At 69.6% G+C, this 56,572-nt stretch carries 50 protein-coding genes (2 of these 50 running past the window's edge); 27 read left to right on the top strand and 23 right to left on the bottom strand.

All coding sequences use genetic code 11. The features are described from left to right. Positions 1–136 carry the end of an ABC transporter ATP-binding protein gene (locus tag ACIRRY_RS08060; RefSeq protein WP_403969133.1) on the top strand. The gene continues 1,598 nt to the left of window position 1, outside the view, so only the last 136 of its 1,734 coding nucleotides appear in the window; its start codon lies off the left edge, out of view; the stop codon is at positions 134–136. Further along, positions 136–2,064 (top strand): ABC transporter ATP-binding protein, encoded by a 1,929-nt coding sequence (locus ACIRRY_RS08055; RefSeq protein WP_403969131.1) that lies wholly within the window; start codon positions 136–138, stop codon positions 2,062–2,064. Before ACIRRY_RS08060 ends, ACIRRY_RS08055 begins: the two co-directional genes overlap by 1 nt. A 160-nt stretch (positions 2,065–2,224) precedes the next feature. Here the strand turns inward: ACIRRY_RS08055 and ACIRRY_RS08050 are convergent, their stop codons facing one another. From ACIRRY_RS08050 to ACIRRY_RS08030, 5 genes are all read right to left on the bottom strand, one after another. After that, complete coding sequence (locus ACIRRY_RS08050) at positions 2,225–3,532, bottom strand: sigma-70 family RNA polymerase sigma factor (protein WP_403969129.1); 1,308 nt, start codon at positions 3,530–3,532, stop codon at positions 2,225–2,227. 81 nt (positions 3,533–3,613) lie between these two features. Beyond that, entirely contained in the window at positions 3,614–5,518 is a 1,905-nt protein-coding gene (gene dnaG / locus ACIRRY_RS08045; protein ID WP_403969128.1) for a DNA primase, read from the bottom strand. Positions 5,519–5,565: 47 nt separating this feature from the next. After that, the gene (locus ACIRRY_RS08040) at positions 5,566–6,831 is read right to left on the bottom strand and encodes an NAD(P)/FAD-dependent oxidoreductase (protein WP_403969127.1); all 1,266 of its coding nucleotides are present in this window, start codon (positions 6,829–6,831) and stop codon (positions 5,566–5,568) included. Positions 6,832–6,924: 93 nt separating this feature from the next. Continuing rightward, complete coding sequence (locus tag ACIRRY_RS08035) at positions 6,925–8,244, bottom strand: deoxyguanosinetriphosphate triphosphohydrolase (RefSeq protein WP_403969125.1); 1,320 nt, start codon at positions 8,242–8,244, stop codon at positions 6,925–6,927. Positions 8,245–8,417: 173 nt separating this feature from the next. Beyond that, complete coding sequence (locus tag ACIRRY_RS08030) at positions 8,418–9,284, bottom strand: sirohydrochlorin chelatase (protein ID WP_403969123.1); 867 nt, start codon at positions 9,282–9,284, stop codon at positions 8,418–8,420. 212 nt (positions 9,285–9,496) lie between these two features. Between ACIRRY_RS08030 and ACIRRY_RS08025 the strand changes: the two genes are divergently transcribed. Then, positions 9,497–10,186: a vancomycin high temperature exclusion protein gene (locus ACIRRY_RS08025; protein WP_403969121.1), complete on the top strand. Its 690-nt coding sequence runs from the start codon at positions 9,497–9,499 to the stop codon at positions 10,184–10,186. Between the two features lie 7 nt (positions 10,187–10,193). Here ACIRRY_RS08025 and ACIRRY_RS08020 read toward each other — a convergent pair whose 3' ends face one another. Further along, positions 10,194–10,622: a gamma-glutamylcyclotransferase family protein gene (locus ACIRRY_RS08020; protein WP_403969119.1), complete on the bottom strand. Its 429-nt coding sequence runs from the start codon at positions 10,620–10,622 to the stop codon at positions 10,194–10,196. A 121-nt stretch (positions 10,623–10,743) separates the two neighbouring features. Between ACIRRY_RS08020 and ACIRRY_RS08015 the strand changes: the two genes are divergently transcribed. From ACIRRY_RS08015 to ACIRRY_RS07995, 5 genes are all read left to right on the top strand, one after another. Further along, entirely contained in the window at positions 10,744–12,387 is a 1,644-nt protein-coding gene (locus tag ACIRRY_RS08015; protein WP_403969117.1) for a M4 family metallopeptidase, read from the top strand. Positions 12,388–12,497: 110 nt separating this feature from the next. Beyond that, positions 12,498–13,007: a hypothetical protein gene (locus ACIRRY_RS08010; RefSeq protein WP_403969115.1), complete on the top strand. Its 510-nt coding sequence runs from the start codon at positions 12,498–12,500 to the stop codon at positions 13,005–13,007. 66 nt (positions 13,008–13,073) lie between these two features. Next, positions 13,074–13,229, top strand: a complete 156-nt coding sequence (locus ACIRRY_RS08005) for a hypothetical protein (RefSeq protein ID WP_403969113.1) — start codon at positions 13,074–13,076, stop codon at positions 13,227–13,229. A 13-nt stretch (positions 13,230–13,242) separates the two neighbouring features. After that, the gene (locus ACIRRY_RS08000) at positions 13,243–14,154 is read left to right on the top strand and encodes an aminoglycoside phosphotransferase family protein (RefSeq protein ID WP_403969111.1); all 912 of its coding nucleotides are present in this window, start codon (positions 13,243–13,245) and stop codon (positions 14,152–14,154) included. Between the two features lie 134 nt (positions 14,155–14,288). Further along, positions 14,289–14,789 (top strand): GNAT family N-acetyltransferase, encoded by a 501-nt coding sequence (locus tag ACIRRY_RS07995; RefSeq protein ID WP_403970841.1) that lies wholly within the window; start codon positions 14,289–14,291, stop codon positions 14,787–14,789. Here ACIRRY_RS07995 and ACIRRY_RS07990 read toward each other — a convergent pair. Continuing rightward, the gene (locus ACIRRY_RS07990; protein ID WP_403969110.1) at positions 14,742–15,200 is read right to left on the bottom strand and encodes an ATP-binding protein; all 459 of its coding nucleotides are present in this window, start codon (positions 15,198–15,200) and stop codon (positions 14,742–14,744) included. The genes ACIRRY_RS07995 and ACIRRY_RS07990 overlap by 48 nt on opposite strands. A gap of 147 nt (positions 15,201–15,347) precedes the next feature. Between ACIRRY_RS07990 and ACIRRY_RS07985 the strand changes: the two genes are divergently transcribed. Next, positions 15,348–16,283, top strand: a complete 936-nt coding sequence (locus ACIRRY_RS07985) for a helix-turn-helix domain-containing protein (protein WP_403969108.1) — start codon at positions 15,348–15,350, stop codon at positions 16,281–16,283. Between the two features lie 3 nt (positions 16,284–16,286). After that, positions 16,287–16,517 carry a DUF397 domain-containing protein gene (locus tag ACIRRY_RS07980; RefSeq protein ID WP_403969106.1) on the top strand — a complete coding sequence of 77 codons (231 nt, stop codon included), beginning with the start codon at positions 16,287–16,289 and terminating at the stop codon, positions 16,515–16,517. On the opposite strand, the gene ACIRRY_RS07975 is transcribed toward ACIRRY_RS07980, so the two are convergent. Next, the gene (locus ACIRRY_RS07975; protein ID WP_403969104.1) at positions 16,481–17,977 is read right to left on the bottom strand and encodes an MFS transporter; all 1,497 of its coding nucleotides are present in this window, start codon (positions 17,975–17,977) and stop codon (positions 16,481–16,483) included. The genes ACIRRY_RS07980 and ACIRRY_RS07975 overlap by 37 nt on opposite strands. Positions 17,978–18,135: 158 nt before the next feature. Here ACIRRY_RS07975 and ACIRRY_RS07970 point away from each other — a divergent pair, with 158 nt between their 5' ends. Next, complete coding sequence (locus ACIRRY_RS07970) at positions 18,136–18,891, top strand: TetR/AcrR family transcriptional regulator (RefSeq protein WP_403969102.1); 756 nt, start codon at positions 18,136–18,138, stop codon at positions 18,889–18,891. Here ACIRRY_RS07970 and ACIRRY_RS07965 read toward each other — a convergent pair. The 4 genes from ACIRRY_RS07965 to ACIRRY_RS07950 form a co-directional block, all read right to left on the bottom strand. Further along, positions 18,888–19,532: a hypothetical protein gene (locus ACIRRY_RS07965; protein ID WP_403969100.1), complete on the bottom strand. Its 645-nt coding sequence runs from the start codon at positions 19,530–19,532 to the stop codon at positions 18,888–18,890. The two genes, ACIRRY_RS07970 and ACIRRY_RS07965, sit on opposite strands and share 4 nt — an antisense overlap. After that, the gene (locus tag ACIRRY_RS07960) at positions 19,526–21,139 is read right to left on the bottom strand and encodes a hypothetical protein (protein WP_403969099.1); all 1,614 of its coding nucleotides are present in this window, start codon (positions 21,137–21,139) and stop codon (positions 19,526–19,528) included. Before ACIRRY_RS07960 ends, ACIRRY_RS07965 begins: the two co-directional genes overlap by 7 nt. A 14-nt stretch (positions 21,140–21,153) precedes the next feature. Next, positions 21,154–22,617: a hypothetical protein gene (locus ACIRRY_RS07955; protein ID WP_403969097.1), complete on the bottom strand. Its 1,464-nt coding sequence runs from the start codon at positions 22,615–22,617 to the stop codon at positions 21,154–21,156. A 110-nt stretch (positions 22,618–22,727) separates the two neighbouring features. Beyond that, on the bottom strand, positions 22,728–23,858 hold the full coding sequence (locus tag ACIRRY_RS07950) for a hemopexin repeat-containing protein (RefSeq protein ID WP_403969095.1): 1,131 nt from the start codon (positions 23,856–23,858) through the stop codon (positions 22,728–22,730). A gap of 186 nt (positions 23,859–24,044) precedes the next feature. Here ACIRRY_RS07950 and ACIRRY_RS07945 point away from each other — a divergent pair, with 186 nt between their 5' ends. The 3 genes from ACIRRY_RS07945 (at position 24,045) to ACIRRY_RS07935 (ending at position 25,928) form a co-directional block, all read left to right on the top strand. Next, positions 24,045–24,293, top strand: coding sequence for a hypothetical protein (locus ACIRRY_RS07945; protein WP_403969093.1), 249 nt, complete (start codon positions 24,045–24,047; stop codon positions 24,291–24,293). Between the two features lie 351 nt (positions 24,294–24,644). Continuing rightward, positions 24,645–25,163 (top strand): hypothetical protein, encoded by a 519-nt coding sequence (locus ACIRRY_RS07940; RefSeq protein WP_403969091.1) that lies wholly within the window; start codon positions 24,645–24,647, stop codon positions 25,161–25,163. 132 nt (positions 25,164–25,295) lie between these two features. Beyond that, a complete protein-coding gene (locus tag ACIRRY_RS07935; RefSeq protein WP_403969089.1) occupies positions 25,296–25,928 on the top strand; it encodes a class F sortase in 633 nt (210 codons plus the stop codon). A gap of 62 nt (positions 25,929–25,990) precedes the next feature. Here ACIRRY_RS07935 and ACIRRY_RS07930 read toward each other — a convergent pair whose 3' ends face one another. From ACIRRY_RS07930 to ACIRRY_RS07920, 3 genes are read right to left on the bottom strand one after another with little or no spacing between them, the layout of a single operon-like run. Continuing rightward, complete coding sequence (locus ACIRRY_RS07930) at positions 25,991–26,638, bottom strand: LuxR C-terminal-related transcriptional regulator (RefSeq protein WP_403970839.1); 648 nt, start codon at positions 26,636–26,638, stop codon at positions 25,991–25,993. 37 nt (positions 26,639–26,675) lie between these two features. After that, the gene (locus ACIRRY_RS07925) at positions 26,676–28,004 is read right to left on the bottom strand and encodes a sensor histidine kinase (protein WP_403969087.1); all 1,329 of its coding nucleotides are present in this window, start codon (positions 28,002–28,004) and stop codon (positions 26,676–26,678) included. A 9-nt stretch (positions 28,005–28,013) separates the two neighbouring features. Next, a complete protein-coding gene (locus tag ACIRRY_RS07920) occupies positions 28,014–28,547 on the bottom strand; it encodes a hypothetical protein (RefSeq protein ID WP_403969085.1) in 534 nt (177 codons plus the stop codon). 268 nt (positions 28,548–28,815) lie between these two features. On the opposite strand from ACIRRY_RS07920, the gene nirB reads away from it, so the two are divergent. Next, the gene (gene nirB / locus ACIRRY_RS07915) at positions 28,816–31,431 is read left to right on the top strand and encodes a nitrite reductase large subunit NirB (RefSeq protein ID WP_403969083.1); all 2,616 of its coding nucleotides are present in this window, start codon (positions 28,816–28,818) and stop codon (positions 31,429–31,431) included. Continuing rightward, positions 31,428–31,778: a nitrite reductase small subunit NirD gene (nirD, locus tag ACIRRY_RS07910; RefSeq protein ID WP_329249342.1), complete on the top strand. Its 351-nt coding sequence runs from the start codon at positions 31,428–31,430 to the stop codon at positions 31,776–31,778. Before nirB ends, nirD begins: the two co-directional genes overlap by 4 nt. A 60-nt stretch (positions 31,779–31,838) precedes the next feature. On the opposite strand, the gene ACIRRY_RS07905 is transcribed toward nirD, so the two are convergent. Continuing rightward, the gene (locus tag ACIRRY_RS07905; protein ID WP_403969081.1) at positions 31,839–32,765 is read right to left on the bottom strand and encodes an oxidoreductase; all 927 of its coding nucleotides are present in this window, start codon (positions 32,763–32,765) and stop codon (positions 31,839–31,841) included. Between the two features lie 173 nt (positions 32,766–32,938). Here ACIRRY_RS07905 and ACIRRY_RS07900 point away from each other — a divergent pair, with 173 nt between their 5' ends. Next, positions 32,939–33,418: an excalibur calcium-binding domain-containing protein gene (locus tag ACIRRY_RS07900; protein ID WP_403969079.1), complete on the top strand. Its 480-nt coding sequence runs from the start codon at positions 32,939–32,941 to the stop codon at positions 33,416–33,418. Between the two features lie 136 nt (positions 33,419–33,554). Here the strand turns inward: ACIRRY_RS07900 and ppdK are convergent, their stop codons facing one another. Together ppdK and ACIRRY_RS07890 are read right to left on the bottom strand one after the other, a co-directional pair. Then, the gene (ppdK, locus tag ACIRRY_RS07895; RefSeq protein ID WP_403969078.1) at positions 33,555–36,275 is read right to left on the bottom strand and encodes a pyruvate, phosphate dikinase; all 2,721 of its coding nucleotides are present in this window, start codon (positions 36,273–36,275) and stop codon (positions 33,555–33,557) included. A gap of 428 nt (positions 36,276–36,703) precedes the next feature. Continuing rightward, entirely contained in the window at positions 36,704–37,906 is a 1,203-nt protein-coding gene (locus tag ACIRRY_RS07890) for an ROK family protein (protein WP_403969076.1), read from the bottom strand. A 120-nt stretch (positions 37,907–38,026) separates the two neighbouring features. On the opposite strand from ACIRRY_RS07890, the gene ACIRRY_RS07885 reads away from it, so the two are divergent. The 3 genes from ACIRRY_RS07885 (at position 38,027) to ACIRRY_RS07875 (ending at position 44,088) form a co-directional block, all read left to right on the top strand. After that, the gene (locus ACIRRY_RS07885; protein ID WP_403969074.1) at positions 38,027–39,586 is read left to right on the top strand and encodes an MGH1-like glycoside hydrolase domain-containing protein; all 1,560 of its coding nucleotides are present in this window, start codon (positions 38,027–38,029) and stop codon (positions 39,584–39,586) included. Then, positions 39,583–41,520: a glycogen debranching N-terminal domain-containing protein gene (locus tag ACIRRY_RS07880; RefSeq protein ID WP_403969072.1), complete on the top strand. Its 1,938-nt coding sequence runs from the start codon at positions 39,583–39,585 to the stop codon at positions 41,518–41,520. The genes ACIRRY_RS07885 and ACIRRY_RS07880 overlap by 4 nt, the downstream gene beginning before the upstream one ends. Before the next feature lie 423 nt (positions 41,521–41,943). Then, a complete protein-coding gene (locus ACIRRY_RS07875) occupies positions 41,944–44,088 on the top strand; it encodes a sulfatase-like hydrolase/transferase (RefSeq protein ID WP_403969070.1) in 2,145 nt (714 codons plus the stop codon). Between the two features lie 18 nt (positions 44,089–44,106). Here ACIRRY_RS07875 and dusB read toward each other — a convergent pair whose 3' ends face one another. Next, positions 44,107–45,273 carry a tRNA dihydrouridine synthase DusB gene (gene dusB, locus ACIRRY_RS07870; RefSeq protein ID WP_403969068.1) on the bottom strand — a complete coding sequence of 389 codons (1,167 nt, stop codon included), beginning with the start codon at positions 45,271–45,273 and terminating at the stop codon, positions 44,107–44,109. Positions 45,274–45,381: 108 nt separating this feature from the next. On the opposite strand from dusB, the gene ACIRRY_RS07865 reads away from it, so the two are divergent. Then, a complete protein-coding gene (locus ACIRRY_RS07865) occupies positions 45,382–46,827 on the top strand; it encodes an MFS transporter (protein ID WP_403969067.1) in 1,446 nt (481 codons plus the stop codon). Positions 46,828–46,913: 86 nt separating this feature from the next. Here the strand turns inward: ACIRRY_RS07865 and ACIRRY_RS07860 are convergent, their stop codons facing one another. After that, the gene (locus ACIRRY_RS07860) at positions 46,914–47,846 is read right to left on the bottom strand and encodes a helix-turn-helix transcriptional regulator (RefSeq protein ID WP_403969065.1); all 933 of its coding nucleotides are present in this window, start codon (positions 47,844–47,846) and stop codon (positions 46,914–46,916) included. Between the two features lie 101 nt (positions 47,847–47,947). On the opposite strand from ACIRRY_RS07860, the gene ACIRRY_RS07855 reads away from it, so the two are divergent. The 3 genes from ACIRRY_RS07855 to ACIRRY_RS07845 all read left to right on the top strand — a co-directional run bounded on the left by ACIRRY_RS07855 (position 47,948) and on the right by ACIRRY_RS07845 (position 50,938). Further along, positions 47,948–49,375 (top strand): MFS transporter, encoded by a 1,428-nt coding sequence (locus ACIRRY_RS07855; protein WP_403969063.1) that lies wholly within the window; start codon positions 47,948–47,950, stop codon positions 49,373–49,375. 109 nt (positions 49,376–49,484) lie between these two features. Next, positions 49,485–49,691 (top strand): hypothetical protein, encoded by a 207-nt coding sequence (locus ACIRRY_RS07850; protein WP_403969061.1) that lies wholly within the window; start codon positions 49,485–49,487, stop codon positions 49,689–49,691. A gap of 113 nt (positions 49,692–49,804) precedes the next feature. Next, the gene (locus ACIRRY_RS07845) at positions 49,805–50,938 is read left to right on the top strand and encodes a serine hydrolase domain-containing protein (RefSeq protein ID WP_403969059.1); all 1,134 of its coding nucleotides are present in this window, start codon (positions 49,805–49,807) and stop codon (positions 50,936–50,938) included. A gap of 88 nt (positions 50,939–51,026) precedes the next feature. Here the strand turns inward: ACIRRY_RS07845 and ACIRRY_RS07840 are convergent, their stop codons facing one another. Both ACIRRY_RS07840 and ACIRRY_RS07835 read right to left on the bottom strand, forming a co-directional pair. Continuing rightward, positions 51,027–51,620: a TetR family transcriptional regulator gene (locus ACIRRY_RS07840; RefSeq protein WP_403969057.1), complete on the bottom strand. Its 594-nt coding sequence runs from the start codon at positions 51,618–51,620 to the stop codon at positions 51,027–51,029. A gap of 26 nt (positions 51,621–51,646) precedes the next feature. Beyond that, positions 51,647–52,657 (bottom strand): aldo/keto reductase, encoded by a 1,011-nt coding sequence (locus ACIRRY_RS07835; RefSeq protein WP_403969055.1) that lies wholly within the window; start codon positions 52,655–52,657, stop codon positions 51,647–51,649. A 155-nt stretch (positions 52,658–52,812) separates the two neighbouring features. Here ACIRRY_RS07835 and ACIRRY_RS07830 point away from each other — a divergent pair, with 155 nt between their 5' ends. Beyond that, positions 52,813–53,859, top strand: a complete 1,047-nt coding sequence (locus tag ACIRRY_RS07830; protein WP_403969053.1) for a chitinase — start codon at positions 52,813–52,815, stop codon at positions 53,857–53,859. 143 nt (positions 53,860–54,002) lie between these two features. On the opposite strand, the gene ACIRRY_RS07825 is transcribed toward ACIRRY_RS07830, so the two are convergent. Further along, positions 54,003–55,385: a glycine--tRNA ligase gene (locus tag ACIRRY_RS07825; RefSeq protein ID WP_403969051.1), complete on the bottom strand. Its 1,383-nt coding sequence runs from the start codon at positions 55,383–55,385 to the stop codon at positions 54,003–54,005. Between the two features lie 131 nt (positions 55,386–55,516). Here ACIRRY_RS07825 and ACIRRY_RS07820 point away from each other — a divergent pair, with 131 nt between their 5' ends. Continuing rightward, a complete protein-coding gene (locus ACIRRY_RS07820; RefSeq protein ID WP_403969050.1) occupies positions 55,517–56,473 on the top strand; it encodes a metal ABC transporter substrate-binding protein in 957 nt (318 codons plus the stop codon). Positions 56,474–56,491: 18 nt separating this feature from the next. Next, a protein-coding gene (locus ACIRRY_RS07815) for a metal ABC transporter ATP-binding protein (RefSeq protein WP_403969048.1) crosses the window boundary here: on the top strand, positions 56,492–56,572 show its 5' portion. It continues 708 nt past the right edge of the window; 81 of the gene's 789 nt are visible here — the first part of the coding sequence; it begins with the start codon at positions 56,492–56,494; its stop codon lies off the right edge, out of view.

Genomic DNA, 56,572 nt, shown 5'->3' with positions numbered 1-56,572 from the left:
CAGGGACGCCGACCGGATCGTCGTACTCGACGAGGGACGGGTCGTGGGGGTGGGGCTCCATCACGAACTGATGGCGGACAACGAGACGTACCGAGAGATCGTGCTCTCCCAGTTGACGGAAGCGGAGGCTGCCTGATGGCCGGGCCCATGGGGCGGATGATGGCCGGGACGGGCCCCGACGCCCGTTCGATGGACTTCAAGGAGTCCGGCAAGCGGCTGATCGGCCAGTTCAGGCCGGAGCGGCTGACCATCGGCATCCTGCTGGTGTGCGTGGTGATCAGCGTCGGGCTGAACGTGGTGGGGCCGAAGATCCTCGGCAACGCCACCGACCTGGTCTTCGCGGGCATCATCGGGCGGCAGATGCCGGCCGGGACGACCAAGGCGCAGGCCCTCCAGGCGATGCGCGACCGGGGTCAGGACTCGGTCGCGGACATGCTCAAGAGCACGGACTTCACCCCGGGCAAGGGCATCGACTTCACCTCGGTGGGTCATGTGCTGCTGCTCGCGCTGGGCACGTTCATGGTGGCCGGGCTGCTGATGGCGGTGGCGACCCGGATGGTGAACCGGGCGGTCAACCGGACCATGTTCCGGCTGCGCGAGGACGTGCAGACGAAGATGTCGCGCCTCCCGCTGTCGTACTTCGACAAGCGGCAGCGCGGTGAGGTCCTCTCGCGCGCGACCAACGACATCGACAACATCGGGCAGACGCTCCAGCAGTCGATGGGCCAGCTCATCAACTCGCTGCTCACGATCATCGGCGTCCTCGCGATGATGTTCTGGGTGTCGTGGCTGCTGGCGCTGGTCGCGCTGGTGACCGTGCCGCTGTCGTTCTTCGTCGCCACCCGCATCGGCAAGCGCTCGCAGCCGCACTTCGTGCAGCAGTGGCGCTCGACGGGCAAGCTCAACGCGCACGTCGAGGAGATGTACACCGGGCACACCCTGGTGAAGGTGTTCGGCCGGCAGGACGAGTCGGCGAAGCTGTTCGCCGAGCAGAACGACGCGCTGTACGAGGCGGGCTTCAAGGCGCAGTTCAACAGCGGTGTCATGCAGCCGCTGATGATGTTCGTGTCGAACCTCAACTACGTGCTGGTGGCGGTGGTCGGCGGCCTGCGCGTCGCGTCCGGCTCCCTGTCGATCGGTGACGTACAGGCCTTCGTCCAGTACTCACGCCAGTTCTCGATGCCGCTCACCCAGGTCGCGTCGATGGCGAACCTGGTCCAGTCCGGCGTCGCCTCGGCGGAGCGGATCTTCGAACTCCTCGACGCCGAGGAGCAGGCCCCCGACCCGATGCCGAGCGAGCGCCCCGCCGAACTGCGCGGCCTGGTCGCCCTGGAGCACGTCTCCTTCCGCTACGACCCCGACAAGCCGCTCATCGAGGACCTCTCCCTGACGGTGGCACCGGGCCACACGGTCGCGATCGTCGGCCCGACCGGCGCCGGCAAGACCACCCTCGTCAACCTCCTCATGCGGTTCTACGAGGTCTCCGGCGGCCGGATCACCCTCGACGGCGTCGACATCGCGCGCATGTCCCGGGACGAACTCCGGTCCGGTATCGGCATGGTGCTCCAGGACACCTGGCTGTTCGGCGGCTCGATCGCCGAGAACATCGCGTACGGCGCGTCCCGGGAGGTCACCCGGGGCGAGATCGAGGAGGCGGCGCGGGCGGCGCACGCCGACCGTTTCGTCCGTACGCTGCCCGACGGATACGACACCGTCATCGACGACGAGGGCACGGGCGTCAGCGCCGGTGAGAAGCAGCTCATCACCATCGCGCGGGCGTTCCTGTCCGATCCGACGATCCTGGTCCTCGACGAGGCGACGTCCTCCGTCGACACGCGTACGGAGGTCCTGATCCAGAAGGCGATGGCCAAACTCGCCCACGGCCGCACGTCGTTCGTGATCGCCCACCGTCTCTCCACGATCCGGGACGCGGACACGATCCTGGTCATGGAGAACGGCTCGATCGTCGAACAGGGCGCGCACGCGGAGCTGTTGGCGGCGGACGGGGCGTATGCGCGGCTGTACAAGGCACAGTTCGCGCAGGCGGTGGCCGAGGTGGACTAGCGGTTCGTTGTTCGGCTGCGGGTCCGGTGGGGGCTGGTCGCGCAGTTCCCCGCGCCCCTGAAAGCACCGGGTGAGCGGCGTTTTTCAGGGGCGCGGGGCCGTGTACATTTGCGGCTCCGCCGCGGGGCGCGACCAGCCCCCACCGGGCCCGCAGACGGCATCAATCCAGATAGCCCCTCAGCTGATCCGCAAACGCATGATCCCGCAGCTTGTTCAGCGTCTTGGACTCGATCTGCCGTATCCGCTCCCGGGTCACCCCGAAGATCCGCCCGATCTCCTCCAGCGTGCGCGGGCGGCCATCCGCCAGCCCATACCTGAGCTGTACGACCTTCCGCTCCCGCTCCCCCAACGTCGACAGCACGGCTTCAAGGTGCTGCCGAAGGAGGATGAACGCGGCCGACTCCACGGGACTCGTCGCATCGCCGTCCTCGATCAGATCGCCGAGGGCGACGTCGTCCTCCTCCCCCACCGGCGCGTGCAACGACACCGGCTCCTGAGCCAGCCGCAGCACCTCGCTGACCCGCTCCGGAGCGAGATCGAGATGGTCGGCCACCTCTTCCGACGTCGGCTCGTAGCCGCGTTCCTGGAGCATCCGGCGCTGGACACGGACGACCCGGTTGATGAGTTCGACGACATGCACCGGGACGCGGATCGTGCGGGCCTGGTCGGCGAGGGCCCGGGACATGGCCTGCCGGATCCACCACGTGGCGTACGTCGAGAACTTGTAGCCCCGGGCGTAGTCGAACTTCTCAACTGCCCTGATCAGGCCGAGGTTTCCCTCCTGGACGAGGTCGAGCATGGTCAGCCCGCGCCCGACGTACCGTTTGGCGACGGACACCACGAGCCGCAGGTTCGCCTCGATCAGGCGGCGCTTGGCCATCCGGCCCAGGACGACCAACCGGTCCAGGTCCAGGGCGAGTTGGCTGTCCAGGTCGGACGCGCCGCCGAGCTTCTCCTCGGCGAACAGGCCGGCCTCGACCCGGCGGGCGAGATCGACCTCCTCGGCCGCGGTGAGCAGCGGGATGCGGCCGATCTCGCGCAGGTACTGGCGGAACAGGTCCGAGGAGGGCGCGCCGGTGTCGGCGACCCGGCTACGGGGCCGTACCTCGGGCTCGGGGGCCTCGGCGGTCTCCACCGCTTCGGCCGTCGGTTCTTCGAGCTCGGGCGGGCTCTCCGCTTCCGCGGTCTCGGGGTGGTGCGCGGCACGGCTCTGCGGGGGGACGGTCGCGAGGACATCGGTCTCCGCTTCCGGTTCCGCGCCGTCCGTCGTGCTGGTCTCGGTCTGGTCGAGGGTCTGGGTCTGCACGGGGGCGACCTCCAGGATGATCGCTGCCAGGGGGTACGGCAGCGGTACTTCAGGGGCGGAGTGGGCGGCCTCGCCGCAATCCGTCCCGTACTCGATGAGCGGAACCGCGGGGGTGAAGGACCCGCTGCGAACGGATCGGCCGCGCTCCGAGGACTCAGGCACCGGAACCCAGTGTGGAGTACGACACATCGCCGCCACGAGGGGCGTGCGGTGACTTTTTGAGTCCGTTCCGTGACTACATGCTCAGAGCGCTGTGGCGCCGTGCACCTGGAGTGCCTGGTCGTACTGCTGAAGGACCCACAACTCGTTCTGTACGGCGGCCAGTTCGGCCGAGTCCCCGTGGCTGCCGAGGCGGGTGAGCGTGCCCTGGATGTCGTGGATCCGGCGCACCACGGCTCTTCGGCGGACGGTGACGAGCTGCTCGCCCGCGTAGTTCTCGTCGACCGTGCGGCGCATGATCGCCTCGACGGCGAGCTCGGTGACCATCGCGCGGACCGCGTCGTCCGGTGCCGCCTCGCGGACCCGGACCAGATAGTCCTGGGCGTCCTGGAGGCCGTACTCGGCGCCGCCCGCCTCGATGATCGCCTCGCGTACGGCCGCGTAGGGCGCGGCGGTGAACTCGTCCACGCCGTACGCGTCGAAGGCCGGGGAGACCAACTCGGGGCGCTGGAGGGCGAGTTTGAGGAGCTCGCGCTCGGTGGCGAAGACCGGGTTGCGGAGGGTGAGGGCGGGGCCGCCGGTGGGGCCGCGAGGGGCGGTGTCGTACTGCTGCTGGGCGCCGCCCCCTGTCGGTGCCGGGCCCTTGCCTCCCCGGTCGCGGGCCCAACGGGCGAGCTGGGCAACCCTCTTGACCACGAACTGGGTGTCGAGGATGCCGAGCATGCCGGCGAGCTGGACGGCGACCTCGTGCTGGGCGCCGCTGTTCTTGATGCGGGCGACGATGGGGGCGGCCTCGTCCAGGGCGGAGGCGCGGCCTGCGGGGGTGTCGAGGTCGTAGCGGACGACGATCTGGCGGAGCGCGAACTCGAAGAGTGGGGTGCGGGGTTGGACCAGGTCGGCGACCGCCTCGTCGCCCTTGGCGAGGCGCAGCTCGCAGGGGTCCATGTTGTCCGGCGCGATCGCGATGTAGGTCTCGGCGGCGAACTTCTGGTCGTCCTCGAAGGCGCGCAGGGCTGCCTTCTGGCCGGCCGCGTCGCCGTCGAAGGTGAAGATCACGCGCGCCGAGCCGTTGTCCATCAGGAGCCTGCGGAGGATCTTGATGTGGTCGCCGCCGAAGGCCGTGCCGCAGGTCGCGATCGCCGTCGTCACTCCGGCCAGGTGGCAGGCCATGACGTCCGTGTAGCCCTCGACCACGACCGCGCGGGAGGACTTGGCGATGTCCTTCTTCGCGAGGTCGATGCCGTAGAGGACCTGGGACTTCTTGTAGATCGCGGTGTCGGGCGTGTTGAGGTACTTCGGGCCGTTGTCCGACTCGTAGAGCTTGCGGGCGCCGAAGCCGACGACCTCGCCGCCGATGTCGCGGATCGGCCACATCAGACGGCCGCGGAAGCGGTCGATGGGGCCGCGGCGGCCCTCCTGGGCGAGGCCGGAGAGGAGGATCTCCTTGTCGCTGAAGCCCTTGCCGCGGAGGTATTTGGTGAGGTGGTCCCAGCCCTGCGGGCTGTAGCCGACGGAGAAGTGCTCGGCGGCCGACTGGTCGAAGCCGCGCTCGGCGAGGAACTTGCGGCCGGTGTCCGCCTCGGGGCCGACGGCGAGCTGCTCCACGTAGAAGTCGGCGGCCACCTTGTGGGCCTCGACCAGGCGGATGCGCTCGCCGCGCTGGTTGGCGGGGTTGTACCCGCCCTCCTCGTACCGCAGCGTGATGCCGGCCTGGGCGGCCAGGCGCTCGACCGACTCCGAGAAGGTGAGGTGGTCGACCTTCATCACGAACGTGATGGTGTCGCCGCCCTCCTGGCAGCCGAAGCAGTGGAAGAGACCCTTGCTGGGGCTGACCTGGAAGGACGGTGACTTCTCGTCGTGGAAGGGGCAGAGGCCCTTGAGGTTGCCACCGCCCGCGTTCCGCAGCTGGAGGTACTCGGACACCACGGCGTCGATCGGGACCGCGTCCCGAACCGCCTTCACGTCCTCGTCGTTGATCCGTCCAGCCACGCGTGAATTCTACGGGGCCGGACTGACACCAGTGACGACCAGAACCTCTAGACGCCCAGGCTGTCCAGTGGAACGTGTGGGTCCGCGAGGGCCTCGGTGTCCACGCGGGCCCGGGAGCGGATGAGCTGCTGGATGGGCTCTGTGACGTCCCACACATTCACGTTCATCCCGGCCAGCACGCGGCCCTCCTTCAGCCAGAAGGCGATGAACTCCCGCTTGCCCGCGTCTCCCCGGATCACCACTTCGTCGTAGGAACCCGGGGGCGCCCAGCCGGAGTACTCCATACCCAAGTCGTACTGGTCGGAGAAGAAATAGGGCACGCGGTCGTAGGTGACGTCCTTGCCGAGCATCGCGCGGGCCGCCGCCGGGCCGCCGTTGAGGGCGTTGGCCCAGTGCTCCACGCGCAGCCGGGTGTCGAAGAGGGCGTGGTGGAAGGCGGCCACGTCACCGGCCGCGTAGATGTCGGGGTCGGAGGTGCGCAGTTGTTCGTCGACCGCGATGCCGCCGCCGTGCGCGCGGTCGGCGAGCTCCAGTCCGGCCGCCTCGGCGAGCGCGGTGCGGGGGGCCGCGCCGATGGCCGCGAGGACGTCGTGCGCGGGGTGCTCCTCGCCGTCGTCGGTACGGGCGGCCAGCACCATGCCGTCCTGGCCGATGATCTCGGTGAGCCTGGCGCCGAAGTGGAAGCGGACGCCGTGCTCGGCGTGCAGGTCGGCGAAGAGCTGGCCGAGTTCGGGGCCGAGGACGCCGTGCAGCGGGGTCTGCGAGGGTTCCACGACGGTGACCTCGGCGCCGTACTCGCGGGCCGCCGCCGCGACCTCCAGGCCGATCCAGCCGCCGCCGGCGATCACCAGATGGCCGTTGTCCCGGCCCAGGGAGGCCAGGACGTGCTTCAGGCGCTCGGCGTGCGAGAGGCGGCGCAGGTGGTGGACGCCCGCGAGGTCCGTGCCCGGGATGTCGAGGCGGCGGGGCTCGGAGCCGGTGACGATGAGCAACTTGTCGTAGCGGACGAGCGTTCCGTCGTCCCCGAAGCGGACCGTCTTCGCCGTACGGTCGATGGCGTCGACGGTCTGGCCGAGGTGCAGCTCGATGTCGTTGCGCGCGTACCAGGCGGGTTCGTGGACGAAGACGGTGTCGCGCTCCTCTTTACCGAGGAGGTAGCCCTTGGACAGCGGCGGGCGCTCGTACGGGTGGTCGCGTTCGTCGCAGATCAGTATCACGCGGCCGGTGAAGCCCTCCGCTCGGAGCGTCTCGGCCGCCTTGGCGCCGGCCAGGCCTCCTCCGACGATGACGAATGTCTGATCCGCGTCGACCACTTGATGCCTCCTCGTAACGGTGTCGCCATAGGCGAGCCTCCCGCACGCAGTGTGATGCGGGAAGGGGGTGTGGCCCGATCAGGCCACGGAGGGTCACATTCGGGCTTGTTTCGCGTCACTGTGCCCCAGCGATGTGAGATGCGCGTGAAGAGACCGCGCCGACGCGTCGGTCAGCGAGGCGATCTGATCGACGATCACACGCTTGCGCGCGCGGTCGTCGGGCGCCTCGTCGAACTGCGCGCGGAACTGCGGCTCCAGGCCGTCGGGCGCGCGCGTCGTGAGCGCCCGCGCCAGCTCGGCGACCACGATCCGCTGGTCGGCGCGGATCAGTTCCTGCTCCGCGCGCTGCATCACATACCGGTCGGCGACCGCCTTGAGGACCGCGCATTCCAGCCGTGCCTCCTGCGGTACGACGAGTTCGGCGTCGTAGCGGGTGAGGCGGCCGGTGCCGTACGCCGTGCGCGTGGCGGTCTCGGCGGCCAGGCAGAAGCGGCCGATGAGCTGGCTGGTGGCGTCCTTGAGGCGGGCCTGCGCGACCGCCGAGCCGTCGTAGCCGTGCGGCCACCACGACTGGTTCTGGAGCCGGTCCAGCGCCTCGGCGAGTTCGTCGGGCACCGTGTCCGCGGGGACGTAGCGGCCGATGGCCACCTTGAAGATCTCCTGGCGTTCCGGTTCCGCGTGCAGGCAGTTCGGGTCGATGTGGCCCGCGTGCAGGCCGTCCTCGACGTCGTGCACGGAGTACGCCACGTCGTCCGACCAGTCCATGACCTGGGCCTCGAAGCACGTGCGCGTGCCGGGGGCTTCCTTGCGGACCCAGTCGAAGACGGGTCTGTCGTCGTCGTAGACGCCGAACTTGGGGGACTTGGGGTCGGTGGGGTGCGCTCCGCGTGGCCAGGGGTACTTGGTGGCCGCGTCGAGGGTGGCTCGGGTGAGGTTGAGGCCGACGCTCACCATCTCGCCTGTCGTGTCGCTTCTTACGAAGCGCTTCGGTTCGATGCGGGTGAGGAGTCTGAGTGATTGGGCGTTGCCCTCGAAGCCGCCGCAGTCGTCGGCGAATTCGTTCAGTGCCTGTTCGCCGTTGTGGCCGAAGGGGGGGTGACCCAGGTCGTGGGAGAGGCAGGCGGCCTCTACGAGGTCGGGGTCGCAACCCAGGGCCGCGCCCAGCTCTCGGCCTACCTGGGCGCATTCCAGGGAGTGGGTGAGGCGGGTGCGGGGACTGGCGTCCCAGGCCTGGCTTCGGGTTCCTGGGGTGACCACTTGGGTTTTGCCGGCGAGTCGTCGTAGGGCGGCGGAGTGCAGGATGCGGGCGCGGTCGCGTTGGAAGGCTGTGCGGCCGGGGCGTTTGTCGGGCTCGGTTGCCCAGCGGTCGACTGACGTCGGGTTGTAGGGATGAGGTGCTGCGGTGCCGTCCATGCTTCGACAGTAAGCGGCGGTAGTGACAATTCGGGAGTTGCGGGGCGCCTACGCGTCTGCCGGGTGCGGTTTCGTTTGCGCCTGCGGGTTCGTTGTGGCTGGTCGCGCCCACGCGGCAGAGCCGCAAATGGATACAGCCCCGCGCCCCTGGGTGGGGTGCCCCTGCCTGTGTATCAAGCTGAAGCCAGTTCCGGCTTCGTCCTCACCTGCGTCGCCATTGCCTGGTCGTAGCGGTGGAGGACCAGGCGGGCCATCGCGGGGTGGGCTCCCAGGGGTGCTGATGCGATCCACGGGGCTGCCTCCGCGCACTGTGTCGCGAAGCGACCCGGGGCTGTGAAGCAGGACGCCACTGCCACCCTGTGGCGGCCTCGGGCGACCAACGCGCGGACGGCTGTCTGGACCGTGGGGGTCGACGCCGAGGCGTACGCGGGGATCACCGGCACTCCCAGGCGGTCGGCCAGGAGTTGGGCGGTGTGGTTGGTGTCCAGCTTGGAGTCCGGGTCCCGGGAGCCGGCGGCGGCCAGGACCACCGCGCTGGAGCGGCGGGTCAGATCATCCATGCGTGTGCGCCAACCGGACTCCACCAAGCGGTCGTACAACGTCTCCACCAGGAGGGGGTGCGGGCCCAAAGGGGATGCCACGCGCGCGCGTGCCGGTGCGTTGGCCGCCATCTCGGGGATGTCCTGCTTGACGTGGTAGCCGCGGGCCAGGAGGAGGGGGACCAGGACGGCTTCCGTGGTGCCGAGGGCCGTGAGGGTGTCCGGGAGGCTGGGCTCGTTGAGTTCGATGTGGCCCAGGTGGACGGGGAGGCCGGGGCGGAGTTCGCGGACGCGTTCCACGAGGGCTCGTACGGTGCTCAGGGCGCGCGGGTCCCGGCTGCCGTGGGCCACCAGGACGAGCGCGGGCGGGCCGGGCCGCCGGCTGCCGTTCAGGGACACGAGGCTGAGCTGGTCGGCGAGTTGGCTGCTGATCCGGTTCATGAGATGCGCCGTACTGTCGAGGGTCGTGGAGTCGTCGTGGGGATGATGCGACGCCGTCATGGAGTGATGGTGGCGGGGAGAGGTTGCCGCCCCGTTGCACGGGAATGACGGGTTTTTTCCGGGGGTTCACGGTGGGGTGCGGGTGGTGTGTGAGGCGACGTGACCTGCGGCTTCCGGGTTCACAGTGAAGCCGGTCACACTGCGGGCGGCGAACCGGGGGACGTCGCGGCGCGTCTGTGACTGTCGAGACCGAACGGGGAGGGGCCCTTTCCATGCGTCGCCTGAAACTCCACAGACCGCGGCTGCCACGCACGCGTGCCGGGTGGCGGCAGCTCGTGCAGGGGGTGGCCGCCGGGTGTGTGCTCGCGCTGCTTCCGGCGACCTGGCTGTGGGTGGTGACGGCCGACCGGCTCGGGACTGTCCAGGACGCGCCGCGTACCGAGGTCGCCGTGGTCTTCGGTGCCGGGCTGTGGGACGGCGAGCCGTCGCCGTATCTCGCGCACCGGCTGGACGCGGCGGCGACGCTGTACCGGGAGGGCCGGGTGAAGGTCGTCCTGGTGACCGGCGACAACAGCCGCAAGGACTACGACGAGCCGGACGCGATGCGCGTCTACCTGGCGAAGCACGGGGTGCCACGCGCGCGCGTGGTGACCGATTACGCCGGTTTCGACACCTGGGACTCCTGCGTCCGCGCCAAGAAGATCTTCGGCGTCGACAAGGCCGTACTCATCAGCCAGAACTTCCACATCCGGCGGGCGGTCGCGCTGTGCGACGCGGCCGGGGTCGACTCGTACGGCGTCGGGGTCGACGAGGCGCACAACGCGACCTGGTACTACGGCGGTACGCGCGAGGTGCTCGCGGCGGGCAAGGCCGCCCTGGATCTGCTGTTCCATCCCGATCCGCACTTCCTCGGGCCGAAGGAGACGGGAGTCGCGCGGGCGCTGGCCGCCGGCAGCAACTGAGGCGCGTTCAGCGGCGGCCCCGCCAGTCGCCGCCCTCGATCAGCTTGCCGTGGGTGCGGAGGGCGGCGGCGACGGCGGGGGCCGCGAGGTACACCCAGGCGCGTACGGCCGTGCCGTCGGCGTCGCGGGTCACGTCGCGTTCGACGCGCTCGTAGAGGTTGCGCGGGTCGCCGGGGGCGTACTCCTCAAGTCGGTCCAGTTCCCCGAGGAGTTGGGGGTAGGCCTCGGGGCGCGCGGTGACGAGTTCGCCGCAGACGACGGACCCGGATTCCTCGACGGCGTACGGGTAGCCGGGGCCGTCGTAGAGGCCGGCGCCCTGGAGCCGGGCCCGTTCTTCGGAGTCCGTACGGCCGCGCAGGTACCGGTCGTGGTTGGGCCCGCCGGGGCGGAGGGTGCCGTAGACGAAGAAGGGGAACTGCCTCGGGGGTGTCGTCATCGGTCTCCTTGGGCCCGGAAGTCTGTGCATGCGCTATGGACATGACATGTCATGGCCCCTTAAATCTTATTCAACATCAACGCAGCCCCCACGCCCCCCACTTGCGTTCTTGAGGAGACCCATGAGCCGGACACGGCACTTCCGAGGTTCCTGTCTCGCCACGGCCGGTATCGCGGCCGGCGCCGCGACCCTGCTGGCCGCCACTCTCGCCCCCACCGCCCAGGCGGCCGACCGGCCGACCCGGGCCGGCGCGATCGCGAACGCCGCGTCGGCGCTGGTCGCCCATGCCGCGAACCTGGGTCTGACGGCCGCGGAGGACACATCCGTCCGCGATGTGATCGTCGACCGGGACGGCACCCAGCACGTCCGCTACGACCGGACCTACCGCCAACTCCCCGTCCTCGGCGGCGACTTCGTGGTCCACCTGGCCCCGAACGGCAGCTACCGGAGTGCCGACCGCGCGACCCGGAACTCCATATCCCTGGCGACCGTGACACCGAAGGTGGCCGCCCCGAAGGCGGCGGACCTGGCGGCGAACGCGCTGCGGGCCGCCAACCTCGGCGAGGCGCTGAAGAGCGTAACCGCCAAGCCCCAGCTGATAGTTGACGCCCTGCACGGCGCCCCGAAGCTCGCCTGGCGGACGAACGTGGTCGCCAAGGACTCGCTCGGCAACCCGGTCGCCCGCACGGTGCTGACCGACGCCCGGACCGGCGCCCAGATCGACGCCTGGGACAGCGTGGAGACGGCGACCGGGGACGGGCAGTCGCTGTACGGCGGGACGGTGCCGTTGGAGACGACGCTGTCGGGATCGACGTATCAGCTCAAGGACGCGACGCGCGGCGGGACTTACACCGGTGACGCGGCGAACAAGACCGATCTGTGCATCTTCGGCATCTGCATCGTCCGCGCCCCGTCCACGGTGTTCACGGACGCCGACAACCACTGGGGAACGGGGGCGACTTCGGACCGCTCCTCGGCGGCGGTGGACGCGCAGTACGGCACGAACGAGACCTGGGACTACTACAAGAACGTGCATGGCCGGAACGGCATAGCGGGCGACGGCAAGGGCTCGTACAACCGCGTCCACTACGGCAACGCCTACAACAACGCGTTCTGGGACGACAGTTGCTTCTGCATGACGTACGGCGACGGTGACGGGACGCAGCTCGGTCCGCTGGTGGCGCTGGATGTCGCCGGGCACGAGATGACGCACGGTGTGACCTCCAAGACGGCGGCGCTGACGTACTCGGGCGAGTCCGGCGGCCTCAACGAGGGGACCTCCGACATCCTGGGCACGCTGGTGGAGTGGTACGCCAACAACTCCTCCGATCTCGGGGACTACTTGATCGGCGAGAAGATCGTGCGCGCCGGCTTCGGCAAGGCGGCGCTGCGGTTCATGGACCAGCCGTCGAAGGACGGGAACTCGGCGGACTGCTGGAGCTCGTCGGTGGGCAATCTCGACGTGCACTATTCGTCGGGGGTCGCCAACCACTTCGCGTATCTGCTCGCGGAAGGCAGCGGCGCGAAGACCATCAACGGCGTCAGCTACAACTCGCCCACGTGCAACAGCAGTTCGGTGAACGGCATCGGCCGGGACAAGCTGGGGGCCATCTGGTACCGGGCGTTGACGGTCTACATGACGTCCTCGACGAACTACGCGGGGGCCCGGACGGCGACGCTCAACGCGGCCAAGGACCTGTACGGAAATGGAAGTTCGGAATACAACGCGGTGGCCGCCGCATGGAGTGCGGTTGCCGTGGGGTAAAGCCGAGGATTGTCGGTCAGGAGTGCCTGCTCCCGAACCCCAGAGCTGATACGGACTGCCATGTCTGCGTACGCCGGGGTGACGGAGCGGGCGCTCGTTCCATCCGGAAGGTGAAGCAGCCGCAGTTCTTCACCTCGCGGGTGATCCGGCTCTGTCCGGCGTACGGGTTCTCCATCGTCTTCACCACCGGCGTCCTGGTGACCCTGCCCGGCGTGTGGGACCGGCAGAAGCTGCGCGAGATCCTGCTCGACTTCACGATGCTGCAGCCCGGTTCGGGTGTCTCGAACGTCGACGGCGTGTACTGGACCCTCTGGTCGGAGCTGCGTTTCCACCTCCTCTTCATGGCGGTCGTCGTCACCGGCCTCACCTACCGCAAGGTCGTCCTCTTCTGCTGCTTCTGGGGCGCCGCCGCGATGATCGCCCCGGCCGCCCGTTTCCGCCCACTGACACTGGTCGTCGATCCGGAAGGCGCCTGGTACTTCATCGCCGGCCTCGCGCTGTCTCCAGCCGGCGCGCGAGTGTCGTGCTCTTCACCGTGTTCCTGCTGGTCATGGCCGCGATCGCGTTGGGCGCGACCGACCACATCCGCTGGAAATGGCTCACCACGGCCGGTGCGATGACGTACCCCTTCCACCTGATGCACTATCTGGCCGGTACGACCGTCATCGCCCACTACCGCGACACCCATGGACCCCCGGCTCCTGGTGGTCTCGGTGATCTCCGTTTTCCTGATGCTGAGTTGGCTCGTGCACCGGTTGGTGGAACGGCCCGTGGCCCGGATCCTGAAGAATGGGCTGGACACCTCGTTCGCACGGTTGCGGAACACAGTGAACACGCCCTGATCTCCGGAGGACCATGTCGCCCAGCGCCAAGATGCACGCCGACGAACTCGACATCGACATCGACACCGAGCTGGTGCGCCGGCTGATCGCCGAACAGTTCCCGGAATGGACGGAGTTGGCCGTCACCCGGGTCGCCTCGGCCGGCACCGACAACGCGATGTACCGGCTGGGCGAGGACATGGTCGTACGACTGCCCCGACTGCCGGGCGGGGCACGGCAGATCGAGACGGAGCAGCGCTGGCTGCCGCGGCTGGCACCGGAGTTGCCGCTCGCGGTTCCGGTGCCGTTGGCGATGGGCGAGCCGGGGCGGGGGTACGAGCTGCGGTGGGGGGTGTACCGGTGGCTTGACGGGGACAACACCTACGACGCGCCGCTGACCGAACTCACCGACGCGGCAGTGGAGTTGGGGCGTTTCGTGGCCACGCTGCGGCGGGTGGACGCGGTGGGCGGTCCGGTGTCCTTCCGGGGCGGGCCGGTCGGTGCGCAGGACGTGGACGTCCGCAAGGCGATCGAGGACCTGGGCGCGGACGGCACCCACGACCCGGCCCTCGCGACGGCGGCCTGGAAGCACACCCTGTCGCTCCCCCAGTGGGAGGCCGCCCCCGTCTGGCTCCACGGCGACCTCCTCCCCGGCAATCTGCTGGCCACGGCCGGCCGGCTCACCGCGGTCATCGACTTCGGCGCCCTCGGAGTCGGCGACCCGGCGGCGGACGCGCTGCCCGCGTGGGCCTTGTTCTCGTCCGGGACGCGTGAAGTCTTCCGCGAGGCGGGCGAGTTCGACGAGGTGGTCTGGGAGCGGGGGCGGGGGTGGGCGTTGTGCTTCGGGCTGACGGCGGAGCACTACTACCGGGGCGGGCGGAATCCCGTATTGGCGGAGGTGGGTCATCGGGCCGTAGAGGAAGCGTTGGCGGACTTCGGGGCCTGATCACTCGAACAGCGGAATCACCGGCCATGCGCAGGCCCTACCCCTGGACGGGCGTCCGCACCTACGTCCGCCGCGACGCCCTGCGGGTCGAGGCGACGTACCTGCACTTTCTGGAATCGCTGGATACTGACGTCATGACTGATCAGCGCGAGGTTTCCGTCGTCCGTCGGCCGGGCCGGACCCTTTCCGCCGGGGACGGGCTGGACTCGTTGCTGGCTGCCTACCACCTCCGGACGGAAGCCGAGAAAGGGAAGCCCGTTGCCGATGTGGGCGAACTGCCGGAGCGCTACCGGGCGGAGATCTCGGACCCGCGCGGCGCCTTCGTCGACGATGTCGTGCTCGTCGCTCTGAGCGGGAGCACCGCGGTGGGCTGTCTGGTGGTGACCGCTCCCGTCGACGGGCGGTCGGAGATCAAGAGGCTCTGGACGGACCCTGCGTTCCGGGGCCGGGGCATCGCGTCGGACCTGCTCGGCGCCGCGCTCGCGCAGGCCGCGGAAAGCGGTGCGAGCGCCGTGCGGTTGTCGGTGTGGACATGGCGGACCGGAGCCATCGCCCTGTACGAACGGCTCGGCTTCACCATCACCGAGTCATGGGACGACCGGGATCAACTGGTGTGCATGGAAAGGGCCTTGTGAGTGGTGCCGTACGACATCCACCTCGCACCACACCGCCTTGCCCACGGTGAGTTCCCGCACGCCCCAGCGGTCCGCGATCTGACTGACGATCAGCAACCCCCGCCCGAACATGTCGTCCGCGGTCGCCTCTCGCAGGTTCGGGCGTAACTCGCCCTTCGGGTCGGACACCGCAATGCGTACGACGCGCGCGGTGAGGGTGAGTTCGACGCGGAACAGACGATCCCGCAGGCAGCCGTGCAGTACGGCGTTGCCGCCCAGCTCCGAGACCAACAGGGCGGTGTACGCGGCGAGTTCGGGGTGACCCCACTCGGTGAGGAGCCGGTGCGCTCGGCGGCGGGCGAGGGTGACGCTCCTGGGCAACGGGGTGTAGTCGAGGCGGTCGTGATGGAGAGGCACTTCAGGGGCGACCATGTCGCCCACCTCCGGGCATGGGCGAGCTGCGCCGCGTATCAACTGGCGCCGCTCTGCGATCGGTTCGTGACCGACGGTAGAGGTGGCGCGACATTGTGCGCAAGTAACTCTCGGAGGAATTCCCCCGAAGGGTGTTTGCGATGCCTCGTGCCGCCGCGCCAGACTGATCACACGCACACGCCTGACAGGGGGACCTACGTGACATCGCCTACGCAGGGCCACAGCACATCGACCGTCCTGGGACGCCGACTTGGCGGCGAGCTCACCCGGTTGCGCACGGCGGCCGGCCTCAACCAGACCCAGGCGGGCAAGGCCCTCACCGCGTCCACGACCAAGGTCGCGAAGATGGAGGGCGGTTGGGTTCCCATGCGCGACCCCGACCTTCGGGCGCTGTGCGAGTTGTACGGCGTTCACGATCCCAGCGTTGTCGGCGGGCTTCTCGAACTGGCCAGGATCGACCGCGAACGCCGTAAGGCCAAGGGTTGGTGGGACGACTTCGCCATCCCGGGTGTCATGCAGGAGTACGTCGCGCTGGAGAGCGCTGCGACGACCATCAAGGCATGGCAACCCGCGTTCATCCCCGGGCTGCTCCAAACACCCGAGTACGTAAGGGCGTTGAGGACTGAACCGGCGGCCACGGTGACCATCAGAGGCGCCGAGTCCGACGAAGAGTTCATCGCAGCGCGACTCGCTCGACAACGCCGCCTGATCGATGGCCCTCCGCTGTCGCTGCGGGCGGTGATCTACGAGGCAACTCTCCGCAACTTTCCCGGCGGCGCAGCCACAGCCGTCGGCCAACTCGACGAGCTGATCAAGGCGGCCGACCAGCCGAACATCAGCCTCCAGGTTTTCCCGTTCGACGCCGGTACGCACCCAGGCCTCAACGGCTCGTTCAACATCATGTCGTTCGCCGAACCCGGCGCCATGGATGTCGTCTACGTAGAGTCGCCCTTCGTTGAGCGCTGGGTGGAAGGCGGAGAACTCGCAGCCACCTACGCCGAGTTGTTCGAGAAGATCACCGAACGCTCCCTCGGCGAAAGGGAATCCATTTCGTTCCTCCACCAGTTGCGCAAGAGACTGTGAACCATGCCCACGTTTGAGTACCGCAAGTCCAGCTACAGCAACGAAAAGGCCGAGTGCGTGGAGGTCGCCACCAACATCCCCACCACAATCGCCATACGCGACTCCAAGAACCCCACCGGCCCCTCCCTCCACCTCCACCTCACCACCTGGAGAGCCTTCCAAGCCTCCCTCCCCCACTGGACGAACAAGGCCCGGGGTCAGGCAGCCAGCTCCCGCTCCTCGACCGCCTCCTGAACCCCCGTCACCGAATCCCGCATCACCACCGCCGCCAACACCCCCGCCACCACCACCCCAACCGCACTCACCATGAACGCCGTTGACATGGAGTCCGTAAACGCCTCCCGAGCCGCCCGCACCAACCCCGCGTCGCCGTGCGCCGCAGCCAACGCCCCGCCGATCGAGTGGCGAGCCTCATCGGTCGTACCGGAAGGCATCTCGTCGGCGAACCCACTCGACAGCAGGGAGCCGAGGATCGCGATGCCAAGTGCCGTACCGGCCTGCTGAATCGTGTCGTTGAGGGCCGAGCCGACGCCCGCCTTGTCCTCGGGGATCGTGCCCATCAGCGCGCCGACCGCCGCCGGCATCGCGAGGCCCGCGCCCAGGCCGAGGAGGCCGAGGGCGACCGCCGGCACAGCGAAGCCCGTGTCGGCCGTGACCGTCGTCAGGAGCACGAAGGACGAGGCCATCACCAGCATGCCCGCCAGGATCAGGTACCGATGGCCGTACCTCGCCGTGAACTTGGCCCCCGCCGCGTTGCCCACCAGCGCGGTGACCGCCAACGGGACGAAGGCCAGGCCCGCCTTGACCGGTGAGTAGCCGAGCACGAACTGGAGGTACTGCGTGAGGACCAGCAGCAGGCCCCCGTTTCCTATCTGAACCAGCGTCAGGGACAGCGAACCCCCGCTGAAATTACGGTGCTTGAAGAGGACCAGCGGGACCATCGGGGTCGGCGTGATGTTCTCCCACGTCACGAATCCGGCCAGCGAGACAACGGCCACCACCAAGGTCACCAGCCCTCGGCCCGCGAACGCCCCGTGCTGCGGAATCTCGATGATCCACCAGATCAGCGCGGTCATACCGACCGCCGACAGCACCGCGCCCAGCGGATCCGGCTTCTGCCACGGCCCCTTCGACTCCGGCATCAGCGTCACCCCGGCCACCAACGCGAGCGCCACGACCGGCACGTTGAGGAAGAAGATGGAGTGCCACGAGAAGTGGGCGATGAGTACGCCGCCCAGCACCGGGCTGCCGACGAGCGCGAGCATCGACACCGAACCCCAGGCGGCCATCGCCCTGCCGCGCTCCTCCGCGTCGAAGACCGTGATGAGGATCGAGAGCGTCGACGGCATGATCAGCGCGCCGCCGACCCCCATCGCCACCCGTACGGCGATCACCTCGCCGGGGGTCGTGCAGAACGTCGCCGCCAGTGACGCCGCGCCGAACAGCACCAGCCCGATCAGCATCACCTTCCGGCGGCCGAAGCGGTCGCCGAGGCTGCCGGAGGTCAGCAGCAGGCCGGCGAAGACCAGGATGTAGGAGTCGAGGATCCACTGGGTGTCCTGGGCGCTCGCCCCGATGCTCTCGGTCATCGACGGGACCGCCACGGTCAGCGCCATGCTGTCGACCACCAGCACCAGCGAGCTGAGGCAGAGCACAACGAGGATCCACCAGCGCCGGGGATTTCGGGTTTCCATGGGGCTTCCCTTCACATCACAGTCATCGACCGGCTTCGTGCGTACACCGTTCCTTTGATGCGAACACTGTACGCACGACGGAACGGTGTGCGCAATCCTTGAACTCTGTACGCTGGATGCGAACGACGTACGCACGGCCCGCGCGAAGGAGCCCCCAGATGGCCGCCAGGACGAAGCCGACGACGAAGACCACGCCGGAGACGAACCCCATCCCCTCCGTGTGGGCACGTGAACAGCGCCCGGCCGATCAGCCCGCGCTCAACCGGGACGCGATCGTCCGCGAGGCGATCGCGATGCTGGACGCCGACGGCATCGAGGCGCTGAGCATGCGCAAGCTCGGCGCGCGCCTGGGCGCCGGCGCGACCTCCCTCTACCGGCATGTCGCGACCAAGGACGAGCTGATGGAACTGGCCGTCGACGAGGTCGCCGCCGAGATCCACGTCCCGGCCGCGGACGCCTCGGACTGGCGCGCCGCCGTCACCGAGGCCGCCGCCTCCTTCCGTACGACCGCGCTACGGCACCGCTGGCTCTCCTCGGTCCTCGGGCAGGCCGGGCTCGCCTATCTCGGCCCCAACCTCATGTCCTTCTCCGAGCGGCTCGCCGCGCTGTTCACGGCCGTCGGGTTCCCCGAGCCGAGCGGCGCGATCGACGCCGTGCTGTCGTACACGATCGGGATGAGCACGACCGAGGCCGCGTGGCTCACGACGGTCGCACGGTCCGGGGAGAGCGAGGGCGAGTTCATCGCCCGGCTGATGCCGGCCGCCCAGCAGGCGGCGGCCGGGCACACCCATCTCGCCGGTTCCTACGCCGCGTCGGCCGCCACGGTCACCGATCCGGTGGCCCTGCGCGACAGCAAGTTCGCCTACGGCCTCGATGTCGTCCTCGACGGGCTGTCGCTGCGGCTGACCCGTTAGGCCTCGCCTGCCCGGGCCCCTCCCACCAGGTCGTTCGTCTCCAGGTACACCTCGGCCAGTACCTGCAACTCCACTCCCCCAGTGGTCAGTTGCTCTCCCGGATGCAGGCGGCCCGGCAGGTCGTCCGGGCGGTTCGGGATCGTCACCGTGCGTGCCGCGTCCTCTTCGTCCCTCAACGTCATCCACCCTCCGGCCAGTTGAGCAGTCAGTACCTGGTCGAAGTCCGGGGGGCGGGTGAACACGTGGGCCAGGTAGAGCTGTTCGCGGCCGAAGAGGACGTAGCGGAGGGGCGTCGGTTCGATGGTGGGCTCGGTCGGGTGGCCCACGTACAGGCGCTCCTCGATCTCCATCCTCACCTCCCCCAGCAGCTCGCCGTCCCTCCCGAAGCGGCCGAAGTACAGGTCGGCGGGGAAGGACGCACCCGGCTCAAGGTCCTTGAGCAGGAGGGTTCTTGGACTGACCGTGAACAGTGCCGAGGTGCCGTAGCGCTTCCGGGCCGTGCGGTAGGTGTCCGTGTCCAGGGTCACCCGCAGCACGGCCTGGAAGTCGTACGGTGCGGTGAATGTGGCCATGTGGACGGCGTAGACGGTGTCCGTGCCGAGCAACACCAGGCCGTGGACGGCGAGTTCGGGGGTCACCATGACAGCGCCGGGTCCGGGTCGGGGCTCTTCGGGAGCTGTCGGCACACGAAGCCCGCGAGGAACACGTCGTCCGGTGCGGTGACGCTGCTCTGCATAGCGGAGGTGGCCTGTTGGTAGGCCACCCAGCGCAGTTGGAGGTCGTAGCCGTACTGGACGACGAGGACCTTGGCGAAGCGGCCCTCCGTCGTGCGTACGGCGAACACGTCGCCGGTGACCAGTTGGTTGGTCGCGTTCGGGTTGCCGGTGAGGGGGGTGGTGCCGTAGGTGAGGGTCGAGAGGCGGTGGCCGTCGAAGGCGTCGTAGTCGACCTGGCCGAGGTTGACGATTCCGGCGAGGGAGCTGGGGACCAACTGGGCGGTCGTCTCCGTCATCCACTCCCACCACAGGTCGGCGGTGTTCATGTCGCCGCCGGCGATGCCGTTGTCGAGGTCCAGGGTCCAGGTGCCGTGGAGGGTGGTCTCGCCGGGTGTCTCGGTGTAGCCGACGGCCTGGCGGACCAGCTCGATGTTGCGGGCCAGGGCGACCGATTCGACGTACGACGGGCAGCGGCCGTGGGGTGGGGTGCCACCGTCGCTCAGCGGGGCGACGCCCGCCGAGAGGCGCCAGGCGCGGGAGCCGAGGAGTTCCATCGGCGGGTCCAGCCAGGGGCGGACGACGGACACCACCCGGTACTCGAAGGCGAGGGAGAAGACCGTGTCGTCGGTGGCGCGGTCGCCGAACGCCGACCTGAGTTCCGGGGGCGCCTGGGCGGCCAGGGTGCGGAGCGTCTGCTGCGGGAGCACGGCTCTCGACCAGGGGTCGTCCAGGGCGCCGTCCGGCGAGTAGTAAGTGGGCGCGAAACGCGTGCCGTTGGGGGCGGTCGTGTACTGGTCGGGGAGGTTGGGGTTGAAGGTGTCGCGATGCCGTTTCCAGATGCTGGAGGGGGCCTTCGAGGCGAGTTCGGAGGTCTCGCGCAGGGCGTCCTCGACCTCGGCCTTGTGACCCGCGGTCTGCCAGGCGTCCATGGCGTCGTCCCTGGCCTGGCGGAGTCTTGGTTCGTCGATGTGGGTCCAGTGGTCGCGGGTCGCCTGGTCGGTCGAGTCGCTCGCCGCCTGGTCCGCCTGGTGGTAGTCCATGTCGGCCTGGAGCCAGGCCTGGCGGGCCGTGCGGTAGTCGCGCAGGGCGGGTGAGGGGACGAAGACTCCGTCGGGGCCGGTGTCGTAGAGGTAGTCGACCGCCGTGTCGTAGCGCTGGTGTTCCTCGGGGGTGAGGGTGGAGCGGGCCAGGTCGGCGGCGAGTACCTCGCCGTAGACGCTCCACAGGTGGGTGGTGGCCGGGGGTGCCCAAATGGGTTGGGTGGGGATCCTGTTGACGAGTTCGGAGAACTCGGCCCAGACCGTGGACCGGGCCGAGTCCAGGGCGCCGCCGAAGCGGAACATGCTGTCCTGGTAGACGACCGGCGTCGCCGGTACGCCGACCAGGTGGGTTGGGTCGGTGAGCAGGTTCCCGAAGTACGCGCCCAGGCCGAACATGGCCGCCGCGTCCACGGGGGACGCGGACCACACCCCTTCGACGCCGGCCCCTTCGATGTCCACGGCGTCACTGTCGACCGCTTCGGTGTCGCTCATAACTGGCCGCCGTCCTATACGAGTTGGTCGGGGTCGAGGCCGTCGAGCAGGTTGGGTGTCTTGTCCAGGAGGTGGTTGACGAAGCCGATGATCTGCATGCCGGGGACGGTGATGGTCGCGCCGTCGTTCTCCGAGTGGAAGTGCTGGTCCGACTCGGAGTGGCTGTAGCTGCCCTTCACGGTGAACGGGCCCCAGCCGACACTGGCGTTGACCGACACGGAGCTCTGGTGGGTCTGCAACGCCTGGGCCAGCGAGGCCGAGTGGATCGTGAGGTTCCTGATGAACAGGGCCTGGAGCGGATAGCCGATGAAGCGGCCCTGGGGCGGGTTGCCGCCGTCGGACGGCATCTGGTCGTAGTTCCAGCCCTGCCCCTTGCGCAGGTCCCAGCCCCGGTTCTCCAGGAACTCCGGGTAGAACCACGGCCGTACGACCTGCACCTGCGCCATCTCGAAGGACATCGAGAAGTCGTCGACCCGATAATCCTCGCTGTAGTCCTGGGAGTTGGAGGTGACGCCCGAACTCGCGCTCCACAGACCGAAGTTCAGACCGCCACCCGCCGACCAGGACGTCGTCTCGTAGTGGCTGTGGGAGTCCACCATCTGGTGGTACATCGAGTACGCGGTCCAGCCGTTCGAGTTCGCGAAGTCACCGGGGACGACCGTCGTGTAGTAGAAGGACTGGCCGGGGCCCAGCGCGTTGGTGTTCGCCTCCTCGTAGAAGCGCTCCAGGTTGCGCTTCCACAGGAGCATCGACTTCTCGGTGGTCTGGTCGATGTAGGCGTTGATCTCCTCGACCTCGTTGCGGTACCCGCTCGACGTCCAGTCGTCCATCGCGGCGGCCACCTGCATCGAGTACAACTGCGCGTTGGCCGCCCAGTCCGCGACCGCCTGTTTTCCGGACTCCCCTACGGCGGCCTGCGCGGCGATCCGCTTGTTGTTGTACGACAGCGCGGCCGTGACGTACGCCTGCATGCACGCCTTGTAGGCCTTGAGCATGGGGCTGTCCTCGGTGACCTGCTTCTCCTGCTCGGTGACGATGTCCTTCACCGTGCGCGTCACCCTCAACAGGCCCCGGAACCGGTCGAGTCTGGCCTTCTGGTCGTCGGTGAGCTGGTCGTCGACGACCTTGGAGAACTTGAGGATCTGGCCGTAGATCTCGCTCAGCCGGGCACCGCTCGCGTTGCGCCACACGCCGTCCTGGCGGCCCGACGAGTACGCCGAGGTCACGTCCGGGATGAAGTCGATGAGCGAGGAGAAGTTGTACGCCTGCTGGAGCAGGAGCTTGTCCTCCGCCGCCGTGGCGCCGGTGCCGATGCCCTGGGCGGCGAACGCGAAGTCCGCCTCCTGGTACGGCAGTCCGGGCATGCACCAGGTGATGAAGCTGGACTTGGCCGGCGGGACGCTGCCGTCGCCGCCGGTGAGCACGTTGTACATCTGGTCGCGGAACGTCCGCCCCAGATCCCCCAGTTGGTATCCCATGACCCCGTCCTGCCCGGGTCATATGCCTCACATACAGGGACATGCGAGCATTCACTCGGATCAGTGAACCTCTCGCACGGGAGGCAACCACGGAGGCGACGTCGCCGGTTTCAGGCAGCCGCCTCGATGTTCCGCATCACGGACGCGAGGGAGTCGTAGTAGTTCGTGGCGGTCGCGTAGCCCGCGTCCGCCACCGCCCGGGCGAACGCGTACGGGTCGTCGGTGTGCTCGAACGCGGGAGCGTAACGGGCGTTGTTCCGCAGGTAGTTGCCGTGGGCCGTGAAGGACTCCTCGGGGCTCGCGTAGACGCGGAACCAGTCGCGGACGACGTACAGATACTTCCCGTCGGGCCGCTGTGTCACCGAGATGACCTCCGGGAACTGCGCGTCCGGCCGGTCCAACACCTCCTGGGTCCTCAGCAGTTGGCGGGTCTCCGGCGGGTCGGTCGCCTTCGCCTTGATGCCGAAGAAGTTGTTGCCGGGGGCTGCCGTGCCCCAGCCGGACTCCAGGGCCGCCTGGCCGAGCGTGACCAGCGCGGGGACGCCGGTCGCCGCCTCACTGGCGGTGGCGAACTCGCTGTAGGACTGCCGGAATTGGGATGCCTTGCCCGAACTCGGGGGTGCGGTGGCCGCGTTCGACCAGATCGCGTCGTAGGGGCCGGTGAGGCCGGGCCACTGGTCGGCGACGCTGAGCGGGTAGCCGTCCTGCTGTTTCTTGGTGTGCCAGTCGACGGCCACGTACTCGGTGCCCTTGAAGAAGTACGCCCGGCCGTTGCCGGGGTTGAGCGCGCCGTCGATGCCCTCGCCGATCCAGTCGGCGGTGACTCCGCTCCAGCCGTCCGCGATGAGCTTGGGGTAACCGGGGTCCTGGCGGTCGGCGGCGATGTCGTAGCGGACGTAGCGCGGGCCGCTGAAGAAGTAGAGCTTTCCGTCGGACCAGTTCATGACCGCGTCGACGGTGTCGAAGGAGAGGCCGGACCAGTTGTCGCGGGTGGTCAGCGGGTAGCCGTCGTCGACGGTCTGGGTGGCGAACGGGACGCGGACGTACTCCGCGCCCCGGAACACGTACAGGTGGGCCTGGCCCAGGTCGACCGCCGCGTCGACGCCCTCCTCCCAGCCGGGCGGCAACCCGGCCCAGGCCACGCCGAGTTGCCAGTCCCGCGCCGGGTCGGCCGCGTCCGCGTCGAGGTCGTACGTGGACACGGTGGCCCCGACGGTGAAATACGCCTTGTCCACACTCATGCCGGGATGCATGCTCCGCCGGGGCGGTTCTCATGACGCGGTACGGGTTCCCGTTTGAGTGAATCAGGGCGTCATTCACGTGGCGCGACCCAGGTGGCAGGCCGTTTTCGGTGATCGTTTGTGACGTTGAACCGACCGACGCGTCTGTTTTCCGGCGCGTCTTCCAGAGATCGATTGGGAGCAGTCATGCGCATGCGTTCCGCCCTGACCACGTCCGTCCTCGCCGTCGGCATCCTGCTCGGCGGCGCCGGTGCCGCCCTCGCCCACGGCGACGACAACGGCGTCGTCCAGGGCACCGGTTCCCAGGGCTCCGAGCACACCGACAGCACCATGTTCGCCGGTGTCATCGACCACGTCGGCCCCGTCTACTACTCGAACAGCAAGACCGACCACGAGTGGGACCGCGGCACGTTCCAGGGCATCTTCGGTTACTGACACGTCCACCCGGCATCTGCCCGGGTAGCGCACCGGGCCATCCGTGACGGTGCGAAGGGGGCGGCCGACCTGTGTCGGCCGCCCCTTTTTTGCGTGCCCGGCGGGGACTCCGGCGAAGGCTCCGACGGGGACCGCGGTCACCCGTTCACACGCGCGGCCCGCACTCTTCGGGTTCTTCTCCGGGGGCGGTCCGTCGTACCCCCATGACCTGCTGAAACGGCGGTGGGGCGGAAGGTCCGGGCGGCCGTCTGACACCCATTCACCACACTTCTGACGCTCGCTCAGGAAGCGGGCCCGGGCCGGTGCCACTTACCTCGGAAGGGCAGCCCACCACAGCTCGGAGGAGCACCGATGCGTCGTACCGCCCGTCTGCTGACCGGCACCGCGCTCGCCGTCGCCGCCGCTGGTCTCGCGACCGCGCCGGCGTACGGCGGCGAGAGCGGCAGTCTGGAGGTGTTCCCGTCGAGTGCCGTGCCGGGCGGCGACGTCACGGTGAACACGGCGGCGTGCGGCGACGACGGTACGGCCGCCGGTGATGCCAGCGCGGTGGGCGCCGGCACGTTCACGCTGGCGCCGAGTACGCACGAGGGCGACGCGATCGGGCAGTTCAAGGTGCCGCCGAGTGCGCAGCCGGGGACGTACGAGATCGTCGCGAAGTGCACGGACGGCCGGCAGGTCAGCGGCGATCTGATGGTGACGCTGGCCTCGATGCGGCAGCAGGTGCAGCCGCGCGGAAGTGTGAAGACGGGGGTCGGTGGCGCCTTGGGCCCCGACCCCGTGCAGACCGCGGCCGGTGTGGCGGCTCTCGCCGTCGCCGCCGCGGGCGGTACCTGGCTCCTGCATCGCCGGGCGAGAGGCGACAGGATCTGACGGACACCCTCCGCTGTCCGTCCGCCGGTACCGCACGTCCCCTCCCCCTCCGGGTCCGACGCCCCTCGTGGCCCGGAGGGGGCGCGGGGCAGGCCCAGTTCATGGGAGAGGGGCATGGGAGAGGGGTGCGCAATGCGTCGTCGTGGATTCGGATTCGGCAACACCGCGATAGGTGCCGTCACCGCGGGCGCCTTGTGCGTGGGCGCGTGGCTGCTGACCAATGGTGGCGGGACGAACGCGCCGCCGCAGCCGTCCGCCGCCGAGGCCCGGCCCGATCCGGTCGCCGGGCGCGTCGCGGCCCGCGCGCTGCCGCCGTCGCCCCCGGACCGCATCCGTGTCCCAGCCATCCATGTGGACGCCCCGCTGATGGGCCTCAAGCTGACGAGCGCCGGCAGCCTGGACGTGCCCCCGGCCGCGAAGAAGAACCTCGCCGGCTGGTACGAGTCCGGCACCACCCCCGGTGAGACCGGCACGGCGATCGTCGCGGGCCATGTCGACAACGCCGACGGGCCCGCCGTGTTCTACGACCTCGGCGCACTGAAGAAGGGCAACACCATCGAGCTGGACCGGCTGGACGGCACCGTCGCGCTGTTCACGGTGGACGCGGTCGAGGTGTATCAGGCCTCGCGCTTCCCCGATCAGAAGGTGTACGGGGCGGCGCGGCGGCCGGAGTTGCGGGTGATCACATGTGGGGGCGGGTACTCGCGGTCGACGGGGTATCAGGGGAATGTGGTGGTGTTCGCGCACCTGAGCGGGAGTCGGTAGCCGGAACAGAACGGGTCCCACGGTGTCCTGAGCCCGGTGTCCTGAGCCCGGTGTCCTGAGCCTCAGGGGCCGTTCTCCAGGTACCGAAGTACCGCCAGTACACGGCGATTTCCCGTCTCCGACGGTGGCAGGTCGAGCTTGGTGAAGATGTTGGCCACGTGCTTCTCGACCGCGCGCTCGGAGACCGTGAACGTGGTGGCGATCGCGTGGTTGGTGCGGCCTTCCGCCATCAGGGCGAGGACCTCGCGTTCGCGCGGGGTGAGGGTGTCGAGGGCGGTGGATCGGCGGGCGGCGCCGAAGAGTTGGGCGACCACCTCGGGGTCGAGCGCGGTGCCGCCGGCCGCTACGCGCTCCAGTGCGCCGACGAACTCGCCGATGTCCACGACCCGTTCCTTGAGGAGATACCCGAACCCGGCCGGGTTGCGCAGGAGTTGGGACGCGTGGGTCGTCTCGACGTACTGCGAGAAGAGCAGCACACCGGTCGCGGGGTGCCTCTCCCGCAGTCGTACGGCCGCTCGTACGCCCTCGTCGGTCTGGGTGGGCGGGAGGCGGATGTCGACGACGGCGACGTCCGGGGCGTGGGCCGCGACCGCGGTGAGCAAGGACTCCGCGTCGCCGACCGCCGCGGCCACCTCCACGTCCCGCAGCTGGAGCAACTGGACCAGGCCGTCGCGCAGGAGGGCCGAGTCCTCGGCGATGACGACGCGCATACGGCACGGCTCCGTTCGGAAGCTCATCGGCTGTCGGTCAGGTGCGGGGCAGTTCGACCGTGACCACGGTAGGGCCTCCGTGCGGACTGTCGCAGGTCAGTGTGCCGTCGACCGTACGGACCCGGGCCAGCAGGCCGGTCAGGCCGGAACCGGCGCCGATCGTCGCGCCGCCCTGTCCGTCGTCGGTGACGCGCAGGCGCAGGAGTCCGTCGCGGGCCGTCACCTCGACCCCGGCGGCCGTGGCGCGGGCGTGTTTCGTGGCGTTGGCGAGGAGTTCGGCGGCGCAGAAGTAGGCGATGGTCTCGACGGCCGGGGTGGGGCGGGAGCCGATGTCGGTGGTGAGGGTGACGGGGAGCGCGCTGTCGGCGGCGAGGGTGGTGAGGGCGGCGTGCAGACCCTCGTCGAGTACGGGGGGATGGATGCCCTTGACGAGGGCGCGCAGGTCGGTGATGGCCTGGGTCGCGTTGCCCCGGGCGGTGTCGACGACGGTGAGGACGCGGTCGGGTTCGGCGCCGGCGGTGACCAGTTCACGGATCACGGTGAGGTGCATGGCCAGGGCCACCAGGCGGGCCTGGGTTCCGTCGTGCAGATCGCGTTCGATACGGCGGAGGGTGGCGGCGGCGTCGTCGACGGCTCGGGCGCGGGTCTCCTCCAGGGTGCGGATGCGGCGGGTCGCGGCGTCGGGGCCGAGCAGCACGGTCACCAGGGCGCGGTGGGGGCCGAGGGCGTAACGGAGGAGGAGGGGTGCGACGGCCAGCAACAGCAGACCGGCTGTGAACGGAATCAACCAGCGCGGCCAGGAGTCGAGCTGGTAACCGAAGAACTCCAGTGACACGTGGTGTTCCGTGGACACGGGGTGCGCCGGGCCGCCGGTGCTGCTGTGAACCGTGTTGTAGTTCCAGCGCTTGAGCAGCGGATGCAGTGTGAACAGGGCACCGTAGACGTATCCGATGACGACGGCGGCGTACGCGAAAACGGCTGTGAACGGTGTCAACAGCGCGCAGCCGACGGCCCGCCAGCCGGCCCGGTCGAGCAGCACGCCCCGCCGCCACCCGAGCACCCCACTGCCACCGCCCTCCCCCGCGCCCGGCCCGCCCGGCTGCTCAATCTCCAGTCCGAGCAGCCGCCGCGCGAGCCCCCGCTGCACCGCGCCCAGCGCCAGCGCGCCCCGCACGGTGGCGGTCAGCAGCCACAGGCCGAGCGTGGTCACCGACAGGGCGCCGCCGAAGACCACCCCGACGAGCGTGAGGAAGAAGCCGACGAGGGCGAGCGGGAGGGCGATCACGCCGTAGAGGACGGCGGCCAGGGCTGCGCGGCCGAAGGTGGCGACGGCAAGTGTGCGGAGGCGGGAGCGGAGGCTCTGCATGGGATCAACCTAGGAGAGCAGCGACCTGGCGACACGGACCTGCACGGCGGTCAGACCCCGGACCACCCAGGGCATCAGCAGCAGAAAGCCGATACCGCCGAGGACGGCGTGGAAGGCCCAGGCGCCGGCGAAGGTCGGGCCGCCCCAGGCACTGGAGTAGTCGTCGCCCGCGCGCAGCGGCCAGCCGATGTTCATGGGGACGATCGCCCAGCCGTAGAGCGTGATGAACGCGGTGATGAGGTTGAGCGGGGTGGCGAGGAGCGCGTGGGGCAGGCCGCCGGCGCGGGCGGTGCCAGGGATCTCCGTGCACAGGAAGCGACGAATGAGCCCGCGCTGCCAGCGGGCCGTGGGGGCGCCGAGGAGCGCGAGGGGGACGCAGGCCAGGCCGATCGGGAGGGCGAGGAGGGCGTAGGCGGTGCGGCGCCAGGTGGCGGAGGTGAAGGGTGCGCGCGCGACCCGCCATATCCGCACGGCCACCGTGTCGTGGACCTGCGTCTGTTCCTGTTCCTGTGTCTGTGCCTGTGCCTGCCGAACACCGTTCATGGTGCTTCCTCCTGGCCGTGAACCGCTGTGAACCGATGTCTCCAGCGTTCCGCCGCCGCCCGCTGTACACGATGGTGCCTGCACGGAAGCCGGGGGTTCGGTTAACCGAACCGGCGCGGACCCGCCCGGACCCGCCCCGCCTCACACCCCACCCCCGGCGCGCGCCCAGAACCCTCACACCCCCCGCGCGCTCCCGCTGAGGGCAGCGTTCCTCGCGGGAAACAGGTGGGATGCGGTCGGGTAACACCGGCGTCGCAGGCTCCTGGGCATGACCTCGAATCCGCGTGTGGTGCCCACCATCGTGCTCGTCGGCCACGGCATGGTCGGTCAGCGCTTCCTCGAAGCGCTCGCCGAGCGCGGCCTGACCGCCACGCACCGTGTGGTCGTGCTGTGCGAGGAGCCGCGTCCGGCGTACGACCGCGTCCAGCTCACCTCGTACTTCTCGGGCCGCACCCCCGAGGAACTCTCGCTCACGGACGCGGAGTTCATCAGCGACCACGGAATCGAGCTGCGGGTCGGCGACCCGGCGGAGACGATCGACCGGACAACCAGGACGGTAGTCGCCCGCTCTGGATTCTCGGTGGAGTACGACACCCTCGTCCTCGCCACCGGCTCCTACCCGTTCGTGCCGCCCGTCCCGGGCAGGGACGCCGAGGGATGTTTCGTCTACCGCACGATCGACGACCTGCTCGCGATCGAGGCGTACGCGAAGTCGAGGGCCACGACCGGTGCCGTGGTCGGCGGCGGGCTGCTCGGTCTTGAGGCCGCCGGTGCGCTCAAGGGGCTCGAACTGGCCACGCACATCGTGGAGTTCGCGCCCCGGCTGATGCCGGTGCAGGTCGACGAGGGCGGTGGCGCGGCCCTGCTGCGCACCATCGAGGACATGGGTCTGACGGTCCACACGGGGACCGGTACGCAGGAGATCCTGGCCGGCGCGGACGGCGCGGTCACCGGCATGAAGCTGTCGGACGGTTCCGAACTCGCCACGGACATGGTGGTGTTCAGCGCCGGTGTCCGCCCCCGCGACCAACTCGCCCGGGAATCGGGCCTGTCGGTCGGCGAGCGCGGCGGTATCGCGGTCGACGAGCAGTGCCGTACGGTCACCGACCCACAGGTGTTCGCGATCGGCGAGTGCGCGCTGGCGGTGGACGGACGGGTGTACGGCCTGGTCGCCCCCGGCTATGAGCAGGCCGAGACCGCGGCTGCGACCATCGCGAGGGACGAATCGGCGTTCACCGGCGCGGACTTGTCGACCAAGCTGAAGCTGCTCGGCGTGGACGTGGCGTCCTTCGGCGACGCGCACGGCGCCACCGCGGACTGCCTCGACGTCGTCTACTCGGACGCGCGGGCGGGGACGTACAAGAAGCTGGTGATCGGCCGGGGCGGTGAGCTGCTGGGCGGCATCCTGGTCGGCGACGCGGACGCGTACGGCACACTGCGCGCGTTCACCGGGACCGTACCGCCCGTCTCCCCCGAGCAGTTGGTGCTGCCGGCCGGTTCCGGGGGCGCCGTCCAACTCGGCCCCTCGGCGCTCCCCGACGCCGCTGTCATCTGCTCCTGCCACAACGTGACCAAGGGCGCGATCCGCGGCGCGGTGACCGAGCACTCCTGCACGAGCGTGCCGGAGGTCAAGAAGTGCACCAAGGCCGGTACGGGCTGCGGGAGTTGCGTCAAGGTGCTCGGCCAACTGGTCACCTCCGAACTGGAGGCGAACGGCGTCGAGGTCGACAAGGGCCTGTGCGGCTGCTTCGCGCAGACCCGCGAGGAGTTGTACGAGATCGCCCTCGCGCTGCGCATCAACTCCTACCAGGATCTGCTGGACCGCTACGGCCGTGCGGGCGCCCGGGGCGGCGACGGCTGCGAGACCTGCAAGCCGACGGTCGCCTCGATCATCGCGTCCCTCGCCCCGACGATCGGCGCGAGCGGCTATGTCCTGGACGGCGAACAGGCCGCGCTCCAGGACAGCAACGACCACTTCCTCGCCAACCTCCAGAAGAACGGCTCCTATTCGATCGTGCCGCGCATCCCGGGCGGCGAGATCACCCCGGAGAAGCTCATCGTGATCGGTGAGGTGGCCCGGGACTTCGGCCTCTACACGAAGATCACCGGCGGCCAGCGCATCGACCTCTTCGGCGCGCGGGTGGAGCAACTCCCGCTGATCTGGGCGAGGTTGGTGGACGCCGGCTTCGAGTCCGGGCACGCGTACGGAAAGGCGCTGCGCACCGTCAAGTCCTGTGTGGGGCAGACCTGGTGCCGCTACGGCGTCCAGGACTCGGTGCGGATGGCGATCGACCTGGAGCTGCGCTACCGGGGCCTGCGCTCGCCGCACAAGCTCAAGTCGGCGGTCTCCGGCTGCGCCCGCGAGTGCGCCGAGGCCCAGTCGAAGGACTTCGGGATCATCGCGACGGCCAACGGCTGGAACCTGTACGTCGGCGGCAACGGCGGCGCGACCCCGCGCCACGCGGACCTGCTCGCCCAGGACCTCTCCGATGCCGAACTGGTGCGTCTGATCGACCGGTTCCTCATGTTCTACATCCGTACGGCCGACCGGCTGGAGCGCACGAGCGTGTGGCTGGAGCGGATCCCGGGCGGCCTCGACCACATCCGCGAGGTGGTCGTCACGGATTCGCTCGGTATCTGCGAGGAGTTGGAGTCGCTGATGGCCGCGCATGTCGCCGGGTACCGCGACGAGTGGGCCGAGACCATCAACGACCCCGAGAAACTGGGCCGGTTCGTGTCCTTCGTGAACGCGCCCGACACCCCCGACCCGGTCGTCGGCTTCGTCGCCGAGCGCGATCAGATCAAGCCCGACCTGCCCCTGCTGACCATCGGCATGCGGCCCCAGCAGCCCGCAGACGTCCTGGAAGGAAGCGCCCAGCGATGACCCTGGCTCCCGAGACGACCGACCTGAAAGTCCAACTCCAGCTGGCCGACGGCTGGTTCACGGTCTGCGACCTGAACCGGCTCACCCCCGGCCGCGGGGTCGCGGCCCTGCTGCCCGACGGCCGCCAGGTCGCCCTGTTCCGCGACCGCGCGGGCACCCTCTACGGCATCGACAACCGCGACCCCTTCAACGGCGCGGCCGTCCTCTCCCGCGGCCTGACCGGCACCCACCAGGGCCGCCCGTTCGTCGCCTCACCCCTGCTCAAGCAGCGCTTCGACCTGATCTCCGGGGAGTGCCTGGACGACGCGTCGGTGCGGGTGGAGACGTACGAGGTACGGGCGGGTTGACGAGGAGGGAAGGGTGGTGCGGAGTTCGACCTCAGCTCGGCGCCGGAGCAACCAGAAGGCTCACGCCTTGAGTTGGTCGTACACGACGCCCGTCAGCTCCTCCGAGGCCGCCCAGAGGCGTTGCCCCATCGCGTCGTTGAGAGTCCACGGAGCTCGCCAGGAGCGTGCCGGTGCCCCGCGCCACATCGCGATACGGGGCCCGAAGAAGGAGTCGGGGCGTACGTCGGGGGCGGTGGCGGCGTAGAGGGAGGGCAGCGCGCCGGCCTCCGCCGACTGGGCGAAGACCCGGTTGCCTAGTTCCATGAGCCGTTCCGCACCCCGGCGCCCCTCCGCCTGTGGCCCGGCGGTCTGGAGGTTGGTGGCCGCGTACCCGGGGTGGGCGGCACTCGCGACCACGCCCGAACCGGCCGCCGCGAGCCGCCGCGCCACCTCGTGCGTGAAGAGGAGGTTGGCGGTCTTGGAACGGGCGTAGGCGGTCCAACGGCTGTACCGGCGCTCGCTGTTGAGGTCGTCGATGTCGATGTTGGCGAGCGTGTGCATGAAGCTGGAGAGCGTGACGATCCGGGCGGCGGGCGCGTCGAGCAGGGCCGGCAGCAGCAGCCCGGTGAGCGCGAAGTGCCCGAGGTGGTTGACACCGAACTGCGTCTCGAAGCCGTCCACCGTCGTGCCGTACGGCATCGCCATGACCCCGGCGTTGTTGACGAGCAGATCGAGCCGCTCGTATGGGAACGTGGCCGCGAACTCCCTTACGGAGGACAGGTCCCCGAGATCCAGCCGCCCGAACTGGGCCTCGGCGCCCGGTACTTCGGCCACGATCCGGTCGGCGGCCTCGTTCCCCCGCACCTCGCTCCGGCAGGCGAGCACGACCCGGGCACCCTTGCGGGCCAGCTCCCGCGCGGTGACGTAGCCGAGCCCGCTGTTGGCCCCGGTGACGACGGCGACCCGGCCGCGCTGGTCGGGGACGGCGTTCTCGTTCCAGCCGGACATGGGCGGCTCCCTCCGTCGACGCCTGACTCCCGGCGTACGAAGAGCGTACGAGAGCCGGACCGGACCCGCTCCCCGCACGCCGAGTGACGTGACCATCACAGCTTGGTCACTCCTCCTTCGCACGTCCCGTCCGGGCATTACGTTCCATGCCACACCAGACACAGGGGGACGAGATGACCCATCCGTACGCGATGCCACCCGTACCACCGGCGCCCCAGTCCATCCGGCCCACGCCCCGCTGGGCCCGCAAGCGCTATGTGCTCCCCGCCCTCGCGCTGGCCCTCTTCGTCGGCGTCGGCATCGGCGCCTCCGGCCAGGACACGAAGAAGGACACGGCGGCCGACGCGAAGCCCGCCGCCGCCAGGCCCCAGCCGACGACGACGGTCACCGCGACCACGACGGAGACGGCCACCCCTGCGCCCGCCCCCACGGTCACCACGACGAAGACCGTCAAGGTCACGAAGACGGTCACCGCCGAGGCCGCGGTGGACAGCGGCTCCGACAACACCGGCTCCGATTCCAGCGGCGGCGGCAGCACCTACTACACGAACTGCACCGCCGCCCGCGCCGCCGGCGTCACGCCCCTCCACCGGGGCGATCCGGGCTACGACTCCCACCTCGACCGGGACGGGGACGGCGTCGCCTGCGAGTGACGGCGGGCGACAAGTAACGGCGGACGACAGCGGAGAGGGGCGGCATCCCCGCACGGGCGCCGCCCCTCTCCTAGTGATCCGGAACGGCCGCCGTGTCGGTGAGGGTCAGGATGACCGGCGGCTGCCCCGGGGTCCCTCAGCGGTGGTCGCTCCCCTGCGCCGCGCAGGCCGCCCGCCCCGCCTCCAGCCGCGCCACCGGGATCCGGAACGGCGAGCAGGAGACGTAGTCCAGTCCGACCTCGTGGAAGAAGTGGACCGACTCGGGGTCGCCGCCGTGTTCGCCGCAGACGCCGAGCTTGAGGTCGGGGCGGGTCTCGCGGCCCGCCTTCGCCGCGAGCTTGACCAGGGAGCCGACACCGTCGCGGTCGATCGTCTCGAACGGGCTGACTCCGAAGATGCCCTTCTCCAGGTAGGCCGTGAAGAACGAGGCCTCCACGTCGTCGCGGCTGAAGCCCCACACCGTCTGGGTGAGGTCGTTCGTGCCGAAGGAGAAGAACTCCGCCGCCTCCGCGATCTGGCCCGCCGTCAGCGCGGCGCGCGGGAGTTCGATCATCGTGCCGATGGACAGTTTCAGCGAGGTGCCCGTCGCGGCCTCCACCTCGGCGATGACCTGGTCGGCCTCCTCGCGGACGATCTCCAGCTCCTGGACCGTGCCGACGAGCGGGATCATGATCTCCGCGCGCGGGTCGCCCTTCGCCGCCTTGCGTTCGGCCGCGGCCTCGGCGATCGCCCGTACCTGCATGGTGAACAGGCCGGGGATGACCAGACCCAGGCGTACGCCCCGCAGGCCCAGCATCGGGTTCTGCTCGTGCAGGCGGTGGACCGCCTGGAGCAGTCGCAGGTCGTTCTCGTGGGACTCCTGGCGGGACTCCGCGAGGGCGACGCGGACCGACAACTCCGTGATGTCCGGCAGGAATTCGTGCAGCGGCGGGTCCAACAGGCGGACGGTGACCGGGAGTCCGTCCATCGCCTTGAACAGCTCGATGAAGTCCGTCTTCTGGAGCGGGAGCAGACCCTTGAGGGACTCCTCGCGCTCGGTCTCCGTGTCGGCCAGGATCAGGCGTTCCACCAACTCGCGGCGGTCGCCGAGGAACATGTGCTCCGTACGGCAGAGGCCGATGCCCTGGGCTCCGAAGCGGCGGGCGCGCAGCGCGTCCTCGGCGTTGTCCGCGTTGGCGCGCACCCGCAGCCGGCGCACCCGGTCGGCGTACCCGATGATCCGGTGGACCGCCTCGACCAGTTCGTCGGCATCGTCGGCGCCCGCGTGCATGCGGCCCTCGAAGTACTCGACGACGGGGGACGGGACGACCGGGACCTCACCGAGGTACACCTTGCCGCTGGACCCGTCGATGGAGATGACGTCGCCCTCCTCGACGACGTGTCCACCGGGCACGACCATCCGGCGGCGCTTGGTGTCGACCTCGAGCTCCTCCGCGCCGCAGACACAGGTCTTGCCCATGCCGCGCGCGACGACGGCCGCGTGGGACGTCTTGCCGCCACGGGACGTCAGGATGCCCTCGGCCGCGATCATGCCGTCGAGGTCGTCCGGGTTCGTCTCGCGGCGGACCAGGATGACCTTCTCGCCCGAACGCGACCACTTCACCGCCGTGTACGAGTCGAAGACCGCCTTGCCGACCGCCGCACCCGGCGAGGCCGCGATGCCCCGGCCGACCTGCTGGACCTTCGCGTCCTCGTCGAAGCGCGGGAACATCAGCTGCGCCAACTGGGCGCCGGTGACCCGCTGGAGGGCCTCCGCCTCGTCGATCAGCCCCTGGTCGACGAGTTGGGTCGCGATCCGGAACGCCGCACCCGCCGTCCGCTTCCCCACCCGCGTCTGGAGCATCCACAACTGTCCGCGCTCGATGGTGAATTCGATGTCGCAGAGATCCTTGTAGTGGTTCTCCAGGGTCTTCATGATCTGCATGAGCTGGTCGTACGACGCCTTGTCGATCTGCTCGAGTTCCGCCAGCGGCACGGTGTTCCGGATGCCGGCGACGACGTCCTCGCCCTGCGCGTTCTGCAAGTAGTCGCCGTAGACGCCCTGGTGGCCGCTGGCCGGGTCGCGGGTGAAGGCGACGCCCGTGCCGGAGTCGGGGCCGAGGTTGCCGAAGACCATCGAGCAGACGTTGACGGCCGTGCCGAGGTCGTGCGGGATGCGTTCCTGGCGGCGGTAGAGCTTGGCGCGGTCGGTGTTCCAGGAGTCGAAGACCGCGTGGATGGCGAGGTCCATCTGCTCGCGCGGGTCCTGCGGGAAGTCGCGGCCGGCCTCGGCCTTGACGATCCGCTTGAAGCGGGTGACCAGCTTCTTCAGGTCGGCCGCGTCCAGTTCTGTGTCGACCGTGACCTTCTTGGTCTCCTTGGCCTTCTCGAGGGCCTCTTCGAAGAGGTCGCCGTCGACGCCGAGGACGGTCTTGCCGAACATCTGGATGAGACGGCGGTACGAGTCCCACGCGAAGCGCTCGTCGCCGGACTGCTTCGCCAGGCCCTGCACGGACTTGTCGGAGAGGCCGATGTTCAGGACGGTGTCCATCATGCCGGGCATGGAGAACTTCGCCCCGGAACGGACCGACACGAGGAGGGGGTCGTCGGCCTGCCCGAGCTGCTTGCCCATCGTCGACTCCAGCGCGTCGAGGTGTGCACTCACCTCGTCACGCAGTGCCGCCGGCTCCTCGCCACTGTCGAGGTAGGTCTTGCACGCCTCGGTGGTGATGGTGAAGCCGGGGGGCACGGGAAGGCCCAGGTTGGTCATCTCGGCGAGGTTGGCACCCTTGCCGCCGAGAAGGTCCTTGAGGTCCTTGTTTCCCTCGGTGAAGTCGTAGACGAACTTCGCTACGTGGGGTTCTTTGTTTTCCGACACGGGTCTCGACTCCTCGGGACGCGGGTGGCTGCCCTGACGGGCAGGAACATACCCAGATCGAAGGCGCCTGGGTACGTCCACTTGCATGTCATGCGTCCGTAACCAGGCGTCCGCCAGCGGATCGAAAGTCAAGGCTCGGCAAGCGAACACCGCCGAGTGTTTTCACTTCTTGAACGCGACCAGGCCCAACTGCGGCATTTTCCGCTCACCTGAGCAGGTTACGCGCTCGCCTGATTTCGATCGATGAACGATCAAGGGGTGGCACGGAGTGCCACCCCTTAGGGAAGTGCAGCCGCGCAAGATCCGCTCACCTGAGCGCTACCCCTATCAAAGGTGGTGAGAATCACGCTTCCACACCCGGCCGGATTTCACCATGCGGACGGTGATCGGACGGACCTCGGACATGTCCCGGAACCGAAACGCGGACGTCACATGCCCAGCGCGAGCAGCCGCTCCTCGACCCGCTCCGGCGCGTACAGGTGCTCCACGACCAGCGCCCCCGCCCCCACCAGACCGGCCCGCTCGCCGAGCCGCGAGGTCAGTACGTGCAGATGAGCGGTGGAGCGCGGCAGCGCCCGCTGGTACAACAGCTCGCGGACACCCGTGAGGAAGGAGGTCCCGGCCAGGTCTCCCGCGATCATCAGCACCCCGGGGTTGAGCAGCGTCACCACGGTCGCGAGGACGTCCCCGACCTGCCGTCCCGCCTCGCGGGCGAACGCGGCCGCTCCCGGATGCCCCGACGCCAGCAGGTCCCGTACGTCCGAGCCGGACGCGGCCGGCACCCCGGTCTCGGCCAGCCGTCGGGCCACGGCGCCACCGCTCGCCACGGCGGCGAGACAGCCGTAGGACCCGCATCTGCACAGCGCCTGCGCGCCCGCCGGGATCCGGATGTGGCCGATGTCGCCCGCGCCGCCGTCGATCCCCCGGAAGATGGAGCCGCCGACGACGACTCCGGCGCCGATACCGGTCGAGACCTTGACCAGGACGAAGGCCGAGCAGTCGGGGTGCCCGGTGCGCTGTTCGCCGTAGGCCATGAGGTTGGCGTCGTTGTCGACGAGGACCGGTACCCGGGGGGCGCCGGTGTGTTCGGTGAAGGCGCGCGCCATGCGGCCTCTTATGTCGTAGCCGTCCCAGCCGGGCATGATCGGCGGCTGGACGACGCGGCCGGTCTCGCTGTCGACGGGGCCGGGGACGGCGAGCCCGATGCCGCAGACCTCGGACGCCCGGTGCCCGGCCTTCTCCAGCAACTCGGCGAACCAGTGGCCGAGTTCACCCAGTACGGCGTCCGGGCCGTCCTCGATGACGAGCGTGCCGCCGTGCTCCGCGAGGATCTCGCCGGTGAGCGTCAGCACGCACGCGCGCGCGTGGCGGGTGTCCAGGTCCGCCGCGAGGACTACCGCGTGGGCGTCGTCGAATTCGAGGGTGATCGAGGGTCTGCCGCCCAGCGGGGAGTCGACCGGGCCGCCCGCGCCCTCGCGCAGCCAGCCCGCGCGGAAGAGCCGGTCCAGGCGCTGGCCGACCGTCGCGCGTGAGAGTCCGGTCACCTGTTGGAGGGCGCCCCGGGTCGTGGCGCGCCCGGTGCGCACCAGTTCGAGCAGATCGCCGGCGCTCGCTTGACCTCGTCCAGTCATGCGCACCCCCTTGTGTTTCTCAACCCTGCATTACATATTGAGTTTTGCGTGTTAAATAGACGTAACCCTACGGTAGCCATGACCGAACCGGTCGGCACGACGTCTTTCGTGGAGCCCCCAGTGGATCGCACTGCCCAGCTCACCGCACTCCCGACGGAGCGCACCCTCGTATACGATCCGCCGTCGCCTCCGGGTTCCCTGCACCTCAGGGCGGCTGCCGTACTGGAAGCGAACTGGACGGGAGTCTCCACGGTCCCCTCGCGCGGTCTGTATCCGCACCAGTGGTCCTGGGACTCCGCGTTCATCGCGATCGGTCTGCGGCACCTCTCGCCGCTGCGGGCACAGACGGAGCTGGAGACGCTGCTCGCCGCCCAGTGGGGCGACGGCCGTATCCCGCACATCGTCTTCAACCCCTCCGTGCCGCTCGACGCGTACTTCCCGAGCCCGGACTTCTGGCGCTCCTCGACCGCGGGCCACACCGCGGGCGCCCCGCGCACCGTACAGACCTCGGGCATCGTGCAGCCACCGGTGCACGCGCTCGCCGCCTGGCTGGTGCACTGCGCGGACCCGGGCCTCTCCCGCGCGCGCGGCTTCCTCGCCGGTGTCTACCCCAAGCTGGCCGCCTGGCACCGCTATCTGCTGCACCGGCGTGATCTCGGCGGGGGCGGACTCGCGTCCGTCGTGCACCCCTGGGAACAGGGTATGGACAACAGCCCTTGCTGGGACGCCCCGTTGAGCCGGATCACGCCCGCCCCGGCCCGCTCCTTCCGCCGCGCCGACCTCGACCACGGCGCGGCCGAGGACCGGCCGACGGACCTCGACTACGGCCGTTACGTGCGCCTCGCGACGGACTACCGGGACGGCGATTACCGGGATGGGCTGGGCGGGAGATACGGGGCCGGGGCAAGCGAGTTCGCGGTGGAGGACCCGTCCTTCAACGCCCTGCTCATCGCCTCCGAGCACGCACTGGCCCGTATCGCACGGGAGTTGGGCGCGACGGGCACGGCCCGGCACGCACGCGCGGAGCGGCTGACGGGCGTGCTGATCGAGCGGCTGTGGGACCCGGCGGAGGGCATGTTCTTCTGCCGGGACGTGCGCGGCGAGACGCCGGACGCGGGGCGCGGGTCCCTCACCGGCGCCCTCATCCCCGAGCGCAGCGTCTCCGGCCTGATCCCGCTCCTCCTCCCCGACCTGCCCCGGGACATCACCGCGGCCCTCGTCCGTACGGCGTCCGGCCCGCACTTCGGCCTCGGCGACACCACCCAACTCCCGCCCAGCTACGACCTGTTGGACGAGGCCTTCGATCCGCACCGGTACTGGCGCGGCCCGGCCTGGTTCAACACGAGCTGGCTGCTGGAGCGAGGCCTGCGGCTGCACGGCGAGCGGCAGCGGGCGGACGCGCTGCGCACGGCGGCGCTGGAGACGGCCGCCGCCACCGACTTCGCCGAGTACGTCGACCCGTACGACGGTGAGGCGTGCGGCGCGACCGGCTTCAGCTGGACCGCCGCGCTGACCCTCGATCTGCTTCACGAGCCCCCCGGACACGGCGTGTCCGGCACGGTCCTCGGCACGTTCGGCATGAGTGGCACGGACCTGCGTGGCACAGACATGAGCGACACAGAAGTGAACGACAAGGCGGTCAAGGCCGCCGAGAGAGTCAAGGGAGGGGACCGGGGATGACGGACCGACACCATCTGCTCGTGCACGGCGGGACGTTCGCAGCCGTGGGCGACGGCGGGGACATCAGCGGCGTACGGGGCGGCAGTTCCCCGGACGGGTTATTCGTACGGGACGCCCGGCACCTGAGCCGTTGGCAGTTGACGGTCGACGGCGCGGTGCCGGAGGCGCTGACGCCGGTGGCCGACGGGGACATGGCGCGCTGTGTCCTCGTCCCGCGCGGCGGCCGCCAGGAGCCGCCGGCGCACACGCTCTTCCGTGAACAGGCCGTGGGCGACGGCGCGTTCGTCGAATCGCTGAAGGTCACCAGCAACCGTCCGGTGCCGACGACGGTCCGGCTCGCGGTCACCGCGGACGCCGACTTCACGGACCAGTTCGAACTCCGCTCCGACTACCGCACGTACGCGAAGATCGGCGCCACCCGCTCCCGCCAAGTCCTGGAGGACGGCGTGGAGTTCGCCTACCAGCGCGGCGAATGGCGGTCTTGTACGACGGTCACGGCCGAACCGGCCCCCGACGGCGTCGAGGAGACCGGCACCGGCGCCCGCCGCATGGTGTGGACCCTGGACCTGGAACCGCACGGCACCGCCGAGTTGGCGTTGCGCGTGATGGCCCGCCCGCACGGCGACAAGCGCGCCCTGCGGGTACCGCGCTCGCCGGCCGCCCTGAACGACCAACTCATCGCGCTGGAGGGCGAGTACGTCCAGGGCGTCTCCTTCCCCACCGGCTGGCCGGAGTTGGCCGCGGCCTGCGCCCGGGGCCTGTCGGACCTGGCCTCGCTCCAGGTACCGGCGACGGGCCCGGACGGCGAGGAGCTGCGGGTACCGGCGGCGGGTGCCCCCTGGTTCCTGACCCTCCTGGGCCGGGACGCCCTCCTCACCTCCCTCTTCGCCCTCCCCTACCGCCCCCAACTGGCCGCCGCCACCCTCCCCGCCCTCGCCGCGACACAGGCGACGGCGGTGGGCCCGGAGTCGGTGTCGCAGCCCGGCAAGATCGTGCACGAGGTGCGGCACGGTGAGTTGGCGCACTTCGGGCAGGTGCCGTACGGGCGTTACTACGGCTCGGTGGACGCGACCCCGCTGTTCCTGGTGCTGCTGGGCGCGTACGTGGAGCAGACCGGCGACACGGCCCTGGCCCGCCGTCTGGAGTCCAACGCCCGTGCGGCGATCGGCTGGATGCTGGACCACGGCGGTCTGACCTCGCGCGGCTATCTGGTCTACCGGGCCGACCAGGGCGGCCTGGCCAACCAGAACTGGAAGGACTCCCCCGGCGCGATCTGCGGCGCCGACGGTACGCGGGCGAGCGGTCCGGTGATGGCGGCGGGGGCGCAGGGGTACGCGTACGACGCGCTGCGCCGCACGGCCCAACTCGCCCGCACGGTATGGGAGGACGAGACGTACGCGGCCCTCCTGGAACAGGCCGCGGCGGACCTGCGGGACCGTTTCCAGCGGGACTTCTGGATGCGGGAGCACTCCTTCCCGGCGCTGGCGCTGGACGGCGAGGGCCGGCAGGTGGACGCGCTGGCGTCGGACGCGGGCCATCTGCTGTGGTCCGGTCTCCTCGACAAGGAGTACGGCGAGCTGGTCGGCCGCAGGCTCCTGGCACCGGACTTCTTCTCGGGCTGGGGCGTCCGCACCCTCGCCTCCGGCCAGGCGGCGTACCACCCGCTCTCCTACCACCGGGGTTCGGTCTGGCCGCACGACAACGCGCTGATCACGCTGGGCCTGGCCCGCTACGGCCTGCACGACGAGGCCCGTACGGTCGCGCACGCGCTGGTCGACGCGGCGACGGCGACCGGCCACCGTCTCCCGGAGGTCCTCGCGGGCTACGGCCGCGACACCCACCCGGAGCCGGTCCCGTACCCGCACGCGTGTGTGCGGGAGTCGCGTTCGGCGGCGGCTCCATTGGCGCTGCTCACGGCGGTCGGGGGCGCGTGACACAACGGTGATAAGGCGTTTGCCGGGTGTTTGCCCAGTTCCGTGAACAGCGGCACGAGGCGACTCGTACGGAAGAGCGGCGGTCCTGCCTCCCCAGTTCGGACCGCCACTCCACTCCGATCACGGGCCTCGCACGGAAGGACCTTCGGGTTGCCTCAGCACACGAGCACACGCCAGACACCGAATACGGCCGGGGCAGCCGATGGCGAAGCACTGCCGCCGGACACGAACAACGAACCGAAGCCCGTGCAGCAGCCGGACGGCGCGATATCAACGACGGAGGCTGCACCAGGGTCTTCTGACAGCCCCAGCCCCAAGTCCGAGGCCGGCGACGGGAGTTCTACGGCCGCTGGGAGCGAGGGCGGGGTTTCGGCGGGGGCCGGGGCGGAGGCTGCCGAGGCCAAGACCGAGGCCGGTGCTTCCGTGAGCGCGAAATCCCCGGCCGGTTCCCCCGCGCGCGGCAAGTCCGAAGCGGGCGCTGCTGCCGCCGCCGAGACCAAGGCCGACTCCCCCGCTGACGCCGACGCCGGTACCTCGCCCGCCGCCAAGACCGAGCAGGTCGAGGCATCCGCGCCCGAACGGGCCGTAGAGACCTCCCCCGAGACCACGGCGGAAGCCGCGCCCGAGACCGGGTCCGACGCGACTCCCGGCACCGCGTCCGGTGCCGTGACGTCCCTCGGAGCCGAGGGCGCCGAAGCCGCAGGCGCTGAAGGCACCGGCTCCGAAGCCGCCGAGAAGGCCTCCGCGAGCACCCCGGACACCGAAGTCGACTCCTCAGTCACCGACGCGGACACGGCCACCGAAGCCGAGCCCAACTCCTCGGCCGCCGGCACCGATGCGGACCCGGACGCCGAAGTCACCACCCCCCGTACCTGGAGCAGCCGGCTCGGGCTGCGGCGGCGAGTGCGGGCCTGGCGGGAGAAGCATCCCGTCGCCGCTCTCACGCTCTCCTGGGTCGTCACCTTCCTCGCTGCCGTGCTCGTGTACATCTGCTTGGAAATGCCCAACACGCTGGGGCAGCTGCGGCTCATGGAGTTCGCGCGGATTCCCGCCGAGGCGATCATGGTGGCGGTGATCCTGCTGAGCCTGCCGCGACGGGCTCGGATCGCGGTCGCCGCGATCTTCGGCGCGCTCGTCGGTGCCATCGCCGTGCTGAACATGTTCGACATGGGCTTCAACGAGTACCTGGGCCGGCACTTCAACATCATCCTGGACTGGAGCCTGTTCGGGGACGCCCGCGGGTATCTGAAGGACACCTTCGGCGGGGCGGCCACGCAGGTCATCACGGTCGGCCTCATCGCCCTGATCGTCGTGCTGATCGTCCTCGTCGCGCTGGCGATGGTCCGACTCAGCAACGTCCTGGTCACCTACAAGGCCCACGCGACCCGCGCCACCCTGATCGCCGGCACGGTCTGGATCACCTGCTCCGCGCTCGCCCTGGAGTTCCACGGCATCCCGCTCGCCGCCGACCACACCGCCGGAGTCATCAAGTACCAGGTACGCGCGGTGCAGGAAACCCTGCGCGACGAGGCGGAGTTCAAGAAGGTCGCCAAGGTCGACGCCTTCGGCAACACCCCGGGCAGCCAGCTCGTCCCCGACCTGCGCGGCAAGGACATGATCTTCACCTTCATCGAGAGCTACGGCCGCAGCGCGATCGAGGACCCGATCATGGCGCCCGGCGTCGACGCCACCCTCGCCGCCGACACCAAGGCCCTGTCGAAGGCCGGCTTCGCCGCGAAGAGCGGCTGGCTGACCTCGGCGACCTACGGCGGCAGCAGCTGGCTCGGCCACTCCACCACCATGTCGGGCCTGTGGGTCAGCAACCAGCAGCGCTACCGCACGGTGATGGCCAGCGACCACCTCAGCCTGACCGACGCCTTCAAGAAGACCGGCGCCTTCGACACCGTCGGCGTGATGCCGGGCATCCAGAAGGGCTGGCCCGAGCAGAGCTTCTACGGCCTCGACAAGGTTTACAACGCCTTCCAACTCGGCTACCAGGGACCGAAGTTCAGCTGGTCGACGATGCCCGACCAGTACGCGCTCCAGCAGTTCCAGAACCAGGTGCACAGCAAGCCGCGCACCGACGGCAAGTCGCTGATGTCCCTGCTGATCCTGACCTCCAGCCACCAGCCCTGGGCGCCGATCCCGAAGCTCGTCCCCTGGGACCAGTTGGGCAACGGTTCGATCTTCGACTCGATCGAGAAGGCCGGCAACAAGGCGTCCAGCGTCATCGCCGACACCACCAAGTCCCGCCAGGAGTACGGGAAGTCGATCCAGTACTCGGTGAACTCCCTCACCCAGTGGCTGGAGCGCTACGGCAACGACAACACCGTGCTCGTCTTCCTCGGCGACCACCAGCCGATCGCCCGCGTCAGCGGCAACCACGCCAGCCGTGACGTCCCGATCTCGATCGTCGCCAAGGACCCCAAGGTCCTTGAGAAGATCGACAGTTGGAACTGGTCCGACGGTCTGCGCCCGGCCCACGACGCGCCGGTGTGGAAGATGAGCTCGTTCCGCGACAAGTTCCTGACGGCGTACGGCTCGACGCCCCACCCCAAGACGAACTGAGCGCGGGGCTCACGGAGTTCAGCCTCCGGACGTGTCCAGCTCCGCGTCCTCGCTGATCCCCGCGCAGTCGTACGGGTCCTTCAGCCAACCGTCCGGCAACACCACCCTGTTGTTGCCGGACGTACGGCCGCGGGGCCCGTCCGCGCCCGCCGGCCAGGGCTGGTCGAGGTCCAACTCGTCCAGCCCGGACCGGAGTTCCTCAAGCGATGACGTGATGGCGAGCCGCTTGCGCATCTCGCTGCCGACCGCGAAGCCCTTCAGATACCAGGCGACGTGCTTACGGAAGTCGATGACACCCCGCGCCTCGTCCCCGATCCACTCCCCCAGCAGCGTCGCGTGCCGCACCATGACATCGGCGACCTCGCGCAACGACGGCTCCAAGACGTCCTGTTCACGCCCCTCGAAGGCGGCCACGAGGTCGGCGAACAGCCACGGCCGCCCCAGGCACCCGCGCCCGACCACGACCCCGTCGCACCCGGTCTCCCGCACCATCCGCAGCGCGTCCTGCGCCGACCAGATGTCGCCGTTGCCGAGCACGGGGATCTCCGGCACATGCTCCTTCAGCCGGGCGATCGCGTCCCAGTCCGCGGTGCCGCCGTAGTGCTGGGCGGCGGTGCGGCCGTGCAGCGCGATGGACGTGACGCCCTCCTCGACGGCGATACGGCCGGCGTCGAGGAAGGTGATGTGGTCGTCGTCGATGCCCTTGCGCATCTTCATCGTGACGGGCAGGTCACCGGCCCCGCTGACGGCCTCCTTCAGGATCGCCCGCAGCAGGTGCCGCTTGTACGGCAGCGCGGAGCCGCCGCCCTTGCGGGTGACCTTCGGCACGGGGCAGCCGAAGTTGAGGTCGATGTGGTCGGCGAGCCCCTCCTCCGCGATCATGCGGACGGCCTTGCCGACGGTCGCCGGGTCCACGCCGTACAACTGGACCGAACGCGGCTTCTCCGTCGCGTCGAAGTGGATCAGCTGCATGGTCTTCTCGTTGCGCTCGACCAGGGCCCGCGTCGTGATCATCTCGCTGACGAACAGGCCCTTGCCCCCGCTGAACTCCCTGCACAGGGTGCGGAAGGGCGCGTTGGTGATCCCGGCCATGGGGGCCAGGACGACGGGCGGCGAGACGGTGTGCGGGCCGATCCGCAAGGGCGACACGGCCGGGGGCGCGGGCAGGGACACGGGCGTGGACATTGCCCCATTGTCCCGCACACCTTCCGGTGCCCGCGCCCGCCCGGGTCCGAAGATCGTGCACCGGTCATTAGTTAGACGCACTATCGAGTTTCGCGTACGATGGTCCGCATGCCCGAGCTCAGCCACCGCCGCCGCATGCTGGTGCTCGCGATCTGCTGCATGAGTCTGCTGATCGTGAGCCTGGACGTGACCATTCTGAACGTCGCACTGCCCGCGATGCAGACGGATCTGCACGCCTCGACCTCCGGTCTGCAGTGGACGATCGACGCGTACACCCTGGTCCTGGCCTCCCTGCTGATGCTCGCCGGCTCCACGGCCGACCGCATCGGCCGCAAGCGGGTCTTCATCGTCGGCCTGGTGGTCTTCAGCCTCGGCTCACTGCTCTGCTCCGTCGCACCCGATCTGAACGCGCTGATCTGGTTCCGCATGATCCAGGCGGTCGGCGGTTCGATGCTCAACCCGGTCGCCATGTCGATCATCACCAACACCTTCACCGAGCCGCGCGAGCGGGCCCGGGCGATCGGGGTGTGGGGTGCGGTCGTCGGCATATCGATGGCCGCGGGACCGCTGATCGGCGGGCTGCTCGTCGACTCCGTCGGCTGGCGCTCGATCTTCTGGATCAACCTGCCGGTGGGCGTCGTCGCGCTGCTGCTCACGCTGAGGTTCATCCCCGAGTCCCGCGCGCCCAAGGCCCGCCGTGCGGACCCGGTCGGCCAGCTCATGGTGATCGCCCTGTTCGGCTCCCTGACGTACGCGATCATCGAGGCGCCCAGCTCCGGGTTCACCTCGATCCTGCCGTTCGCGGTCCTCGCGCTGGCCGCCCTCGCCGGGCTCCTCTGGTACGAGCCGCGGCGCGACGAACCCCTCATCGACCTGCGCTTCTTCCGTTCGGCGCCGTTCAGTGGGGCGACGGTGATCGCCATCAGCGCGTTCTCGGCGCTGGGGGGCTTCCTGTTCCTGTCCACGCTGTATCTGCAGAACGTGGTCGGGCTGGACGCGCTGCACGCCGGGCTGTGGATGCTGCCGATGGCTGTGCCCACGTTTCTTTGCGCGCCGATCTCGGGGCGGTTGGTCGGTAGTCGGGGGCCGCGGATACCTCTGTTGATCGCGGGGTCCGCCATGACCGTGAGCGCGTTGCTGTTCGCCGGGTTCGAGGCGGAGACGTCCAACGTCACGCGGTTTATCGGGTACTTGCTGTTCGGGATCGGGTTCGGGTTCGTGAACGCGCCGATCACAAACACGGCGGTGTCCGGAATGCCGCGTGCCCAGGCGGGAGTTGCGGCGGCCGTTGCTTCCACGAGTCGGCAGTTGGGGCAGACGCTCGGGGTTGCCGTGGTCGGGGCGGTGTTGGCTTCCGGGGTGGGGGCGTCGTCGTACAAGGCGACGTTTGTGTCTGCGGCCAAGCCCGGGTGGTGGATCTTGGTGGTGTGCGGGTTGGCCGTGCTGGTGCTCGGTGTGGTGACCAGCGGGGTTTGGGCGCGGCGGACTGCTGAGCGTACGGCTGAGCAGTTGCAGTCTTTTGAGGTGCGCGAGGCGGCGGGTATTAACGCCTAGTTTCGCGCGTGCAGGTGCGTGGGGGCTGGTCGCGCCCGCGCGGCGGTAGCCGCACATCGGATACAGCCCCGCGCCCCTGAGGGCATCTACCTCGCCCGTGCTATCTCGTACAGCCTCTCCAGTCGCTGCCTCGACTCCTCGTCCGCCGGGGCGTAGGTGACCATCCTCGGGCCCCTCGACGGGCCCAGCCACAGGTCTGAGTGGTCGACCGTGATGCGGCCCACGTGGGGGTTGCGGAACTCCTTGCGGCGGGGGCTGGCGCCCATGACCTCGTGGCGGTCCCAGACCTCGCGGAACTCGGAGGACGTGCTCAGTCGTTTGAGCAGGGTCTTCCAGCTGGGGTCGGCGAGGTGGTCGGCCATCGAGCCGCGGAAGCGGGCGGCCATGAGGCGCTGGCTCTTCTCCAGGTGCACGATCGAGGACCGCCACTCCTCGTGCGTGTAGGAGAGGATCATGCAGTTGCGGTCCTCGGGCGGCACCGCGTCCATGTCGCAGAGCAGCATCCCGTAGGTGCGGTTGTAGGCGAGGATGTCGTACCGCGCGTTCTGAAGACAGGCCGGGATCGGGTCCAACTGGTCCAGCATCGCCCGCAGGGCCGGGGTGACGACCGGGCAGACCGTCGCCGGTCGCGGGTCGGTGGCGTCGGCGAGCTGGAAGAGGTGGGCGCGCTCGCTCGGGTCGAGCAGCAGGGTGCGGGCCAGCGCGTCGAGGACCTGGACGGAGACCTGAATGTCCCGCGCCTGTTCGAGCCACGTGTACCAGGTGACGCCGACCGCGGCGAGCTGCGCGACCTCCTCGCGGCGCAGGCCGGGCGTACGGCGCCGGGTGCCGCGCGGCAGGCCGACCTGCTCGGGGGTGATGTGCTCACGCCGGTGGCGCAGGAACGCGGCGAGTTCATGCCGCCGGACCGTGGACGCGGCCTGCGGAGCGACCGCCACATCGGCCGCCGCGACTTCAGCCACCGCATCAGCCACCACGCCGTCTGTCGCTGTCACCGTCTCCTGTGCCATCGTCGTCATCACCCCAGTCTGCCGCCGTACGGAGCCTGTTTCCAGGTAGTCCTGCTACCAGGATAAGGACACTCTGGTACCAGTCTCCCAAGAGGCGCACGCTCGTCAGCGTGACCGAAACCATCGCTTCCCGTTCCGTCCGATCCCCGGCGGCGGCACCCGTGCTCAGCGGCCTCGGACTCTTCACGGTGCTGCTGGCCGCGGCGCTGCCCCTCATCGACTTCTTCATCGTGAACGTGGCCCTGCCGACCATCGGCAAGGACCTCTCGGCGAGCGAGGCCGTCCTCGAACTCGTCGTCGCCGGCTACGGAGTCTCGTACGCCGTGCTGCTCGTCCTCGGTGGGCGGCTCGGTGACCTGTTCGGGCGCCGTCGGCTGTTCCTGGGCGGGATGGCCGCCTTCGGCGTGACCTCGCTGGCGTGCGGGCTCGCGCCCACCGCCTGGACGCTGGTCGCCGCGCGGATCGCGCAGGGCGCGGCGTCCGCGGCGATGCTCCCGCAGGTCCTCGCCACCATCCAGTCCGCGACCCAGGGCCCGCGCCGCGCCAAGGCGATGGGCCTGTACGGCGCGACCGCCGGCCTCGCCATGGTGGCCGGGCAGATCCTCGGCGGGGTCCTGGTCGCCGCCGACATAGCCGGTACCGGCTGGCGCGCGGTGTTCCTGGTGAACGTGCCGGTCGTCATCGTCGGTCTGGTGCTGGCCGCCAAGGTCGTACCGGAGACGCGTTCGCAGCACCCCGAACCGGTGGACGTGCCCGGCACGTTCCTGCTCGGCGCGTCCCTGCTGGCGCTGCTGGTGCCGCTGACCGAGGGCCGGGCGGCGGGCTGGCCGCTGTGGACGTGGCTGTCGCTGGCCGCGTTCCCGGGGATCGCGTCGGCGTTCTACGCGGTGGAGCGCAGGGCGGACCGGCAGGGCCGTACTCCGCTGGTGCCGCCGAGTCTGCTGGCGCTGACCTCGCTGCGGCGCGGGCTGGTGATGATCCTGCCGTTCGCGATCGGCTTCAGCGGGTTCATGTTCGTGATCGCGGTGGCCTTGCAGAGCGGCGCGGGTCTCGGGCCGATCGCGGCGGGGCTGGCGCTGGTCCCGCTGGCGGTGACCTTCTTCCTCGCCTCGCTCGCCGGACCGCGACTGGTGACGAAGTACGGCACGCGGGTCGTGACGGCGGGTTCGGTCGTGCAGGCGGTGGGTCTGGGCCTGATCGTGCTGGCCGTGTGGCGCTCCTGGCCGCACCTCGGCTTTGTCGAACTGCTCCCGGGCGCGGCCGTCGCCGGTGCCGGTCAGGCGCTCCAACTGCCCATCATCTTCCGGATCATCCTGTCCGAGGTGCCGCCGGCCCGTGCCGGTGTGGGCGCGGGCGTGATGGTCACCACCCAGCAGTCCGCGCTGGCGCTGGGAGTCGCCACGCTCGGCACGCTCTTCCTGTCGCTGGTCCCGGGCATGGGCATGCGGGATGCGCTGGCGATCACCCTGCTCGTACAGCTGGCGGGGGTCGTGCTGACCGGGCTGCTCAGCCTGCGGCTGCCGCGCACGATCGGATGACGGCCGGACGAACCGCCGGATGACATGTTCACAGCTTGGACAACTCGCCGTGAATTGAGCCCCGTTGATGTTGGTCTTGCTGCACACTCCTTGCCGGAGGCGAGACATCATGCTGGAGATCAACAAGAGCAAGGTGAGTCGCTGGGACCAGCACGGACGCGAGCACATCGTCCGGGTGCTGCGTACCGGCGCGAAGCGCACGATCAGTTGTGACACGTGCGGCTGGAAGAAGAGCGCGCAGTTCCTGCCGTGGCTGAAGGCGGAGGAGCATCTGGCGGAGGAGCATCAGGCCACGGTGGATCCGTCGGCGGCGTAGGCGGCGCGCGCGGTTCGCCGATGAGTTTCCGTGGCCGCTCGGGTCGTACATCTCGTAGGCACGACTACGCACGCCTACGTCTGCGACCGCGACCGGCACCGGAAGGCCCACCGATGAGCGAACTGCGCGAGACCCTGATCCGACATGTCAAGGACGGGACGGTCCCGGGCGCCGTGGGTCTGGTGGCCCGGGGTGCCGACGTCGAGGTGGTGGCCGTCGGCTCGACGGACGTCGAGGGCACGGCCCCGATGGCCCGGGACTCGATCTTCCGTATCGCGTCGATCACCAAGCCGATCATGGCGGCGGCGGTGCTGACGCTGGTGGACGAGGGCCGGATCGGGCTCGACGACCCGGTGACCGAGTGGCTCCCGGAGCTGGCGAGCCCGGTGGTGGTCCGTACGCCCGCGAGTCCCGTCGACGACGTCGTGCCGGCCGAGCGCCCGGTCACCGTGGAGGACCTGCTCAGTTTCCGCGCCGGGTGGGGTCTCCCCAGCGACTTCACGCTGCCCGCCGCGCAGGCGCTGTTCGCGGTGCAGGACCTCAGCCGCCCCTTCGGGGACTGGCCGGATCCGGACACCTGGCTGGGCCAGCTCGCCCAGGTGCCGATGCTGCACCAGCCGGGCGAGGCCTGGCTGTACGGCACCTCGTCCGCCCTCCAGGGCATCCTGGCCGCCCGGGTGTCGGGCCGCCCGCTGCCCAACTTCCTGGCGGAGCGGATCTTCGAGCCGCTGGGGATGCGGGACACCGGGTTCGAGGTCCCGGCGTCGAAGCGGGAGCGCTTCACCTCGTCCTACGCCCCGGCCGAGGACGGCACCCTGCGCCTGACGGACACCCCGGACGGCGACTACAGCCGGCTGCCGCGCTTCCCCTCGGGCGGCGGCGGCCTGGTCTCCACGGCGGACGACTGGCTGGCCTTCGCCCGCATGCTGCTGGCCGACGGCCAGGGACTCCTCACCCCCACCTCGGTGAGCCGCATGACCACCAACCACCTCACGGCCGCCCAGCGCGAGTCCGCGACCCTCTTCCTGGAGGGCCAGGGCTGGGGCTACGGCGGCCAGGTCGACGTCACCCCGGTCGACCCGTGGAACGTCCCCGGCCGCTACGGCTGGATCGGCGGCACCGGCACCACGGCCCACATCGTCCCGCTCACCGGCACGGTCACCATCCTCCTGACCCAGACGGCCATGACGGGCCCGGCACAGACGAAGGTGATGCGGGACTTCTGGCTGGCCACGACGGGCGGTTAGGAGCGGCACGTACCCGTTCGACGCAGCGGCACGTACCCGTTCACGGCAGCAGCGCGTACCCGCTCACCGCCGGCCGAGCGGGACAGCGCTAGTCGGTCCTGCCCCGCAACCCCCGCAGCAACAACTCCACCAGCGCCTCGAACTCCCCCTCCACGCCCGGCTTCCGCCACTCCCTCGCGTACGACGGATCGTGGAAGCGGCCCGTGGCCTGGAACACCGCGCGGGCGGCGACGGCCGGGTCCGGGACCGTGAAGACGCCGCTCTCTACGCCCGCCCGGACGATCGCGGTGAGCTGGCCGGTCAGCTCGTCGATGTGCGCGTTGACCACCTCGCCCGCTTCCTCCGCGAGCACCGAGTACGTGGCGAACAGCTCGGGATCGCCGCCCGCCTTCTTCCGCTTGGCCTCGAACAGCCCCGCCAGCCAGTCCCGCACCCGGGTCTGCGGATCGCGGTCCTCCGTCACGAAGCGGGAGAGCATCTGCGACGTACGGTCCAGCCAGCGCTGGGTGACCGCCTCCCGCAGCGCCGCCTTCGTACGGAAGTGCCGGTAGACGGTGCCATGGCTGACGCCGAGCGCGCGGGCCACGTCCACCACGGTGGCTTTCGCCGGGCCGTGGCGGCGCAGCACCTCCTCGGTCGCTTCGAGGATGCGCTCGGCGGTCAGGGTCTCGCTCGCTGCCATGACGAAGACCGTACCCGCAGGCGGGATCAGTGCTCGCTGTCGAGGTGCGCCATCGCCTCGGCGGGGTAGCGCTCACCGAGCGCCGAGTCCGCCGGTACGGCCGCCTCGATCGCGGCCAGGTCCGCCGCGTCCAGTACGACGTCCAGCGCGCCCAGCGACTCCGTCAGCCGCTCCCGGGTCCGCGCGCCGACCAGCGGCACGATGTCCTCGCCCCGGGACAGCACCCACGCGGTGGCGAGCTGCGCGACGGAGACGCCCTTCTGCTCGGCGAGCTTCCGCAACTGCTCGACCAGGCCCAGGTTGTGCTGGAGGTTGTCGCCCTGGAAGCGGGGCGTGTACGACCGGTAGTCGCTCGCGCCGAGCTGCCGGTCGGCGGTGAAGTGCCCGGAGATCAGCCCGCGGGACAGCACGCCGTACGCGGTGACGGAGATGCCCAGCTCACGGGTGGTCGGCAGGATGCGGTCCTCGATGCCGCGGGTGATCAGCGCGTACTCCAGCTGCACATCCGCGATCGGCGCGGTCGCGGCGGCCCGGCGGATCGTGTCGGCGCCCGCCTCACTGAGGCCGATGTGCCGGACGTACCCCTGCTCGACCAGTTCGGCGATCGCGCCGACCGTCTCCTCGATCGGTACGTCGGGGTCGACCCGGGCGATCCGGTACACGTCGATGTGGTCGACGCCGAGGCGTTGCAGCGAGTACGCGGCGAAGTTCTTCACGGCGGCGGGCCGGCCGTCGTACCCGCTCCAGCCGCCGTCCGGACCGCGCAGCGCCCCGAACTTCACGCTGGTGAGCGCCTGTTCGCGGCGGGCGGCGGGGGCGGTGCGCAGGGCCTCGCCGACCAGCATCTCGTTGTGGCCCATGGCGTAGAAGTCGCCGGTGTCGAGCAGCGTCACGCCCGCTTCGAGGGCGGCGTGGATGGTCGCGACGGCCTCGGTCCGGTCGGCCTCGGCGTACGCGGAGGACATGGCCATGCAGCCGAGCCCGAGGGCGGAGACCTGGGGGCCGGTGGTGCCGAGAGTGCGTGTGGGAATCGTCATGCCCTCCATCCTGGCATGACAGCTGACAGATTTCAATATCTGTCATTCCATACTTGTCAGCATGATCGAGTGGTACAGACCTCTTGACGAAAGGTCTGGACCACGCGCAGTGTCATGCCTACGCCACCTCACCGCACCCCCACCGGGAGGCCCGTATGCTCCGCCGTGCCCTGTGCCTGCTCGCCGCCGCCCTGACGACGGCCGGCCTCGCCCAACTCGCCGTCGCCGGGGCCGCGTCCGCCGCCGACACCTGCGCCGTCAAGTCCCGCCCGGCCGGCAAGGTCCTCCAGGGCTACTGGGAGAACTGGGACGGCTCGTCCAACGGCGTCCACCCACCCTTCGGCTGGACCCCGATCACCAACTCCGCGATCGCCGCGCACGGTTACAACGTGATCAACGCGGCGTTCCCCGTCATCCGCTCCGACGGCACCGCGCTGTGGGAGGACGGCATGGACGCGGGCGTGAAGGTGGCCACGCCGGCGGAGATGTGCGCGGCGAAGGCCTCCGGCCAGACGATCCTGATGTCGATCGGCGGCGCGGCCGCGGGCATCGACCTCAGCTCGGCCACCGTGGCCAACAAGTTCGTCTCGACGATCGTGCCGATCCTGAAGAAGTACAACTTCGACGGCATCGACATCGACATCGAGACGGGCCTGGTAGGCAGCGGGAACATCACCCGACTCTCCACGTCCCAGGCCAACTTGATCCGCATCATCGACGGCATCCTGGCCCAGATGCCGTCCAACTTCGGCCTGACGATGGCCCCGGAGACCGCCTACGTCACCGGCGGCAGCATCGCGTACGGCTCGATCTGGGGCGCGTATCTCCCGATCGTGAAGAAGTACGCGGACAACGGCCGCCTGTGGTGGCTCAACATGCAGTACTACAACGGCAGCATGTACGGCTGCTCCGGCGACTCGTACTCCGCGGGCACGGTCGCGGGCTTCACCGCCCAGACCGACTGCCTCAACAAGGGCCTGGTCGTGCAGGGTACGACGATCAAGGTCCCGTACGACAAGCAGGTCCCGGGCCTGCCCGCCCAGTCGGGCGCGGGCGGCGGCTACATGTCACCGTCCCTGGTCTCCCAGGCCTGGCGCCACTACGGCACGTCCCTCAAGGGCCTGATGACCTGGTCGCTCAACTGGGACGGCTCGAAGAGCTGGACGTTCGGCGACAACGTGAAGGCGCTGCAAGGGCGTTGAGCACCAGGGGTTGAGTACCAGGGGTTGAGTACCAAAAAACGCCGGACGGGCATATTCAGCCCGTCCGGCGTTTGAGGACGAGGCCCCTTCAGGGCCGATGGGGGTCTGGAGGCGCAGCCCCCAGGGACAGCACCCCGACAGACCTACGCACCGACGAGACGCCCAGCCAGGTAACCCTCGATCTGGTCGAGAGACACCCGCTCCTGCTTCATGGAGTCCCGCTCGCGAACCGTCACCGCATTGTCCTCGAGCGTGTCGAAGTCGACCGTCACGCAGTACGGCGTACCGATCTCGTCCTGACGCCGGTAACGACGGCCGATCGCGCCCGCGTCGTCGAACTCGATGTTCCAGTTCTGGCGCAGGGCAGCCGCGAGACCCTTGGCCTTCGGGGACAGCTCCGGGTTCCGGGAAAGGGGCAGGACGGCCACCTTCACGGGCGCCAGCCGGTGGTCCAGGCGCAGCACCGTCCGCTTCTCCAACTTGCCCTTGGCGTTGGGCGCTTCGTCCTCGACATACGCGTCGAGCAGGAACGCCAGCATCGCGCGGCCGACACCGGCGGCCGGCTCGATGACGTACGGCGTCCAGCGCTCCTGGGCCTCCTGGTCGAAGAAGGAGAGGTCCTGGCCGGAGGCCTTGGAGTGGGCGTTCAGGTCGAAGTCGGTGCGGTTGGCGACACCTTCCAGCTCGCCCCACTCGTTGCCGCCGAACTGGAAGCGGTACTCGATGTCAGCGGTGCGCTTGGAGTAGTGGGAGAGCTTCTCCTTGGGGTGGTCGTACCACCGCATGTTCTCCTCGCGCATGCCCAGGCCGGTGTACCAGTTCCAGCGCTGCTCCATCCAGTACTCCTGCCACTTCTCGTCCTCGCCCGGCTTGACGAAGAACTCCATCTCCATCTGCTCGAACTCGCGGGTCCGGAAGATGAAGTTGCCGGGCGTGATCTCGTTGCGGAAGGACTTGCCCATCTGCGCGATGCCGAACGGCGGCTTGCGGCGCGAAGTGGTCTGCACCTGGGCGAAGTTGGTGAAGATGCCCTGGGCGGTCTCGGGGCGCAGATAGGCGACGGAGCCGGTGTCCTGCGTCGGGCCCAGGTGGGTGGAGAGCAGGCCGGAGAACTCCTTGGGCTCGGTGAACTGGCCCTTGTTGCCGCAGTTGGGGCAGTTGATGTCGGCAAGGCCCTTCTCGGGGGCGCGGCCGTGCTTGGCCTCGTACGCCTCCTCCAGGTGGTCCGCGCGGAACCGCTTGTGGCACGCGGTGCACTCGGTCAACGGGTCCGAGAAAGTGGCGACATGGCCGGAGGCGACCCACACCTCGGGGGCCAGGATCACGGACGAGTCGATACCGACCACGTCCTCGCGCGACGTCACCATGTAGCGCCACCACTGGCGCTTCAGGTTCTCCTTGAGCTCGACACCCAACGGCCCGTAATCCCAAGCGGCGCGCTGGCCGCCGTAGATCTCACTACTGGGGAATACGAAGCCACGGCGCTTGCTCAGGCTGACGATGGTGTCGATCTTGTCGGCGGCCACGATGCTCTCTTCATGACGGATGGACGGCGGCGAATGCTTCAGGTTACCGGCGCCTCCCGCCCCCATATCAAATCGGTTCCGTAGCCGCAGCTTGTTGACAACGGTTTCCATGTCAGTTGAAAATGACTGTCATGAACGTACGACGACGCCACATATCCGCGATAGCCGTCGCGGCCACGACCGCCCTCGGTCTCGGGACCCTCTCCGCCTGCTCCACCGACACGGCAGCCGCCAACACGGACAGGTTCGACGTCGTCGCGGCGTTCTACCCGTTGCAGTACCTCGCCGAGCAGATCGGCGGCGACCACGTCCATGTGACCAGCCTGACCCAGCCCGGCCAGGAGCCGCACGACCTGGAGATCAGCGCGCGGCAGACCGCCGCGCTCCAGGAGTCCGACGCGGTGCTCTACCTCAAGAACCTCCAGCCGGCCGTCGACGACGCGGTGAGCCAGTCCGAGCTCAAGACGAAGATCGACGCGGCCTCCCTGACCACCCTGGAGAAGCACGGCAACGAGGTCGGCGGCCACGCGGCCTCGCACGACACCTCGGAGAACGACGAGCCGGCCGGCCTCGACCCGCACATCTGGCTCGACCCGGTGCGCTACGCCCAGGTCGCCGAGGGCGTCGGCAAGGCCTTCGAGAAGGCCGACCCCGACAACGCGGCCGACTACAGGACCAACACCGCCGCCCTGGTCAAGAAACTGGACGCGCTCGACGCCGAGTTCAAGACCGGGCTGGCCGACACCAGGACCAAGGTGTTCATCACCACACACGCCGCCTTCGGCTACCTCGCCGAGCGCTACGGCCTGACCGAGGAGGCCATCAACGGCCTCGACCCCGAGTCGGAGCCCAGTGCCGAGCGCGTGAAGGACCTTGAGAAGATGGCCAAGGCCGACGGCGTCACCACCGTGTTCTACGAGACGCTCGTCAGCGACAAGACCGCGAAGACCATCGCCGCCGACGCGAACCTGAAGACCGACGTCCTCGACCCGATCGAGGGCATCACCAAGAAGTCCCGCGGCACGAACTACTTCTCGGTCCAACAGGCCAACCTCAAGGCCCTGCGGACGGCCCTGGGAAGTAAATGACCAGCAAGTGACCAGCAAATGACCGGCACGGAGGACGAGTTGATGAGCGACTTGATGAGCGAGTCCGTCATATCGCTGCGCGGTGTCCGCGCCGAGCTG

It is taken from the genome of Streptomyces sp. NPDC101776 (genome assembly GCF_044766845.1).
In the GTDB taxonomy this organism is placed as follows: domain Bacteria; phylum Actinomycetota; class Actinomycetes; order Streptomycetales; family Streptomycetaceae; genus Streptomyces.
The sequence above is the reverse complement of the archived record's forward strand: the minus strand, read 5'-3'. Positions and strand labels throughout refer to the sequence as shown.

Bases quoted from the DNA above. Each gene is read 5' to 3' on its own strand.
- ACIRRY_RS07820 (WP_403969050.1), top strand. From the start codon at position 55,517: ATGAACGTACGACGACGCCACATATCCGCGATAGCCGTCGCGGCCACG.
- ACIRRY_RS07965 (WP_403969100.1), bottom strand. From the start codon at position 19,532: ATGGTGACCCCCGAACTCGCCGTCCACGGCCTGGTGTTGCTCGGCACG.
- ACIRRY_RS07975 (WP_403969104.1), bottom strand. From the start codon at position 17,977: ATGGAAACCCGAAATCCCCGGCGCTGGTGGATCCTCGTTGTGCTCTGC.
- ACIRRY_RS07840 (WP_403969057.1), bottom strand. From the start codon at position 51,620: ATGGCAGCGAGCGAGACCCTGACCGCCGAGCGCATCCTCGAAGCGACC.
- ACIRRY_RS08025 (WP_403969121.1), top strand. From the start codon at position 9,497: ATGCGTCGCCTGAAACTCCACAGACCGCGGCTGCCACGCACGCGTGCC.
- ACIRRY_RS07845 (WP_403969059.1), top strand. From the start codon at position 49,805: ATGAGCGAACTGCGCGAGACCCTGATCCGACATGTCAAGGACGGGACG.
- ACIRRY_RS07960 (WP_403969099.1), bottom strand. From the start codon at position 21,139: ATGAGCGACACCGAAGCGGTCGACAGTGACGCCGTGGACATCGAAGGG.
- ACIRRY_RS07945 (WP_403969093.1), top strand. From the start codon at position 24,045: ATGCGCATGCGTTCCGCCCTGACCACGTCCGTCCTCGCCGTCGGCATC.
- ACIRRY_RS07970 (WP_403969102.1), top strand. From the start codon at position 18,136: ATGGCCGCCAGGACGAAGCCGACGACGAAGACCACGCCGGAGACGAAC.
- ACIRRY_RS07925 (WP_403969087.1), bottom strand. From the start codon at position 28,004: ATGCAGAGCCTCCGCTCCCGCCTCCGCACACTTGCCGTCGCCACCTTC.
- ACIRRY_RS08030 (WP_403969123.1), bottom strand. From the start codon at position 9,284: ATGACGGCGTCGCATCATCCCCACGACGACTCCACGACCCTCGACAGT.
- ACIRRY_RS07920 (WP_403969085.1), bottom strand. From the start codon at position 28,547: ATGAACGGTGTTCGGCAGGCACAGGCACAGACACAGGAACAGGAACAG.
- ACIRRY_RS07865 (WP_403969067.1), top strand. From the start codon at position 45,382: ATGCCCGAGCTCAGCCACCGCCGCCGCATGCTGGTGCTCGCGATCTGC.
- ACIRRY_RS07930 (WP_403970839.1), bottom strand. From the start codon at position 26,638: ATGCGCGTCGTCATCGCCGAGGACTCGGCCCTCCTGCGCGACGGCCTG.
- ACIRRY_RS08055 (WP_403969131.1), top strand. From the start codon at position 136: ATGGCCGGGCCCATGGGGCGGATGATGGCCGGGACGGGCCCCGACGCC.
- nirD (WP_329249342.1), top strand. From the start codon at position 31,428: ATGACCCTGGCTCCCGAGACGACCGACCTGAAAGTCCAACTCCAGCTG.
- dusB (WP_403969068.1), bottom strand. From the start codon at position 45,273: ATGTCCACGCCCGTGTCCCTGCCCGCGCCCCCGGCCGTGTCGCCCTTG.
- ACIRRY_RS07980 (WP_403969106.1), top strand. From the start codon at position 16,287: ATGCCCACGTTTGAGTACCGCAAGTCCAGCTACAGCAACGAAAAGGCC.
- ACIRRY_RS07950 (WP_403969095.1), bottom strand. From the start codon at position 23,858: ATGAGTGTGGACAAGGCGTATTTCACCGTCGGGGCCACCGTGTCCACG.
- nirB (WP_403969083.1), top strand. From the start codon at position 28,816: ATGACCTCGAATCCGCGTGTGGTGCCCACCATCGTGCTCGTCGGCCAC.
- ACIRRY_RS08035 (WP_403969125.1), bottom strand. From the start codon at position 8,244: ATGGACGGCACCGCAGCACCTCATCCCTACAACCCGACGTCAGTCGAC.
- ACIRRY_RS08020 (WP_403969119.1), bottom strand. From the start codon at position 10,622: ATGACGACACCCCCGAGGCAGTTCCCCTTCTTCGTCTACGGCACCCTC.
- ACIRRY_RS08015 (WP_403969117.1), top strand. From the start codon at position 10,744: ATGAGCCGGACACGGCACTTCCGAGGTTCCTGTCTCGCCACGGCCGGT.
- ACIRRY_RS07900 (WP_403969079.1), top strand. From the start codon at position 32,939: ATGACCCATCCGTACGCGATGCCACCCGTACCACCGGCGCCCCAGTCC.
- ACIRRY_RS07990 (WP_403969110.1), bottom strand. From the start codon at position 15,200: ATGGTCGCCCCTGAAGTGCCTCTCCATCACGACCGCCTCGACTACACC.
- ACIRRY_RS07955 (WP_403969097.1), bottom strand. From the start codon at position 22,617: ATGGGATACCAACTGGGGGATCTGGGGCGGACGTTCCGCGACCAGATG.
- ACIRRY_RS08005 (WP_403969113.1), top strand. From the start codon at position 13,074: ATGGACCCCCGGCTCCTGGTGGTCTCGGTGATCTCCGTTTTCCTGATG.
- ACIRRY_RS07995 (WP_403970841.1), top strand. From the start codon at position 14,289: ATGACTGATCAGCGCGAGGTTTCCGTCGTCCGTCGGCCGGGCCGGACC.
- ACIRRY_RS07835 (WP_403969055.1), bottom strand. From the start codon at position 52,657: ATGACGATTCCCACACGCACTCTCGGCACCACCGGCCCCCAGGTCTCC.
- ACIRRY_RS07850 (WP_403969061.1), top strand. From the start codon at position 49,485: ATGCTGGAGATCAACAAGAGCAAGGTGAGTCGCTGGGACCAGCACGGA.
- ACIRRY_RS07830 (WP_403969053.1), top strand. From the start codon at position 52,813: ATGCTCCGCCGTGCCCTGTGCCTGCTCGCCGCCGCCCTGACGACGGCC.
- ACIRRY_RS07905 (WP_403969081.1), bottom strand. From the start codon at position 32,765: ATGTCCGGCTGGAACGAGAACGCCGTCCCCGACCAGCGCGGCCGGGTC.
- ACIRRY_RS07890 (WP_403969076.1), bottom strand. From the start codon at position 37,906: ATGACTGGACGAGGTCAAGCGAGCGCCGGCGATCTGCTCGAACTGGTG.
- ACIRRY_RS07860 (WP_403969065.1), bottom strand. From the start codon at position 47,846: ATGACGACGATGGCACAGGAGACGGTGACAGCGACAGACGGCGTGGTG.
- ACIRRY_RS07880 (WP_403969072.1), top strand. From the start codon at position 39,583: ATGACGGACCGACACCATCTGCTCGTGCACGGCGGGACGTTCGCAGCC.
- ACIRRY_RS07940 (WP_403969091.1), top strand. From the start codon at position 24,645: ATGCGTCGTACCGCCCGTCTGCTGACCGGCACCGCGCTCGCCGTCGCC.
- ACIRRY_RS07935 (WP_403969089.1), top strand. From the start codon at position 25,296: ATGCGTCGTCGTGGATTCGGATTCGGCAACACCGCGATAGGTGCCGTC.
- ACIRRY_RS08000 (WP_403969111.1), top strand. From the start codon at position 13,243: ATGTCGCCCAGCGCCAAGATGCACGCCGACGAACTCGACATCGACATC.